This is a genomic window from Allomesorhizobium camelthorni, from assembly GCF_011045125.1.
Taxonomy (GTDB): Bacteria; Pseudomonadota; Alphaproteobacteria; order Rhizobiales; family Rhizobiaceae; genus Allomesorhizobium; species Allomesorhizobium camelthorni.
The window spans coordinates 54,575-110,629 of sequence record NZ_JAAKZF010000002.1 but is presented as its reverse complement, the minus strand read 5'-3'; the positions used below and the strand labels follow the sequence as shown (position 1 = coordinate 110,629).

Below are 56,055 nucleotides of genomic sequence, written 5' to 3'. Positions count from 1 at the left end.
GAACCGCGCATCACAAGGTCATCGGAGGCCAATATGTCGATACTCGACGAGATCGCCCGGTTTGGCGAGGCGTTTAAAAAAGCCCGCCGCTACCGTCAGACCATCCGTGAAATGAACGCCCTGCCGCCGGAAATCCAGAAGGACATCGGCTGGCCGGCCCGCCGCGCCGCGCAAGGCGGCAGCCACTTCCAGCCGGGTTACTGGAAATCGCTGCGCTGAGCGTGTGGCATATAGCTTCGGCGCTGCGCTCAGGAAAGCGCGCCGCAACAGCCAGGCGATCCGCGAGATGAACGCGCTGCCGCCGGAACTGCAGAAGGATATCGGCTGGCCGGCGACCCAAGGCTCGCGAAGCGGAGCGCATTTCCGCTCGGCTTACTGGAGATCGCTGCGCTGAGTTTCCCCGGGGCGCACAGACGCCCCAGGGAAAACGGCTTGTCAGAACTTGCCGGTCTCGCGGAATACCTCGAAGGCGGCGCGGATATGGTCGGCGGCGGCTTTCACCGGCGCCGACGCGTCCGGCGAAACGAACATGGCCAGGCTGTAGCTGCCAATCTCGGGCAGGCCGTCTTTCGGTCCCAGTTCCACCATGTCGCAGCCGATGAAGAACTTCGGCAGCGGCGCGATCGCGAGATCGGCCAGGATGGCGGAACGCTGGCCGGTCGTGTGGGCGCTCATATAGGCGACACGGTAGTTGCGCCCTTCCCGTCCCAGCGCCTCGAGCGCGCCGGCCCGCCACGCGCAGCCCTCTTCCCACATGGAAACGGGCAGCGGCTCGCGCATGTGTGCGCAGCCGCCCTTGGCGCCGGCCCAGACGATCGGCTCGGTCAGCAGAATCTCGGCGCCGGACATGGAGTTCTTATAGGAATTGGTGACCAGTGTGATGTCGAGCGCGCGGTCGTCCATGCGCCGGCGCAGATTGACGCTCTGGTCGATGGTGACGTCGACGGCGATCGAGGGATGCGTCTGCGCGAAACGCTTCAGCACATGCGGCAGCACGCGCTCGCCATAATCGTCAGGCGAGCCGAGCCGCACGACGCCGGTAATATCCGGCACGATGAATTTGGAGACGGCCTCGCGATTGACCGCGAGCAGCCGCCGCGCATAGCCGAGGAGCATTTCGCCGTCGGTGGTGAGCGCCACCGAGCGCGCATCGCGCGAAAACATCGAGCGGCCGAGAATGTCCTCCAGCTTCTTGATCTGCATGGAGACGGCCGACGGCGTGCGGAACACGGCATTGGCGGCAGTGGTGAAGCTGCCGGTCTCGGCGATGGCGACGAAGGTGCGCAACACGTCGAGATCGAGCAGTGGCAGGGGGTGATTGAGCGGGGCGTTCATCGCGTCCGGTTCCTTCAAATTTTCTGATCGAAACCATCATTTCATTTCGTTTGATTGAACATCAATTCGGGCGGATAGTCAACAGCGTGAAAAGGGCCGTGGACCCAAGACCAGGGCCGAAACCAAGGAGACCGACATGTCCATCCTCTCAACCATAGGCCGCTTTGCTGCCGAATACAGCGCCGCCCGCGCCCGCTATCTGACCGAACGGCAGGTTCGCTCCCTGCCCACGGAAATCCAGAAGGACATCGGCTGGCCCGACGCCTATGCGACGCCCCGCGCGCCGCGCCTTCAGTCCGGCTCATGGGCCGGAGACAAGTAAATATGTGCGATCCCGACAGGTGCCCGCCGGAATGCTCAAATGCTTCCGGCGGTTTTTCTTGTCTAGACTTCATTTGCAAATGGCGCCTTTTGGCCATGCACCCGCGCACGCACGCATGACGCGTTTGAAGCGGCCGCATAGCTGGTCAACTTCTTACTGAACCTTCGAATATTCGTCTCGGCGATCGCGCCACGAAAGTGCGCAGCACATCGAGGAATCTGACGAAGAACAAGGCCCGAGACGCCTTCGAAACATGGATACGCCATAGCGAATTCCAACTGAAACAAAGCCTTCGTATTGGCCTAGGCGTCAAAGCATCCGGAGCAGGCTCCAGGATCAGCAACCGAAGGAGAATGAAATGTCAATCCTCTCTGCGATCGGCCGTTTCGCCGCCGAATACAGCGTCGCCCGCAAACGCTATCTGTACATACGCGAACTCCGAGCGCTTCCTGCGGAAATCCAGAAGGACATCGGCTGGCCGCACCATTCTGGCTCATAGGCCGGAGACAAGTAAATATGTGTGGCCCCGACAGTGCCCGCCGGATCGCCCCAAATGCATCCGGCGGTTTTTTTCTTGCCCGGACTTGAGCCGCCAAGACGAGCCTCCAGCCATGCGCCGCGTGCATGACGCATCTGAACCAGCCGCATAGCTGGTTAATCTACCATCCAAACTATTGTTTCTGCTGATTTTTCAGGCGGAACGCCTACCTCGATGTCGCAATCGATGTCGCATTTCATATCAAGCGCTTCGCTTTCGCCGCTTATTTTTACTGCAAATGCCAACTATATCAGCATCGTCAAAACGAGTTGCCCCACTCCATCAAGCGAAGGCACCCCGTGTAACCAGAATGCATGGAGAAGTGTCATGAAATTCCTGTCCCGCATGTTCGGCAAGCGCCGCGAAATGAACCTGACGACCGCGCTCGAGCGTCAGCGCCTCGACCGCACGATGCCCGGCCAGTCCGGCGCCTTGGCGGCAGCGCGTCTCGGCTTCATTGCCTGAGCGATCCAACCGATGAATAAACACCGCCGTCTTGACCCCGCAGGTCAGGGCGGCGGCTTTGTTTTGCGCGAAGCATTTTCGCCACTGCAACCACCGCATACATGATCGGCCTCTAATTAGCCGGATTGCGACCACGTGTCGCAAATAAAGTTGCGCTGTGGCCGCCTAGCCGATTGACAGCGCTGGCTTTTCCTGATGACGCTTGTCCGATCGCGACATCCTGTTCGCGCCGTCAGCTTTTGCGTGAGGGTTCCTTGAACGCCGTGAAGCATCCCATCAAGCGCTCGCTTGTATTCTTCCTTGTTCCCGACTTCACCATGATCGCCTTCGCGACGGCGCTCGATCCGTTGCGGTCGGCAAACCGCATGCTCGGCTACGAAGCCTACCGTTGGCGACTCGCGAGTATCGACGGCAAGCCGGTGCGCGCCTCGAACTATGTCGAATGCGCGGTCGACACCTCGCTTGAAGAGGAGCGCAGGAAGATGTCCGGCCCCGACCGCCCGTCCATGGTGGTGGTGTGCAGCGGCATCAATGTCGAGAAATACCAGAACCGGTCGGCCTTCGCCTGGCTGCGCGAGGAATACAATCGCGGCGTGGCGATCGGCGGCCTGTGCACCGGCGCGCATATACTGGCGTCAGCCGGGCTCCTGTCGAACAAGCGCTGCGCCATCCACTGGGAGAACCTGCCCGGCTTTTCGGAAGCCTTCCCCAAGGTCAACGTTTTTGCCGATCTGTTCGAGGTCGACCAGAACATCTACACCTGCGCCGGCGGCACCGCCGCGCTCGACATGATGCTGAAGCTGATCGGCGACGATTTCGACGACAATCTGGTCAACCGCGTCTGCGAACAGGTGCTGACCGACCGTGTCCGCAGCCCGACCGATCGCCAGCGGCTGCCCCTCAGGGCGCGGCTCGGCGTGCAGAACTCAAAAGTGCTGACCATCATCGAATTGATGGAGGCGCACCTGTCGGAACCGCTGTCGCTGATCGAGATCGCCGACCATGTCGACCTGTCGCGCCGCCAGATCGAGCGTCTGTTCCGCACCGAGATGGGCCGCTCGCCGGCGCGCTACTATCTTGAGATCCGCCTCGACCGGGCGCGCCACCTGCTGATCCAGTCTTCCATGCCGGTGGTGGAGGTGGCGGTGGCCTGCGGCTTCGTCTCGGCCTCGCATTTTTCGAAATGCTACCGCGAGCTTTATGCACGCTCGCCGCAGCAGGAGCGGATCGATCGGAAGCAGTTGCTGGCAGCCTAGGTCCAGAATTCCTTCTCCCCGTCTACGGCAGGGCGATCGCATTTGGAACCTGTTTGCAGGCGAGGCACGGTGGCCGCCCGTTCTGCATCGCTTTTGACTTCCGATAAGGCGAGGCATGGATTCCCGACACTCTCCACTCGTGCTTCGCACTCGCTCACGAGGTCGGGAATGACGGACTTCTTTTACCGCTTCGGCCAGTCGTCAGCGTTGGAGATTGGCGGCGACGAATGTGAAATCCGTCATTCCCGACCTCGTGAGCGAGCGAAGCGAAGCGGAGAGTGTCGGGAATCCATGCCTCAACGCAGAGGACACCAGAATCCTTTCAGGTATGGACACCCGGCGAACCGTTCGCCCGCACCTGATCTGCAGCCATATGCGATTACCCTGTCGTAAACGGCGAGGGGAAAATCAGTTCAATGCGCTTCCACGCTGCGCATCGCCTCGACCCGGATTTCCTCGGTCAGCCGCGCCTTCAGCGCCGAAAATTCCGGGCTTGTCTTGATCGTGTAATGGCGCGGATGCGGAAGGTCGACCGCCACGTCGGACTTGATCCTGCCCGGCCGGGCGCTCATCACCAGAACGCGCGACGCCATGAAGATCGCCTCCTCGATATCGTGGGTGACGAAGACCACGGTCTTGCGCTCGCGCTCCCAGATGCCGAGCAGGAGTTCCTGCATCAGTCCGCGCGTCTGGTTGTCGAGCGCGCCGAAGGGCTCGTCGAGGAGAAGAATCTCCGGGTCGTTGGCCAGCGCCCGGGCGATTGCCGTGCGCTGCTGCATGCCGCCCGACAACTGCTTCGGCCAATGGTTCTCGAAGCCTTTCAGCCCGACCTTGTCGATATAGGAGGCGACGATCTCGTCCTGCTCCCTGCGCGGCAGGCCCTTCTCGCGCAATCCGAAGGCGATGTTCTGGGCAACGGTGAGCCACGGGAAAAGAGTATAGGACTGGAACACCATGCCGCGGTCGCGGCCGGGCCGCGTCACCACCCGCCCGTCGAGCTTGACCTGGCCCGTGCTCGGCTGGTCGAGACCGGCGACGATCCGGAGCAAGGTCGATTTCCCGCACCCTGATGGGCCGAGGATGGTGATGAAATCATTGGCGGCGACCCGGAGATCGGCCGGTTCGAGCGCCCGCACCGGCTCGCCTCCGTGCACACCGGGAAAGGTCCGCGAGAGGTTTTCGACGACGAGCTTGCTCATGCCAGCCTCCAGGGAAAAAGCCAGCGGTTGAGCGCCTTGAAGGCGAAATCCGAGATCAGGCCGATGATGCCGATGACGATGATGCCGAAAATAATCTGCCCGGTCGCCAGCAGCGCCTGGCTGTTGATGATCATGTAGCCGATGCCGGAGGAGGCGCCGATCAGCTCCGCGACGATGACATAGGTCCAGGCCCAGCCGAGAACGAGGCGCAGGATCTCGGCGATTTCCGGCGCGTTGGCCGGCATCATGACCCGCCTGACGATGGCTGAATCGGTCGAGCCCAGAGTGTAGGCGGCTTCGACGAGCTCTCGCCGGGTGTTACCGACCGCGACCGCGACCATCAGGATGACCTGGAACAGCGAGCCGATGATGATGACGAGCAGCTTCTGGGTTTCGCCGATGCCCGCCCAGAGGATTAGGAGCGGAATGAAGGCGGATGCCGGCAGATAGCGGGCAAAGGAGACGAAGGGCTCGAAGAACGCTTCGACCGGCTTGTAGGCGCCCATCATGATGCCGAGGGGGACGGCGACGATCGACGCCAGCACGAAGCCGCCGACCACGCGCCAGATCGTCATGCCGATGTCGAACAGGAAACCCTGCTCGGTGAGCAGGTTCCAGCCGTCGGCGAGCATCGTCAGCGGGTCGGCGAGGAAGGTCGGCGAGACATAGCCGCCGAGCGTCGCCACCGACCATCCGGCGATGAAGACGACGAAGAACGAAATGCCGAGCGCGAACCGGGCCGCTTGTCCGACGGGTTGCAGGGGACGGAACATCGATTGCTGGGCTTTCTGGCGTTGCAGGTCGTGAAAACCTGAAGGCCGCGCTACAGGCGCGGCCTTCGGGCAGGAAAACGTGATAGCGGCGTCAGTTTGCTCCGACAACGCTCTTATCGACAATGCCGTCAATATCCGGCACTTCCTTGATGATGCCTATCTCTTTCAGGAGCGCCCCGGCTTCCTTTGAAAACGCTTGCAATTCGCCTGAGAAGAATTCCTTGTTCTCCTCCGGCCCCTGCCAGCGCAGATACTGCGCCGACTTGCCGAACTGCTCGCCCGATTGCTTCACGTCGGCGCCCATGATCTCGTAGGCCTCGTCCTGCTTGGTCGCGATGAATTCCAGCGCCTCGAAATAGCTAGCGGCGAGCGCCTTGGCGGCATCCGGATTGGCCTCCAGAAACGCCGGCGTGCAGCCGACCGTGTCCATGATCATCGGATAGTCGAGCGTGGTGGCGATGATCTTTCCGGCTTCGGGCTTCTCGCGCACGCTCGACAGATAGGGCTCATATGTCATCGCCGCGTCGGTCTGGCCGGCGAGGAAGGCCTGCGCGGCCGGTCCAGGCTCGAGATTGACGACGTTCACGTCCTTGACCGACAAGCCGTTCTTGCTGAGGAACCAGGCGAGCGTGAAATAAGGCGCAGTGCCGGGCGCCGAAGCGGCGACGGATTTGCCCTTCAAATCCGCGATCGAGTTGACATCGTTGCGAACCACCATGCCGTCGGCGCCGTAGGATTTGTCGAGCTGGAAAATCTGCCTGGCGGGCACGCCGTTTGCGTTCCACACGATCCAGGTCTCGACCGTCGTGGCGGCGCACTGTATGTCGCCGGAGGCCATGGCGAGGTGGCGGCTGGCTTGCGGGATCTTCTTCAGCGTCAGGTCGAGCCCGTGCTTCTCGAAGATGCCGGCTTCCTTCGCCAGCGTCAGCGGCGCGAAGCCGGTCCAGCCGCTCAGGCCCAATGTAAGCGCCGTATCGGCCATGGCCGGCAGCGGAATGCCGATCGCAAGCGTCATTGCGGCGCCGAAAATTGCGCTCTTCTTCATGGAGTTCCCCTTCTGATTGGTTCGCTTGCGATTTGTCAGGATGGCCGCGTGGTTGTCAACGCACTCGCGGGACTGATGTCCATCCGGGGGACGCTCACCGGTCCTCCCACATCCACGAGCGGTCGCGCCAGAGCTTTTCGCCGATCATGCAGTCATAGCCAGGCGCGGCCTGCGCCAGTTGCACGGGCGGATGCGCCGCCTCGTCGCGAGTCCGTTCCGAGGAGCCTCCGGCCAGCTCCAGCACCAGCTTGCGACGCACCGCCTCGGGAAATTGCGACCAGTCGTTGACCGGAATCATGAAGGCGCCAGGCCCGCCGATCACGCAATCCTGGTAGTAAAGATCGAGGTTCTCGACATCGTAGGCGCTGGCGAGGCCGCCATTGGTCATCAGCGGCAGGCCATTGATGGTGATGCCCTGCGCGATCAGCGCGTCGCGCGCGCCGGTCACCGGCGAACCCTGATTGTTGGGCCCGTCGCCGGAAATGTCGATGACCCGCTTCATGCCTTGAAAGCCGCTTTCGGCGAAAAGATCGCCGCCGAAATCCAGCGCGCCGGAAATGGAAGTGCGCCGCGCACTGCTGGGCGGATTGGCCGATAGCTGGCGGACAAAGCGCTCGGCGTCGGACCGGGTCGCGATCGCCGTCCAAGGCACCACGACGTGCTGCGTGGTCGAGCCCGCCCATTCGACATAGGTGACGGCGATCCGGCCATACACGCCCGCGGCGATCGCCTCGATAACGCGGTCATGGGTGAGCGCCGCGGCATAGCCGCGACGCTGGATTTCCAACTCGTCGGGCGACATGGAGAGCGAGACGTCGACGGCCAGGACAAGCTCGATATCGACCTGCTCGGCGGCATAGGCCCAAGGCACAAGAAGAAGGCTCAGCGCAACAGCTGCGCTGCCTGGAAGACTCGGCCATTGGAAAACCGGGCGAGACATGCCGGGAGGGTACGCGAAAAACGCGAGACGAAAAAGCCGCCCGCCGGAATTTGCCAGCGCGGGCTTTCACTATTTTGCGAGCGTGGGTCGTGTGTCCTTCGAGGGCTCGATGATCAGGTCCGCGGCTTCAAGTTCTCCGGATCGTAGAGCGGCTTGTAGCCTATTGCAGCCACCTCGACTGGGTAGGTCTCGCCAAAGTATTCGACCGTCAGCTTGCGGCCTTGCTGACAGTAGGCCCATGGCAGGTAGGCAAGCGCGATGTTCTTGCCGATGGTCGGGCCATAGGCGACCGAAGTCGTGAAGGAGCGGCGGCCGAGTTCGTCGATCAGCGTTTCGCCCGTTTCGGGGTCCATCACCGGCATCGTGCCGACCGGATAGCGGGCGATACCCTTCGAATCGACGTTTTCCGTCATGACGAGCGTGCAGAGCATGGCCGGCTGATGTTCGCGGGCGCGATACTCCAGATGCTTCGCCTTGCCGCGGAAATCGGCCTCCTTGACCTTGGGGCGGGCGAGATCGGCCTCCAGCAGATTGTACTCGGTGAGGAGGTCCGCATTCTGCAGGCGCAGACTCTTTTCCATGCGGCGGGAGTTGGCGTAGGTCTCGACGCCGAACGCCATCACGCCGGTCGAGCGCAGCGCGTCCCAGACGGCAAGGCCGTCCTCGTAGCGCATATGCAGCTCCCAGCCCTGCTCGCCGACATAGGAGATGCGGAAGGCGGTGACGTCCTTGCCGGCGATCCTGACAGGCTTTATCGCGGCGAAGGCAAAGTTCTCCGGTGAGAGCCCTGCCGGGTCCTCCACGACCTTTTGCAGCGTCGCGCGCGCGTTCGGCCCCCAGATGCCGATGGTGACGTATTTTTCGGTCACGTCCGTGACTGTGACGTCAAAGCCTTTGTCTTCGGCTACGCGGCGAATGTAGTGGAAGTCGCGCGGTCCGGCATCCGCCCCGTCGATCACTCGGCAGCGGTCGGCCATGCGGATCACCGTCAGGTCGGCGCGCACCATGCCCTCATCGTCGAGGAAGTGGGTGTAGATGCCTTTGCCGATATTGGCATCGCCGCCGATTTTTGCCGCGCACAGCCACTCCATCAGCGCGACGTGATCCGGACCTTCCACGTCGATCATGGCGAAATGCGACAGGTTGACGATGCCGCAATCCTCGCTCATGGCGAGATGCTCGGCATTCGACACCCGCCAGAAATGGCGGTCATCCCACTCGTTTTCGCGCACCGGCACCCGGTTGCCGTATTTTTCCAAAAGATGCTCATTGGCGGCGTAGCCGTGCGCGCGCTCCCAGCCGCCGAGTTCCATGAAATAGCCGCCGAGCTCCTTCTCGCGCTCATAGAAGGGCGAGCGGCGCAAATTGCGGCCGGTAACATAGGGTTCGCGCGGATGCACCGCCGGATTGTAGACCTTCTGCGCAGCCTCGCCGCAGCGGCCCTCAATGAATTTTTCGTCCATCTGGTGCGGATAAAAGCGCGAAAAATCTATCCTGGCATGGTCGATCGGGGTTCGCCCGTCGGTCATCCAGTCGGCGACGAGCTTGCCAAAGGCAGGACCGTCCTTGACCCAGATCGCGACGGCGTACCAAAGCCCCCTCACCTTCTGGCTTTCGCCAACGGAGGGGCCGCCATCCGTCGTCACCTGCAGCAGCCCGTTGAAGGAGTGGCTCTCATTATAGCCCAGTTCGGCCAGGATCGGCGTCAGTTCCATGGCGCGTTCCAGCGGCTCGATGATCTGCTCCATATCGAGGTCGCGCTGCGAGGGCGAAAGGCGAGCCTCATCCTTCTCCAGGATGTCGCGCGGATGGCAAAGGCGCGGATTGGTCTCCTCGTAATAGCCCCACTCGATCTGCCCGCCTTCGGCGGTCCTGGGATCGCCGGTGTCGCGCATATAGGCCGAGTTGCCCTGGTCGCGCAGCAGCGGCCAGCCGATCTCCTTGCCGGTGCCGGCGAATTCATTGTACGGGCCGAAGAAGGTGAGCGGATGATCGACCGGCATCACCGGCAGGTCCTCGCCCGCCATCTCCGCGATCAGCCGTCCCCAGATTCCGGCGCAGACCACCACATAATCGGCATGAATGGTGCCGCGGTCGGTCACCACGCCCTTGATGCGGCCGTTCTCGATGACGAGCGACCTGGCCGGCGTATTCGCGAATGCCTTGAGCTTGCCTGAGGCTTCCGCCTCGTCGACCAGCTTGCCGGCAACCGTCTGCGAGCGCGGGATGACGAGGCCGGCATCGGGGTCCCACATGCCGCCCTGCACCATCTGCTCTTCGATCAGCGGGAACTTTTCCTTGATCTCGGCGGGTTCGATGAGGCGGGCACGTGTGCCGAAGGCCTTTCCCGAGGCGACCTTGCGCTTGATCTCCTCCATGCGGGCGTCGTCGCCGACGCGGGCGACCTCGAGGCCGCCGATGCGCGCGTAGTGGCCCATCTTCTCGTAGAAATCGATGGAATAGAGCGTCGTCCAGCAGGACAGGAAGTCATGGCTGGTGGTGTAGCAGAAATCGGAGGCGTGCGCCGTCGAACCGATATCGGTCGGGATGCCGGACTTGTCGATGCCGACGATGTCGTCCCATCCGCGCTCGATCAGGTGATGGGCGACCGATGCGCCGACAATGCCGCCCAGCCCGATGATGACGACCTTCGCCTTTGACGGAAACTCTGCCATTTGCCCGCGACTCCGAAGTGTTATTGCGGCGGGACTATAGGGCAGCGCCACGGCGCAATTGAAGCCTGTTTGCGACACGCAGAAAACGGGCCGCGACCATGCGCCCGAGAGTTGCCCAGCCGGTTAAATCTTAACGGAACCTCAACGGCTCCGGTTAACTCTTTTACCGGGCATTCGGTGATAGGAGAGCCCGGGCGGGAGGCGAAGACATGAGCATGGCGGCGCAGCAGGGAAAGACTGCCGGACGAGCGGCGTGGAGCGCATCGCCGCTGTTCGTAATGGGGTTGGTGCTTGCGCTCGTGCCGGTTATGCTTCTGTTTCCGCTGCGCGTGCCGATAGGCCCGATGTATTGGGACGTCTTCATCTACTACGACGCCGCCAACAGGATCTTCGACGGCCAGGTTCCGGTCAACGACTTCTTCGTGCCGGTCGGGCCGCTCGGCTACTATCTCTTCGCGGGCTGGCTCGCTTTGTTCCCGAACGGCGCGCCGACGCTGCTGGCGCACTGGTCACTGCTGGCTGTAACCGCGCCGCTGATGGCGCTCGTCGTCCGGCATGTCGACGCCCGATCCCGCACAACCGCCTACGCTTTGCTGATCCCCTTCCTGATCTTCGCGCTGCTGCCTTTCAACAGCCGTGAATTCTATCCGTTTCCGGGTTCGGACGGCTTCGGCATCTACAACCGCCAGATCTGCCAGATGCTCTACGTGCTGGTGGCGGCGCTGATGTTCGTGCGCAACCCTCGTCTTCTGGCGCTGATCGTCGCCACGGCGATGACCGCGCTGTTTTTCCTGAAGATCACTGGCGTCGTGTCGGGCGCGATCATCTGCCTGTTCGCCTTCATGGCGGGCCGCGTTCCGCTTCGTTATGCACTGGCGGCCGCCGGCGCGTTTCTCGCGGTGCTGACACTGCTGGAACTCACCTCCGGACTGGTCAGCCACTATGTCCAGGACATACTGGCGCTGGTCGCGATCAATAGCGGCAGCCTGGCGCCGCGCTTCCTCCAGGCCATTTCGCACACATTCGGTGTCCTCCTGCCGGCGGGAGCGCTGATCCTGCTTCTGATCTGGTCTGGCCGCGACAAGTTGGCGGCGCGGTTTTCGGCGATCCGCGCCGAGCGGAGTGCTGCCTCGATCGCAAAATTCCTCGACAACGACGCCTTCTGGCTGGCCGTTGTGCTTTTCGCCGGCATCACCTTCGAGACGCAGAATACCGGCAGCCAGGCGATGATCTTCGTCTGGCCGGTCATCCTCTCGATCGTGATGCGGTCGGGCTCGCTGATGGCCAAGCCAAAACTGCTCATCGCGACCTTCGTCCTTGCCGCGGCAGTGGCGCTGCCGCCGGCCATCAACACGATCGAGCGCGCGGCGCGCGCCTATGCCGGGTCGGTCAAGAATTTCCCGCTGGAGCACGCCAATCTGAAGTCGCTGGGCGCGGTTACGATGCGCGGCGATGTGCTCGATCGATCAAACAATATGATCGAATTCTATCCGGTTCATCGAGCGGTCTATGAAGAGATCGTGCGGATGGGCGAACTGCCGAGCTTCGTCCTCTATTCCGATTTCGACTTCCAGATCACGCACCTGAAGGCGATCGACCGCGCTATAGACAGCATCAAGGCGCTGGAAGCGGAGAACGGCGTGCGCTTCGAGACGATCATGGCGCTGAATTTCGTCAATCCCTTCCCGTGGCTGATGGACAGGAGCGCGCCGGAGCACATCGCCATCGGCGCCGACCCCATGCGCGCAGTGCCGCCGCCCGGACCACTGGTTGCCGACTCCATTCGCGAAACCGATCTGATCCTGCACCCGAAATGCCCGCCGACGACGGCGAACGCCGTGCTTCTGGAGCTCTATGCGCCGATGATGGCCGGCCATCGCAAGATCGCGCTCGACGCCTGCTTCGACGCCTATGTGCATCCGAAGTTTGCGGGAAAGCTGGATTAGGCTTCTTATTTCAGGTCAGTGCGGGAGAAATCGTTGCCCTTGTAGAGCAGCGGAACGCCGCGGCTCTTGGCGCAGGCGTAGGAGAGGCAGTCGGCGAGGTTGAGTTGCGCGGGATGGCCGCGCCCCTTGCCGAAACGGGTGAAAGCTTCGACGGCCAGATAGACGTAACCGGGTTCGATGGCAGTGACTACAACACTCGCCTCCCCTAGAAACGCCTCGAGGCGGGCCAATGCCTCACGCGGCTCTACACGCAGTTTCGACGTCAATCTCATGACGGCTTCCAGCACAACCAGCGCAGAGGTCGTGCAGCCCGGCGAATCGTAGATTTTAGCCGCTAAATCGAGTCCATCTTCTTCATCTGCCAAAACGGCAATAAAGGCGGACGTATCGACGAACACTATTCGTGACCCCACATCTCATCGATCTCGTCCTTCGTAAGATCCCTCCCTCCCGGTTTGGACCTGGCTTTTAGGTCGGCCTGGATTTCCCTGACCCGCGCCAGAAACTGTTCGCGATCCTTTGCCGGCCTTTGCTGGGCCTTCGACTTGCCGAGTTCAGCTTCGAGCGCCTCGATCACGGCCTCGTTCACGGATATGTTGCGCCTTTCAGCGAGTTCGCGCGCAAGCGCTTCGGCGCGGGGATCGTCTACAATCAGGTCCATTGTCTAACTCCATCCTTCTCTAAAGATAACATTGGGCTATCGGACCGTCCACGCATCTGCCCCAACGCAAACGGCCGGAGCATAGCTCCGGCCGTTCGTCGCGCCAGGTAAAATCCCGCCCTACTTCACCTGGCTTTTGACGAAATCCTTCACGATCGAGACGATGCCCCGCGACAAGAGGCTGTCCAGCGCGTCGACGAAGCGGTCGACATGTTCCGGCTGGCAGATCAGCGGCGGCTCCAGTCTGATCACGTTGCGGTTGTATTCGGTGAAGGCGACGAGCACGTCGTAGTCGCGCAGGAGGAGCGCGCCGACGAAGCCCGAGAGCGAACCCTTCAGCTTGTCGTCGAGCACGCTGACGATCGGCCTCAGCACCATGGGCAGGGTCTGCGAGAAATCGTGGAACTCGAGCCCGATCATGAAGCCCTTGCCACGGACATCCTTGATGATCTTGGGATGTTTTGCCTGCAACGCCTGCAGCTTCTCCAGAAGATAGGCGCCGGTCGCGGCCGCATTGTCGATCAGGCCCTCGTCGTAAAGCACGTTGAGCGCCTCGATCGCGGTGATCGATGCTTCGCCGATGCCGCCGAAGGTTGCTGCCGCATGGATCATCGCCGTCTTCGGCGTGCCGTAGGCCTTCATGTAGACATCGCGGCTGGCGATCATGGCGCCGACAGCCGACTTGCCTCCGCCGAGAGACTTCGCCAGCGCGGTGACGTCCGGCACGACGCCGTAATGCTCGAAGGCGTAGAAGCGGCCGGAGCGGCCGAGGCCGCACTGCACTTCGTCCGCGACCCAAAGCACGCCGTACTGGTCGCATAGCGCGCGCAGCTTCTGCCAATATTCGGCCGGCGCCTGGACGATGCCGCCACCGCCCTGGACGGTTTCAAGCACGATGACGCCGATCGCCGGATCGGATTTGAACGCCGCCTCGACCGCGTCGATGTCGGCGAAAGGCACGCGCACCGTATTGTCGGTCAGCTTGAATTCGCCGCGGTAGAGCTGGCCGTCGGTGATCGACAGCACGCCCTTGGTCTTGCCGTGGAAGGAATTTTCCGCATAGACGATTTTCGGCCGCTTCGGGCCGGCGGCGCGCTCGGCAACCTTGATCGCCGCTTCCATGGCTTCCGAACCCGACGAGCCGAGGAACACCATGTCGAGGCTTCCCGGCGAGCATTTGGCGAGATTATGCGCGAGCGCGGCCGCATATTGCGACATGAAGGCGATGGCGATCTCGTGGCGCTTCTCGTCCTGGAATTTTTTGCGGGCATCGAGAATGCGGGGGTGATTGTGGCCGAAGGCCAGCGAGCCGAAGCCGCCGAAGAAATCGAGGATCTTGCGACCGTTCTGGTCGACATAGAACATGCCTTCGGCGCTCTCGACCTTCACCTTGTGGAAGCCGAGCAGCTTCATGAAATGAAGCTGTCCCGGGTTGAGATGCGACTTGAACAGGTCCGTCATCGTGGCGAGGTCCATCGCCTTGGCGGCCTCGACGCTGATCAGGTCCGGCTTTGCGATCGCATCGGGCGAGAGCGCCGGCGCCTTCACCACCGCGCGGGCATGGGTCGTCTCTGGCTTGGTCATGATGTTCATCAGGCTCTCCTATTCGGCCGGAACTTGGGATGCGACCACTTCATGGCCGTCTTTCTTGGCGCGGTATTCCTTGTAGGCGGCGATCAGCATGTCCTCGTCACGGTATTGCGGCGCCCAGCCGAGATCGCGCTTGCCCTTCGACACGTCGAGCACGCACTCCTCGTCGGCGATCAGGTACTGCTCCGGATCCATGAGCGGCATGTTCATCAGGTCGAGCAGGTCGAGCGTGCGCTTGACCGCCCAGCCCGGCGTCGGAATGAGGAGCGACTTGGAGCCGGCATGCTTGACCAGATCGCCGAGCAGTTTTTTCACCGGCGGCGGGTTGAGCGAGCCGAGATTGTAGGCCTCGTTCGGAACGCCGGCCTTCCAGGCCAGCCTTGCGGCCTCGGCGCAGTCGAAGACCGAGATGAACTGGTACGGATTTTTGCCCGAGCCGATCATCGGCACCGGCAGGTTCCAGTCGATCAGCTTGAACAGCTTTTCCAGTATGCCGAGGCGGCCGGGGCCGATGATCAGGCGCGGGCGGAACAGCGATATGTTCATGCCCTTCTCGCGCCACTCGGCGGCGAGTTCCTCGGTCTTCAGCTTCGACAGGCCGTATTCACCCAACGGCGCGACCGGATGATCCTCGGTCATCGGATAGGTGACCGTGTGGCCGTAGATCATGTCGGTTGTGAAGTGGACGAGGCGCGGCGCGCCGGCTTTCGCCATGGCCCGGATGATGTTTTCCGTGCCGTGATAATTCACCGGGAAGAAGAAGTCGTGGCGCTTGGCGCGCACTTGGATCGGCGACAGCATCTTGGCCGAAAGGTTATAGACCATATCGTCGGCACGGATGCCTACATTGGCCACGGAATCCGGATCGGTCACGTCGCAGGTGGCGAAGCGGGCATGACGGTAATGCGCCAGATCGCTCTTGACGATGTCAGCGACGATGACCTCCTGGCCGTCCGCCAGGAGTTTCGGCGCCAGATGACGGCCAACGAAGCCGTCGCCTCCAAAAATGATGTGTCTCATTGCGCAAGCTCACTGGTTTGAAGGGGGGTTGAAGGGGCAGCGGCCAGTTCGTCATGGCCGCGCCCGCTTTGGGCGATCAGCACGGTGCCGACGCAGATGAAGCCGATGCCGGCAATGCGCCAGGCATTGAGGTCTTCGCGGAAGACGAAATAGGCGAAGACCGCGACCGCCACATAGGCCAAGCTGAGGAACGGATAGGCGAAGGATAGCTCGACCTTCGACAGCACATATAGATGAGACGCCATCGAGATGACGAAGGTCGACAGGCCCAGGAACACCCAGGGGCTGAAGACGACCTGCAGGAGTTTGATCACCGGGTTGACCCCGGCGAACGAAATCGGGCCGAGCGTCATCATGCCGTGCTTCAGCATCAGCTGCGCTGCGGCATTGGTCATGACCGTGAAAAGTATGAACGCGATGTATTTCATGTCTTCATCAACCCTCGCCTTTGATGATTTCTGGAACAGCGCCTGACTGGAGGATGATCCAAAACGGGTCACTCGGCCGCACCTCACCCCTGTCCAGCAAAACCCGTGCCGTCCGTGCCCATAAATCGGACATGAACGCCGGATCGCGAACCGCCTCGAGTTCGCGCCAATCCGGAAACGATGCGGCGAATACTTCCGCGCCCATACGCGCATCCTTGTAAGGATTGACCGCGCCGCCGGCGCCGATCGCGATGGCGTCGAGCTCTTTCAAAAGAGCGAGCGTCGCGGTGCCGCGATTGGGAAAATCGAGCGTTAAAGTGTAGCCCGGACGCGCGAACGAGAGCAGGCCTGGTGAGTGGGCCGTGCCAAAGCGCTTCAGCACGGTAAGGAACGAGCCTTGTCCCGCGGCGCGGGCCGCAGCCAACAGTTCAGGGATCGCTGTCCGCGCAGCCTCATCAGGCACGACGCTCTGATGCTGGAACAGTCCGCGCGGACCGTAGAGCCTGTTCCAGTTCGAGACGCCGTCGAGCGGGAAGAAGAAGCCCTGGTAGCCCGTCTGCCGGGCACCGCTAGCGCTGCCCTTTCGCCAGCGATAGGCGGCGTTGAACGCCGATAGGAAGGGGCGGTTGAGCACGGTGAAGGGCGGCTGGAACGGCACCGAAAGCTTCGCCTGCGCCGTCTTCGCGGCGCGCGCGCCATATCGGGCGTGGTTGCCGGTGATGATCAGCCCCCTGCCCGCTCCGGCTCCCCCCGCTAGCTGGTCGATCCAGGCCACGGCGTATTCATTGTCGCGGTCGGCCGCCTCGGCGAGGTCGAAATATTCGGCGAGGCCAGCGAAGGGTTTTATCTCCTCCATCACGTCAAGCGACGGAACCGGCATCAGCCGGAGCCTTGCCGAAAGGATGATGCCGGTGAGGCCCATCCCGCCGATCGTGGCGGCGAACAGGCGCGAATTGGCCGATGCCGAACATTCATAGGTCCTGCCGTCCGAACGCAACAGCGTGAACGAGACGACATGGCATCCGAAACTGCCGCGGCGGTGATGGTTCTTGCCATGCACGTCATTGGCGATGGCCCCGCCCAGCGTCACGAACTGCGTGCCGGGCACGACTGCGGGAAAATAGCCGTGCGGCGCGGCGTACGCGATGATGTCGCTGAGCAGCGTCCCGGCTTCCGCCTCGATCACGCCCGTCTCCGCGTCGAAGCCCAGAATCCGGTTCAGCGGGCGCATGTCGGCAACGCTGCCGCCGCCGTTCTGGCAGGAATCGCCATAGGAGCGGCCATTGCCGTAGGGCAGGATCGCGCCCTCGCCCGCGCCTCCGCTTTTCAGGAGCGCGATGGCCTCCGCCGCCGAAATGGCGCGCCGCGCCGGCGGGGTCGCCCGGCCGAAGCTCTGGTAGGCGCCGCCGCTCATGCCCAGCCCGCGATCAGGAGCATCGCGCCGCCGGCGAGCGCCACCAACTGGCTGCGCCAGTCGCGGATGATGAAGACGACAGGGTCGTCATGCATCTCGTCGCGCCGCGCCAGAATCCAGACGCGCATTGTGAGATAGAGCACGATCGGCGCCAGCGGCCACACCATCCATGGATGCGGGTAGAGTTCGCGCACGGCAGCGCTGTCGATGTAGAGCGCGAGCACCAGCGCCGAAGAAAATGCCGAAGCCATGCCGGCCTGGGCGATGACATCCTGGTCCTCTGCGCGGTAGCCACGCCCGGCGATGCGCTCGCCCTGCACCAGATCCGAAGCACGAAGCTCGACGAAGCGCTTCACCAGCGCCAGCGACAGGAAGAAGAAGGTGGAGAAGGCGAGCAGCCAGAACGAGACATCGACGCCGGTCGCCGCCGCCCCGGCAAGGAGCCGCATCGTGTAGAGGAATGCCAGCATCAGCACGTCGAGCAGCAGCATGCGCTTGACCGACAGCGAGTAGGCGGTGGTCGCGACGAGATAGGTGGCGAGCACCGCTATGAACAGCGGCGGCAGGAAGGCCGCGGTGGCGAAGCTTATGCCCAGAAGCACGGCTACCGACGCCATTCCGAACGGCATCGACAGTACGCCGCTGGCAAAGGGCCGGTTGCGCTTGGTCGGATGCTTGCGGTCGAGCGTCAGGTCGAAAAAGTCGTTGACGATGTAGATCGCCGACGCGGCGGTGCTGAACGACACGAAGGCCAGCGCGCAGGCAAATACCATGGGCACATTGAGGTATTCGTGCGACAGCACCATCGGCACCGCGATCAGCGAATTCTTCAGCCACTGATGGACCCGAAGCATTTTTAGGACGGTTTTGAAGCTCGGCCTCTGGACCTCGATCCTTTCTGACCCATGCGCTGCCTGCCAGCGCGCGGCATGGCGGTCGGGCGCCACCACGATCGCTGCGCGGGCGGCGTCGAAGACCTTCAGATCGTGGCGGCTGTTGCCGGCATAGTCGAAGCCGCCGTCGCCATAGGCCTCGACCAGGGCAGCGCGCTTGCGACCCGCAGTCAGATTGTGCAGGCCGTCGGTCGCCATCACGGCGTCAAAGAGGCCGAGATGCGCGGCGATCGCGTCGGCGAATTTGCGCGGCGTGCCGGTTGCCAGGATGATCTTGCGGCCGGCGGCGCGCTCTTCGCGAAGCCTCGAAAGCACGGTGTCGCGATAGGGCAGAGACGCCGGGTCGATGTCGACGCGGGCGGCGATCGCCTGTTTCAGCGCCGCCGGCCCCCGCGCCGCCCAGAATGGCACGAGGAAGAGAAACAACGGATTCTTCCTGATGAGCAGGAACAGCCCTTCCCAGAGCAGATCGCCGGCAATCAGCGTCCCGTCCAGGTCGACCGCAAGCGGCGCCGCATTCTTGTCCGACCGCGCATCCATGTCTGAAAGCCCTGTTTGTTTCCCGCCGCGCCGTTTGCCGGCGTCTTCGTGCGGTATATCGGCAACAGGGCTATGGAAGATTAAACGGGCGGCGCTAAACCATTGCACTGGCCGGTTTTTCCGGCGTCGTGCTTAAGGTCGGGTTATCGGAAACGATAAAAGGCCGGACAACTGTCCGGCCTCGAAATTCAATACCGGCGAACGTTACTTGATGCGGGCAACGCCGCCCGAAATCTCGATCGTCTCGGAGCCGGTCAGCGCCTGGCGGTCGCCATTGGGCATGGTGACAAAGCAGCCGCCCGTGCAGAATTCGACCGTTTCGCCGCCGCCGAGCGCAAGCTCGGTCTTGTTGCCGCCCTCGGTGACGATCAGCGTGCGCGGCTCGGAGTCCAGATTGACCGCGCTGGCGCCGAAGGCCGTAGTGCCCAAGAAAAGAAGGGCGGCAGCGGCGATCACAGACTTCATCATTTCATTATCGGTGTTGCCACCGCCTCTGGTTGCGTTGAGCAAGGCATTCCCGCTCTTGCCGCGACCTTATAGGAGTTCGAAGCTGAACCGCAACTGAATGCCTCATTCATGCCATGATTGCTGGCGGACCTAAGAGTCTGTTTCGAAACTCGCTATGGTGAGTCATATGACGGTGTTTTCGAGACATTCGGGTCCATGAGCACCGGAAGCGCAGAAAACGCCGGCAGATGACCGCCAGAGTAGAGTTTCCAAACAGACTCTAACCCGGATCGGGCTTGCGGCGCTTGCGTCTCGACGCCGGCGGCGGCGTTGCCTTCTCCTTGAGCGCCTTGACCAGTTCGAAATGCTCGGCTTCCAGCTTGTCATCGTCGATCGGCCATTTCCCAGCCGGCGGTTCCCGTTTCAGGTGGAGATCGCGCTGCGGGAACGGGATTTCGATGTTCTCGCGCGCGAAAGCTTCGAGAATCGCGAACCGGAAATCGTTCTGCACGATGACGCCGTTGCTTACGTCAGCCAGGAAAACCCTGATCTCGAAGTTCAGCGACGAGTCCCCGAAGGCCGAAAAGAGAACGAAGGGCTCCGGATTTTTCAGCACAAGCGGGTGGTTGCTTGCAATGTCGAGCAGCATCTCATGGACCCGCTTGGCATCCGACCCGTAGGCCACACCCACCGGAATCTCGATGCGTCCGAGCTTGTTGCGGTGCGTCCAGTTGCCGACTGCGCTGTTGATCAGTTCCGAATTCGGCAGGATGACGGTCTGGCGCTGGAACGTCTCGATTTCTGTGGCGCGCACGCTGATCTTCTTGACCGTGCCGGAAACTGCGCCTGCCACGATCCAGTCGCCGGCCTTGAACGGACGCTCGGCGAGCAGGATCAGGCCCGACACGAAATTCGAGACGACGTTCTGCAGGCCGAAGCCGATGCCCAGCGAAAGGCCGCCGGCGATCAGGGCGAAGTTGGAAAGGTCGATGCCGGCAGCCGAGACGCCCATCAGGGCGGCGATCGCCAGGCCGGCATAGCCGACCACTGTCCTTATCGAATTGCGAACGCCGGCATCCACCTTGCCGCGCGCCATAACCGAGCCGTCGAGCCAGCCCTGGAACCAGCGGGTCAGGAAATAGCCCAGTATGAAAACCAGTATGCCCGAGAAAATTCCGGTAAACGAGATGGTGAAGGAGCCGATCCGGATGCCGGTCGCGGCCTTGTAGACCCATGCCTGGATGTCGCCCGGCTGGAACCCCCACAGGAACAGGATGAGCGGCACGCCAACGACGAGGATGAGGATATTGATGGCGATGCTGACCACCAGCGCAAGTTGGTCCAGCGTCGAGGCGTCGAGACTGAACCTGCTTTCGAAACGCCGGCCGAGTGCGGTGTTGGCGAAAGCGCCCTCCTCGGCCACCGCCCTGGCGGACAGGAAGCCGATATACATGGTGGCGAGCACCGCGCCTGTGACCACGATCTGCGCCGAAAGGAAGCGGGCAAAGCCGATATAGCCGAGCAGGGCAGCAACGATAGTGACGCCGCCGAGCAGGAACAAAGTGGAGCTCAGCACCGGATGCCAGCGCTTCGGCCGGCCGTCCTCGCTGGTGAAAGGCCGCACCAGCCCTATGAGCACGACCAGAATTCCGGTGAGCACCGTGGCGATCAGGCTTTCGCCGACGGTGAGCGACAGCGGCGAATCCAGAACGGTATAGACCGTGCTCAGGAAAACATCGATACCGGTGAAGATGGCGGTCGCCGAAACCAGCCACAGCAGCAGCCTGGCGGCGCGTGTGTCGACCGCGATAAGCCGCCAGTTGGGCAGGCGCGGCGAAAGCACCGAACTGCCAAGCCTGTGAACGAAGAAGACCAGCCCGATGACGATGAAGAGCCACGTCATCATCGTGCTGATGTCGCCCCTCAGCACGGCGAAATAATCATAGAGCAGATAGGTCGTGGTGAGGAAAACGGCCAATGCCGCGGTCGGTATCAGCGTCGACCAGAACGCCACCGATAGCCGGCTGAGATAGGACGGGCTCTCGACATCGCCGTCGGCTTCGAACAGGCGGCCAAACAGTCTCCTGCCACCGATTAGGAGGATGGCGGCCGCGAGCAGCGCGAAGAAGGTGGCGAACAGAACCGAGCGCAGCTTGAACTGGACGACGAAGCGTACCCAGGACGAGACGGTGCGGTAAAGTTCCTTTGTCTCGCTTTCCGCAGCCTCGGCGACCTCGCCCGCCAGCGCCGTACCTATATCGTAGCGCCGGGTCAGCAGCCGCGAAAACAGGTCGCGCCGCATCTCGGTGATACGGGTTATCAGCGCGTTGATCCGGATCGATTGGTCTTCGGCGACGCCGAGCGCGGCATTGATCTCCGCCTTTTCCGCCACCAGAGCCTGGCGTTCGCTGGCGACCAGATCCGGTTCGGGCGGCTGGCCTTCGGCCGGCGCGGGACCCAGTTGATCGAGGCGGTTGTTGATCTCGGTCAGTCGAGGCCCGAAAGCGACGCTGGCCTGGAGGAGTTGCCGCGCCGCCTCCTCGAGTTGCAGGCGCGTGTCGACCAGGCGCGCATCGTCCTCGGAATTGGCGGCGATCTGCTTCTCGAGCTGGTCGGCGCGCTGGCGCAGGCCGTCCATGACCGCCCGCTGCTCCCTGACGATCGGAGAACCGTTCGGTGAGGGACCCTGCGCGACGGCAGGAGATGCCAGCGCCGAAAGCGCCAGCAAAATCAGTGCGAGAAGGGATCGAAGGAAAACGGGCATGATCTCCATGCGACTCAAACGACGACGCGTCGGTGGGGCCCGACAGTGATAGAGACGGCGGACCAGCCCGGCAAGCCGCCGCTTTGCGGCGATGGAAGGGCGGCAGTGCGCGAAAAGGAGTCGGCCTTATGAAAAGCCATGGCGCAATATTGGCTTTGGCGCACAAGCCATGCCACTAGTGTGCGCCATCGCCCGAACCGGAAGATATGATCCATGGCGGAATATTCGGCCTTTTCGCTGCTCAAGAACGCGCTGACGGGAAACCGCGACTGGAAGCCGGCCTGGCGCAAGCCCGACCCGAAACCTTCCTATGACGTGATCGTCGTCGGGGGCGGAGGGCACGGCCTCTCGACCGCCTATTATCTGGCCAAGGAACACGGCATCACCAATGTCGCCGTCGTGGAAAAGGGATGGCTGGGGTCCGGCAATGTCGGCCGCAACACAACAATCGTGCGCTCCAACTATCTGTATCCGCAGAGCATTCGCTTTTACGAGCACTCGATGCGGCTTTGGGAGAACCTGTCGCACGATCTTAACTACAATGTGATGTTCTCGCAGCGCGGCATCCTCAACCTCGCCCATACGCCGGCGCAGTTCGACGACTATGCGCGCCGCGGCAACGCCATGCGGCACGGCGGCGGCGACGCCGAACTGCTTAATCCCGACCAGATCGCCAGGCTGTATCCCGGCCTGGACGTTTCGGCTTCGGCAAGGTTCCCGGTGGTCGGCGGCCTCTTGCAGCCCAAGGCCGGCACGGCGCGCCATGACGCCGTGGCCTGGGGCTATGCGCGCGGCGCGGACCGGCGCGGCGTCGACATCATAGAGAATTGCGAGGTCACCGGCTTCCTGCGCGACGGCGACCGCATCACCGGCGTAACCACGAGCCGCGGCGAAATCCGCGCCGCCAAGGTGGCGGTGGCAGTGGCGGGCAGCACCGGCCACGTCATGAAGCTAGCCGGGATCGACAAGCTGCCGATCGAAAGCCATCTGCTGCAGGCCTTCGTGTCGGAATCGCTGAAGCCGATCCTGCCCGGCGTCATCACCTGGGGCGGCGGACATCTTTACGTCTCGCAGTCCGACAAGGGCGGGCTGGTCTTCGGCGGCGATCTCGACGGCTACAACAGCTATGCCCAGCGCGGAAACCTGCCTCTGGTCGAGGAAGTGATGAGCGAATTGCTCGCCATGTTCCCGGCCTTCGCTCGGGTAAGATTGCTGCGCTCCTGGGGCGGCGTCATGGACATGTCGATGGACGGCTCGCCGATCATCACCACCGGCCCACTGCCCGGCATGTATCTGAACTGCGGCTGGTGCTACGGCGGCTTCAAGGCGACGCCGGCTTCCGGCTGGTGCTTTGCCCACACCATCGCTCGCGACGAGCCGCACGAGATCAACGCTCCGTTCACGCTCGACCGTTTCCATCGCGGCATACTCATCGACGAAAAAGGCCAGGGCTCGACGCCCAAGCTTCATTAGGCACATCAGCAGATGCTCATAAACTGTCCTTATTGCGGCCCGCGCGACCTTTCCGAATTCAGCTATCAGGGCGACGGCAACCGCACCCGCCCCGATCCGGCTTCGACCAACCAGGCCGAGTGGAACGCCTATGTCTATGACCGGACCAACATCGCCGGCGACCACAACGAGATATGGCAGCATGCCGGCGGCTGCCGGGCGCATCTGCGCGTCACGCGCAACACGCTGACCCACAAGATCATCAGCGTCGGCTTTGCCCGCGATGAACGCCACAAAAAGCCTCACGGCCACCGCCGTTCGGGAGCGCATTCATGAGCCCGCGCCGCAGCCAGACCGGGGGGCGCGTCGACCGGATGCGCACGATCCGCTTCACCTTCGACGGCCGGCCATTCACCGGGCATGCCGGCGACACGCTGGCGTCGGCGCTGCTCGCCAATGGCGTCACGCTGTTCGGGCGCTCGTTCAAATATCACCGCCCGCGCGGCGTGCTGACGGCCGGCATAGACGAGCCGAACGCGCTGGTCACGGTGCTCCATGGCGACGTGCGCGAGCCAAACATTCCCGCGACGATGCTGGAGATCTATGACGGGCTGACCGTGGTCAGCCAGAACCGCTTCCCCACGCTCGCCTTCGATGTCGGCGCGGCCAACCAGCTCGGCGGCAAGCTTCTCGGCGCCGGCTTCTACTACAAGACCTTCATGGGGCCGGTGTTCGGGCCGCTGAAGGGCACCCGCTTCTGGATGTTCTGCGAATATTTCATCCGCCGCGCGGCGGGTCTCGGCCGCGCCGGCATCGCCAAGGATCCCTCGCGCTACGAGCGCATGAACGCCTTTTGCGACGTGCTGGTGGTCGGCTCCGGCCCGGCCGGGCTGATGGCCGCGAAAGCCGCGGCCGACAGCGGCGCACGGGTCATCCTGGCCGAGCTCGAGCCCAAATTCGGCGGCGCCGCCAACTGGTCGGGTGAGACGATCGACGGCATGGCCGCGGCGGAATGGGCCTCGACCATGGTGCGCGACCTGAAGGCGCGCGACAATGTCCGGCTCCTGCCGCGCACCACAGTCTGGGGCTATTACGACGACAACGCCATGGCCGCGCTGGAGCGCGTCACCGACCACAAGAGCGCACCCGGCAAAGGCGAGCCTCGCCACCGCCACTGGACGATCCGCGCCGGATCGGTGGTGCTGGCGACAGGCGCATTCGAGCGGCCGCTGGTGTTTCCCGGCAACGACCGGCCCGGCGTCATGCTTGCGAGCGCTGCGGAACGTTACGCCAACGAGTTCGGCATACTGCCGGGGCAGAAGGTTGCGCTGTTCGTCAACAATGACGCCGCCTATCGCGCCGCTTCGACGCTGAGAAAGGCCGGCGCGGAAATCGCCGCGATCGTCGACGTGCGCGGTGAAATTTCCGCCGCCGCACAGGAGATCGCCGACGAGGGGGGCGGCGAATTGCTGCGTGGCCATGCCGTGGTGGCGACCGAAGGCGGCAAGCACATCTCGGGCATCAAGGTGCAGAAATTCGACCTCGCGAATGGCGCGCTGTCAGGCGAGGCGCGGCATCTCGATGCAGACTGCCTGCTGGTCTCCGGCGGCTGGTCGCCGGTCATCCATCTGGCGAGCCAGGCCGGCCTGAAGCCGGAATGGAATGAGGCGCTGCAGGCCTTTCTGCCGCCGAAGCCGACGCAGAACTGGGTCGGCGCCGGCGCGTTCAATGGACGCTTTACGACGGCCGAGGCGCTGACCGAGGGCCTTGCCGCCGGCTTGTCGGCAGCCGGTTCAACCGGAGGGACGGATTCCGTACCCGAAGTGGAAGCGCCGGCGCTCGACCCGCATCCGGCTCCGGTGTTCGAGATCAGGGCCAAGGGCAAGGCCTTCGTCGACTTCCAGCACGACGTGACCGCCGACGATGTCCGCCTCGCATACAAGGAGGGTTTCGTCTCCGTCGAGCATCTGAAGCGCTACACCACTCTCGGCATGGCGACCGACCAGGGCAAGACATCCAACGTGCCCGGCATCGCCATCATGGCCGATGCGCTGGGCAAGCCGATCCCGGATGTCGGCACGACACGGTTCCGCCCGCCCTTCGCGCCGGTTTCACTCGGCGCGTTGGCCGCCGAGCGCTATGGCGAGGTGAAGCCCGAACGGCTCACCCCGATGCATGACTGGCATGTCGAGAATGGCGCAATCATGTATACCGCCGGGCTCTGGTACCGGCCGATGATCTACGGGCTGGCCGGCGAAACGGTCGAGCAGGCCTATGTGCGCGAGGCGAAAACGACGCGCGAGGCGGCCGGCATTGTCGATGTCTCGACGCTCGGCAAGATCGCCGTGCAGGGACCGGACGCCGCTGATTTCCTCGACCGCGTCTACACCAACATGTTTTCCACGCTTGCCGTCGGCAAGGCGCGCTATGGCCTGATGCTGCGCGAGGACGGCATCGCGCTCGACGACGGCACCACTTGGCGCCTCGGCAACGACGACTTTCTGATGACCACCACCACCGCCAACGCCGGCAAGGTCATGCAGCACCTCGAATATCTGCTCGACGTGGTCTGGCCCGAACTGAAGGTGCGGCTAACCTCCGTCACTGACCAGTGGGCGGGCGCGGCGATCGGCGGGCCTAGGGCGCGGGAAATACTGGCGTCATGCGTGACCGGGACGGCGGTCGACAATGACACGCTGCCCTTCATGGGCATCGTCCACGGAGAGATCGCCGGCGCGCCGGTGATGATCTGCCGGCTTTCCTTCTCCGGCGAAATGGCCTTCGAAGTCTATTCCGGCGCCGGCCATGGCGTGCATGTCTGGGAAGCGCTGATCGAAGCGGGCAAGCCCTTCGGCATGGTTCCTTACGGGCTGGAAGCGCTCGGCACCATGCGCATCGAGAAGGGTCATGTGACGGGCGCTGAGATCGACGGCCGCACCACCGCGCGGGATCTGGGCCTCGACTGGATGCTGTCGAAGAAGAAGCCGTTCGTCGGCTCGATGATGATGGACCGCGAAGGGCTCGCCGACGAGGACCGGGTGCGCCTGGTCGGCGTCATCGCGCTCGACAACCGGCCGCTCAATGGCGGCGCGCATATCGTCGAGGAGGCCAACGAGTCCGAGCCGAGGAATTCGATCGGCCATATCACCGCGGTCTGCTATTCGCCGATGCTCGGCAAATATATCGGCCTGGCGCTGGTCAAGGGGGGCAAAAAGCGGCACGGCACGCGCGCCTTTGTCTCCGACCCGCTGAGAAAACGCTTCGGCCCGGTCGAGATCGTCAGCAACCACTTCTTTGATCCCGAAGGGAAACGCATGCATGGTTGACCAGCTTTCACCGCTTGGGCCGGTCTGGCGGCCAGGTTCGCACGGCAATTTCGCCGCGGGCGTCGGCGTGGTGCTCAGCGAAACCCAGCCAGGTTCTATCGTGCAGGTCGCCGCCTGGCCGGGCGAGGAAAAATCCTTGATGGCCGTGATACGGACCGTTGCCGGCCTAGCCCTGCCCGACGGCGCGGGGGGCGGCGTCTTCACCGAGGAGAAGGCGGCGTTCGGCTTCGCGCCGGGCAAATTCCTGGTCGTCGATCAGGCCGAAGGGCTTTTCGCAACGCTCAGCGCCGCGATCACCAGCGAGGTGGGAACCGTCACCGACCTCTCGCACGGGCGCACCGCGATCTGCGTCGCCGGCCCGAAGGCCGAATGGGTGCTGGCAAAATTCTTCGCGATCGATTTTTCGCTGGTTGCGTTTCCGGCGGGCGCAGGGCGCTCCACCGTTCATCACGATATTTTCGCCCAGATACAGAGGACCGGCGCGAGCCAGTTCGACCTCTATGTCTTCCGCTCCTTCGCGCGGGCTGTCTGGACCGCGCTCTGCCATGCGAGCGAAGAGGTCGGGTATGAGGTGCAATAAACCGAAGCGGAAACAAGCAGTGAGAGAGGGAACAGCGATGGAATTCATCAACTCACGAGCCGCCAAAGCCGCCAAGCTGCCGTTCAGCCAAGCTGTGCGCGTAGGCGATATTCTCTACCTGTCCGGCGCGCTCGGCAATGTTCCGGGAAAGCTGGAACTTGTGCCCGGCGGCATCGTAGCGGAAACGCGGCAGACAATGGAGAATATCGGCGCCGTATTGAAGGAAAACGGCTTGACCTTTGCGGACGTGTTTAAGTGCACGGTCATGCTGGCCGATATGTCGAGATGGGCCGAGTTCAACCGCATCTATATCACGTATTTCGATCCGGATCGGCTGCCAGCGCGTTCGGCATTCGGAACCAACGGCCTCGCCCTTGGCGCGCAGGTGGAACTCGAATGCTGCGCGTATTCGGGAAACCGCTGAGCAGCGGTCGACTCACCTGCTGAACTTCACCCACTCCTCCTGCGGCGCCCGCTCCGTCCGCAGATCGTTTTCCGGCTTGGTGGCGTCCTCGTAGCCCAGCGCCATGCCGCAGACGACGATCTCCTCGTCGGGAATGCCGAGCACCGGCCTTATCTGGTTGTGATAGGGGGCGAACGCCGCCTGCGGGCAGGTGTGCAGGCCCCTGCCCCGCGCGGCGACCATGATGTTCTGCAGGAACATGCCGTAGTCGATCCACGAGCCCTGGTTGAGGCGGCGGTCGATGGTGAAGATCATGCCGACCGGCGCGTCGAAGAAAGTGAAATTGCGGTCGTGCTGGGCGCGCATCTGGTCGACATCGCGCTTGCCGATACCGAGATGGCCGTAAAGCGCAAAGCCGACTGCACGGCGGCGGCCGTAATAGGGTTCGAAGAATTGCTCGGGATAGTATTTGTACTCGTCCCACTTGGCCTTTTCGGCGCGAATGCCGGAATTGAGGATTGCGTCGGCGATGCGCGCCTTCGTCTCACCGGTGGTCACATAGACGCGCCATGGCTGCATATTGGTGCCCGACGGCGCGCGCGCGGCAACCTCCAGAATGGCGCGGATCGTCGCCTCGTCGACCGGGTCCGGCAGGAAGGCGCGCACGGACCGGCGCGAGGTGATCGCCTCGTCGACGATCGCAGTTTCGTCCAGGTCCAAAGTTCTGTTTTCCGGCGCCAGCATGGATTGTCCCCTCACAATGCGGCTCACATAGGATTTCCGCGCCGGATTTGCACCAGACCCGCGCGTCTCGCAAGCAATACCTGCATCGCGTGAAATATCTCTTGAAAATTTCAACTAGGTGTGGCTCATGAAATTTCCGGAGGGATTTTCATGAGCGCTGTGCAGGCAGAGAACCGGAAGGAACTGGAAGAGCGACGGACGGCGCTTTCCGACACGAGGCTTGCCGCGGATATCCGCGCGCTGCGCAAGGCACGCCGCCTGACGCTCGCCGAGATTGCGCTGAAGCTCGGCCGCTCGGTCGGCTGGCTGAGCCAAGTGGAGCGCGGTCTCTCTGCGCCCTCGCTCGCCGACCTGCGCGCCTTTGCCGAACTGTTCGGCGTTCCCGTCAGCTTGTTCTTCGCCCATGATACTCCCGACGACCGCGAGCGCGGCGTGATCGTGCGCGCGGGCTGCCGCCGCTCGCTTGGCACAGCCGAATCCGGACTGGTGGAGGAACTTCTGTCGCCCGATCTCGGCGGTAGTTTCGAGGTGTTGCGCTCGGAGTTCGCGCCGGGTGCGGAACTGAAGGTGGCCGCCAACCGACCCACCGAAGAAGCGGGCTACGTGGTTTCGGGCACATTCGACCTGGAGATTGCCGGAACCTGGCACCGGCTTGGCGAAGGCGACAGCTTCCGCTTCGCTAACAAGCCGTTCCGCTGGCGCAATCCGGGCGCGGACCCGGCTGTGGTTATCTGGGTGGTTTCGCCGCCGGTCTATTGATTGAAGTGCGGGAGAGAGAAATGGCTGAAATTCCATCGACGGCGCGCGTGGTGATCATCGGCGGCGGCGCGGTCGGCGTTTCGTCGCTCTACCATCTCGCTAAGGCCGGCTGGACCGACTGCGTGCTTTTGGAGAAAAGCGAGCTGACCTCCGGCTCGACCTGGCATGCCGCCGGCAACGTGCCGACCTTCTCGTCGTCCTGGTCGTTGATGAACATGCAGCGCTACTCGGCCGGGCTCTATCGCGGGCTGGCGGCGGAAGTCGACTATCCCATGAACTATCACGTCACCGGCTCTCTGCGGCTGGCGCATACGAAGGAGCGGATGCGCGAATTCCAGCGCGTGAAGGGTATGGGGCGATACCAAGGCATGGATATCGACGTTGTCGGCGTCGACGACATCAAAGGCCGCTATCCATTCATCGAGACGCACGAGCTTCAGGGCGCGCTCTACGATCCGAGCGACGGCGACATCGACCCCGCGCAGCTGACCCAGGCCTTGGCCACGGGCGCGCGCGATAAGGGCGCGAAGATCGTCCGCTTCTGTCCGGTCAGCGGCGTGCGGCGCGAGAACGGCGAGTGGGTGATCGAGACGCCGAAAGGTGAGATTCGGTGCGAATACGTGGTCAACGCAGCCGGCTACCGCGCACGCGAAGTCGGAAAGATGTTCGGCCGCGACGTGCCGATGATGGTGATGAGCCACCAGTATATTCTCTTCGACGAAATCCCGGAGCTGGCGGCCTGGTCGAAGGAGCACGGTAAGAAACTGCCGCTGCTGCGCGACGTCGATACCTCCTACTATTTGCGCCAGGAAAAGAACGGCATGAATCTCGGGCCCTACGAGAAGAATTGCCGCGCGCATTGGGCGGCCCACAACGACCCGATGCCGGAGGATTTTTCCTTCCAGCTTTTCCCGGACGATCTGGAGCGGCTGGAATGGTATCTGAACGACGCCATCGCACGCGTGCCGATCCTCGGCACGGCAGGCCTCTCCAAGGTGATCAACGGGCCGATCCCCTACGCGCCGGACGGCAATCCGCTGATCGGACCGATGCCCGGCGTGCCCAACGCCTTCGAGGCCTGCGTCTTCACCTTCGGCATCGCGCAGGCGGGCGGCGCCGGCAAGGTGCTGGCCGAATGGGTGACGGAGGGCCAGACCGAGTGGGACATGTGGTCCTGCGACCCGCGCCGCTTCACCGCCTTCGCCTCCGATCCGGAATACTGCGTGGCCAAGGGCATGGAAGTCTACGGTCACGAATATGCGATCCACTTTCCACGCCATGCCTGGCCGGCGGAGCGCGGCAAGAAGCTGTCGCCGATCCATGGCCGGATCGCGGCGCTCGGCGCGCAGTTCAACGCCTATAATGGCTGGGAGCGCGCCACGTGGTTCGCAAAGCCCGGCGACGGCACCTCCGAGGAATCCACCCAGACCTTCACGCGCGACGGGCCGTGGCAGAAACGCATTCGCGAGGAATGCCTGGCGGTACGCGACGCGGCCGGCATTCTGGACCTGCCCGGCTTTTCGCGCTACCGGCTGCAAGGCCCCGGCGCGCGCGACTGGCTGTCGACGCTGATCACCGGCATCGTCCCGAAACCAGGCAAGATCGGGCTCGGCTATTTCGCCGACGACAAGGGCCGTATCGTCACCGAAATGTCGATCATGGCGCTCGACGAGGACTTCTTCTTCCTCATCACCGCTTCGGTTGCGGAACTGCACGATTTCGAGTGGCTTCAGAAGCATTTGCCGCAAGGGACTCAAATCACGCTGCAAAATTCGACCAACGCCTTCGCCTGCCAGATCCTCTCGGGGCCGAATGCGCGAAAGATCCTGGCCGAGGTGACTGACGCCGACCTCACGCTGCCATGGTTGTCGCACCAGTCCTGCCAGATAGAAGGACGCTGGCTCCAATTCGTCCGCATTTCCTTCGCCGGCGAGTTGGGCTGGGAACTCCACACCAAGATTGAAGACACACCAGAGGTCTTCGATGCCGTCTGGGCCGCCGGCCAGAAGCATGGGCTGATACCGTTCGGCATGTTCGCGCTGGATTCGCTCCGCCTGGAGAAGGGCTACCGCGCCTGGAAGCAGGACCTTTCCACCGACTACACCATCCTGCAAGGCGGGCTGGAGCGCTTCGTCAGATGGGACAAGCCGGACTTCAAGGGCAAGGCGGCGCTGCAGAACGAGAAGCAGCAGGGGGTGAAGAAACGCTTCGTGACGCTGGTGGTGGAAGCCGGCGATTGCGACGCTCCCTACATGTCGACGCTCTGGCACGACGGAAAGATCGTCGGCGAGACCACGTCGGGAGGCTTCGGCCACAGGGTGGACAAATCGATTGCGCTCGGCATGATCCGCGCCGACCTGGCGGTGCCGGGGACGACGGTCGAGGTCGAGATTTTCGGCGAGAATTTCCCTGCGGTCGTTCAGGAAGACCAGCCGCTGTGGGATCCGAGAAATGAAAGGCTTCGCGCATGACCAAGATAGTCCTGACGGATGGCGGCATGGGCCAGGAGCTGCTGCGCCGGTCCAAGGCGCCGCCGACGCCGTTGTGGTCGGCCAGGGTGCTGATGGACGAGCCTGACATCGTGCGTGACCTTCACGCCGAGTTCATTCGCGCCGGAGCCCGCGTCATCACGCTCAACACCTATTCGGCGACGCCTGAACGCCTCGCCCGCGAGGGCGTTGCCGACATGTTCGAACCGTTGCAGAAGCGCGCGATCGATCTTGCGAAGGCTGCCCGCGACGGGGCGGGCGACGCGGCGATCGCCGGCTGCCTGCCACCGCTTTTCGGCAGCTACCATCCGGAACTAACCATCTCGTTCGATGAAACCCTCGATATCTATCGTCGGATCGTCGCCGAGGAAGCCGATCACGTGGACCTGTTCCTGTGCGAGACCATGGCTTCCGCCGAAGAGGCGCGCGCCGCGGTCACCGCGGCCGTCGAAAGCGGTAAACCTGTCTGGGTGTCATGGACCCTCGCCGACCATGGCGCTCCCCGGCTGCGGAGCGGCGAGACGCTTGCAGCGGCCTCCGTTGCCCTCGGCGACCTGCCGGTGGCGGCGCGACTGATAAACTGCTGCCGGCCCGAAGTTGCGGACGCCGCACTGCCCGAACTCACCGCGCTCGGCGGAAAAGTCGGCGCCTATGCCAATGGATTCACCTCGGTCGATGCCCTGAAGCATGGCGGGACCGTCGACGTACTTCATGCACGCCACGATCTCGACGGGCCTGCCTATGCGGAATTCGCGCTCGGATGGGCAAAGGCCGGGGCGGCCATCGTCGGCGGCTGCTGTGAAGTCGGTCCCGCGCATATCGCGTCCCTGCGCGACAGTCTGCACAACAACAACATCGAGATCGTCGGAGCATTCGATGCCTAAACCTTCGGATCGCATTTCCGGCATCGTGCCTTCCGGCAAGGACGGTTGGGAGATCCATTTCGCGGCCATGAACCGCAAGCAGGCCGGCGAGAACATCATCATGCTTTCGGTCGGCGATCATGATTTCGACTCGCCCAGCGAGACCGTCGAAGCCTGCATCGCTGCGCTGCGCGCCGGCCACCACCATTACACCCAGCTTCCGGGCATTCCGCGCCTGCGCGAGGCGATGGCTAAGATCTCGACCCAATGCACCGGCGTGGCGACCACTTCCAACGAGATCATCGCCACGCCGGGCGGACAGGCGGCGCTCTACGCGGCGGTCCAGGCCGTGCTCGACCCCGGCCAGCATGCGATTGTGGTTGCGCCTTACTACGCGACATATCCCGGCACGTTCCGGGCGGCGGGCGCGGATTTCACCGTCGTCGAGACCCGCGCCGAGGACGGCTTTCAGCCGCGCGCCGAGGACATTCTGAAGGCGGTGCGGCCCAGCACGCGCGCTATCCTGATCAACACGCCGAACAACCCGACCGGCGCCGTCTATTCGCGGCAATGCCTGGAAGACATAGCAAAAATCTGCCGGGAGCAAGATCTATGGCTGCTTTCCGACGAGGTCTACTGGACGCTCGGCGGCGGCGAGCATGTTTCACCGCGCGCCCTGCCTGGGATGGTCGAGCGCACTCTGGTCATCAACTCCATGTCGAAAAGCCACGGCATGACCGGCTGGCGCATCGGCTGGCTGACGGCGCCGGCCGATCTCGTCACGCTGCTCATCAGCCTCAACCTTGTCACCACATACGGCCTGCCGGACTTCATCAGCCGCGCCGCGGTCGAGGCCTTCGACAATGCCTATGGCGTGAAGGAGATCGCCGAACGCTACGCGTCGCGCCGCAACCTCTTCCTCGACGAGGTGCGGGGCCTCAACAACGTTACCGTGCGCGGCTCGGAGGGCGGCATGTATGTCATGCTCGACATCCGCGCCATCGAGCCGGACTGCGAGAAATTCGCCTGGGCGCTGCTTGAGGCCGAGAAAGTGGCCGTCATGCCGGGCGTGAGCTTCGGCGATGCCGCCGCAGGCCATCTTCGCGTCAGCCTTTGCCAGCCCGAGGAAATCTTGAAAGAGGCCGCCGGCCGCCTGCGCCGCTTCGTCGGCGCGTACGAAAGCAAAGCCGCATGAGTGACCTGCCCACAAAGGCTCGCGCCGTCATCATCGGCGGCGGCATTTCGGGCTGCTCGGTCGCCTATCACCTGGCCAAGCTCGGCTGGACCGACATCGTGCTTCTGGAGCGCAAGCAACTCACCTGCGGCACGACCTGGCATGCGGCGGGCCTGATCGGCCAGTTGCGCGGCTCGCAGAACATGACGCGGCTGGCAAAGTATTCGGCCGACCTCTACGTCAAGCTCGAAGCCGAGACCGGCGTCGCCACCGGCATGCGGCAGGTCGGCTCGATCACCGTCGCGCTGACCGAAGAGCGCAAGCATGAAATATACCGCCAGGCGTCTCTCGCCCGCGCCTTCGATGTCGATGTGCGCGAGATTTCGCCGAGCGAGGTCAAGGAGATGTACCCGCATCTCAACGTTTCGGATGTGGTCGGCGCGGTGCATCTGCCGCTCGACGGCCAGTGCGACCCCGCAAACATCGCCATGGCTCTGGCGAAGGGTGCCCGGCAGCGCGGCGCGAGGATCGTCGAGGGCGTGAAAGTCACCGCCGTCCACCAGAAGAACGGCCGCGTCACCGGCGTTTCCTGGGCCAAGGGCGAGGAACAGGGCACGATAGAAGCCGATGTAGTGGTCAACTGCGCCGGCATGTGGGCGCGCGAACTCGGCGAAATGTCGGGCGTGACCATCCCGCTGCACGCCTGCGAGCATTTTTACCTCGTCACCGAAGCGATCCCAGGCCTTTGGCGCCTGCCGGTGCTGCGTGTGCCGGATGAATGCGCCTACTACAAGGAGGACGCCGGCAAGATGATGCTGGGCGCTTTCGAGCCGGTGGCGAAGCCCTGGGGCATGGACGGCATCAGAGAGGATTTCTGCTTCGACCAGTTGCCCGAGGATATGGACCATTTCGAGCCGATCCTCGAAATGGGCGTCAACCGCATGCCCATGCTGGGCACGGCCGGCATCCATACCTTCTTCAACGGCCCGGAGAGCTTTACGCCGGACGATCGGTACTATCTAGGCGAGGCGCCGGAACTCGGCGGCTACTGGGTGGCGGCGGGCTACAATTCGATCGGCATCGTCTCGTCGGGCGGCGCAGGCATGGCGCTGGCGCAGTGGATCAACGACGGCGAGGCCCCGTTCGACCTCTGGGAGGTCGACATACGCCGCGCGCAGCCTTTCCAGAAGAACCGCCGCTATCTGAAGGAGCGCGTCTCCGAGACGCTCGGCCTCCTCTATGCCGACCATTTCCCCTACCGGCAGGTCGTCACATCCCGCGGCGTGCGCCGCTCCCCGCTGCACGAGCATCTGAAGGCGCGCGGCGCGGTGTTCGGCGAGGTTGCCGGCTGGGAGCGCGCCAACTGGTTCGCCCGCGAAGGCCAGGAGCGCGAGTATCGCTATTCCTGGAAGCGGCAGAACTGGTTCGACAACCAGCGCGAAGAGCATCTGGCGGTTCGCAACAATGTCGGCCTGTTCGACATGACCTCGTTCGGCAAGATCCGCGTCGAGGGTCGCGACGCGTTGGCCTTCCTGCAAAGGCTCTGCGCCAACGATCTCGAAGTCGAGCCGAGCAGGATCGTCTACACGCAGATGCTCAACGCGCGCGGCGGCATCGAGAGCGACCTTACAGTTTCGCGACTTTCCGAGTCGGCCTTCTTGGCCGTTGTCCCCGGTGCGACGCTGCAGCGCGACCTCGCCTGGCTGCGAAAGCATCTAGCCAGCGAATTCGTCGTCATCACCGATGTGACGGCGGCGGAAAGTGTCCTTTGCCTGATGGGGCCTTACGCGCGAGACCTGATTCAAAAGGTGAGCCCGAACGATTTCTCCAATGAAAAAAATCCGTTCGGGACGTTTCAGGAAATCGAGATCGGCATGGGACTGGCCCGCGCGCACCGCGTCACCTATGTCGGCGAGCTCGGCTGGGAACTCTATGTCTCGACCGATCAAGCCGCCCATGTCTTCGAGGCGATCGAGGAGGCCGGCGCGGAGTTCGGGCTGAAGCTCTGCGGGCTGCATGCGCTGGAGTCCTGCCGCATCGAAAAGGCGTTCCGCCATTTCGGCCACGACATCACCGACGAGGACCATGTGCTGGAAGCCGGCCTCGGCTTTGCTGTGAAGATCGGCAAGGGCGATTTTCTCGGCCGCAATGCTGTGCTGCGCAAGAAGGAAGCAGGGCTCGATCGCCGACTGGTGCAGTTTCGGCTGACCGATCCAGAGCCGCTGCTTTTCCACAACGAGGCGATCGTGCGCGATGGAAAAATCGTCGGCACGATCACCTCGGGCAATTACGGCCACCATCTCGGCGGTGCGATCGGCCTCGGCTATGTTCCATGCAGAGGCGAAAGCGAGGCGGATGTGCTTGGCTCGGTCTATGAAATTGAGATCGCCGGCGAGCGGTTTGCGGGCGAGGCGTCGCTGAAGCCGATGTACGATCCGAAGGCGGAGCGAGTAAGGGCGTAGGTCTTTCCCTTCTCCCCGTTCACGGGGGAGAAGAGAGCAGCTTCGCCGCTTCAAAACTTCTCCAGCCTGCGTCGCACCTTCGCCAGATAGGCCGCGCGCGTCTGCTTCGTCGAGCGATCCATGTCGTAGTGCGCCAGATACATCGTCCGGCAGCCCTTCGCGCAGAGCGCGCGCATGCCGCGCAGGATGGTCTTGCGGCCTGGCTGGCCCATAAAGAAGGAGATCAGCCAGGTCGCGCCGCAGGTGGTGACGACGCCGATGCGCGTGATATGCGGCACGAGCGAAATGATGCGTCCGCCGTCAGCCGGCAGCTTGAACGCGACATCGGTCGCCCAGACGCGATCGAGCCAGCCTTTCAGCATCGCCGGCAGCCCGTACCACCAGGTCGGGTAGACGAACAGGACGGCTTCCGCCCATTTGAGATTGTCGATATGCGACGTGAGCGCCGGGTCGGTTGGAGCGCGGTCGTGGTAATGCCGGCGTTCGTCGGCGCCCAGCACCGGGTCGAACCCTTCCGCATAAAGATCGACCAGCCGCACATCCCAGCCGCGCGCGGTCAGCGTCCCGACCGCTGTGTCACGCACGGCTGCGCAAAAGCTGTCCGGGACCGGATGGCAATAAACGACGAGAACCCGCATCAAAAGCGGCCCATTTTGGCGGCGACCCTCGCCATGAAATTTTTTCGCGATTTCTCAGTCGAGAGGTTCATCGAGTAATGCGCCAGATAGGAAACCTGGGCGCCCGGCCTGACGATGGCGCGCAGCACCCGGTTGACCAGCTTTCGCGGCGGATCGCCCATCAGGAACGCCCGGAACCGGCTGCCGCCATAGGTGGTTATGGCGACGACTTTCCTGATGTTGTGCAGCGAAGGAACGGCCTCGCCATCGATCATTGTGAAGGAGACCCCGGGCAGGAAGACGCGGTCGAAAAAGCCTTTCAGCATGGCCGGATAACCGTAGTTCCAGACCGGGTAGGCGAGCACGAGCGCTTCGGCACGGCGCAACCGCTCGACATAGCGGCCGACCTCCCCGCCCGGCGTGCGTCCGTCGTGATAGGCGAGGCGATCGGCGCGGCTCATGCGCGGATCGAAATCCTCCGCGTAGAGATCGCAATCATCGACGTGGTGGCCGGCGGCGGTCAGCCGCTCGACGATCAGCCGGTGCAGCGCAGCGTGGAAACTGGTTTCCACCGGATGTGTGTAAAGCACGAGGACGTTCATGGGGCTATCCCGCTTTCTGCAGCCCCTTGAACAGAAAAGTCTTCTCCGAACGGTAATCGTAGTCCGGGTTTTCCCAGGCGATCATCTTGCCGGGATTGAGCAGACCTCGCGGATCGGCCTCGCGCTTGAAGGCGAGTTGGACGGCATCGGTCTGCTTCATGCCGCCCTCCTCCAGAGTATAGCGGTGCGGGTTGAAAATCGGGCAACCATTTTCTTCGTGCAGCCGGATGATCTCGTCGAGCCGCTCTTCCGTGGTGAATTTCACAAGCGGCAGGCCGAAACAGGTGATGTTGCCGTCGAAGCGCACGAATTCCAGATGCGAGAACACTTCGCCCGGAAACATCCTGTCCATCTTTTCGACTAGGGCGAGTTGGTTCGGGAATGGGTAGAGCGACTGCAGATAGGTGATCGCAGGATCGACGCGCAGAGCGCGCAATGTCGTGTGGTTCCAGGCAAGCTCGTAGGCCGGCGGCAGCCCCTTCTTGTCTTCCGGTTTCGCGGTCGCGGCGCTGTAGGCGATCTCGCCGCCCTCCCGCCGGGTGAACGCCAGGAAAGCGTCGAGCGCATGTGGCGCGACCATCACCACGCAAATGCTCTGGCCTTTTCTGAGGAACTTCTGATGCCGCTTGAAATAGGCGAACGGCACGGGCGCCGCAATTGGCGTGACCAGCTTGGTCAGTATGCCGTCCTGGCAGGCGAGCGCATTGCCGTAGCGCGCCGACTCCATGAAGCTGTCGAAGCCGACGATGACGTCGACCCAATCGTAGGACGCCGTCAGCGGCATCTCGACTTCGGTGATGATGCCGTTGGTACCGTAGGCATGGGTGACCTTGTGCAGGTCCTCCCCGGTCAGCTCCAGCACCCGCGGCTCGGCCTCCATGGTGACGACGCGCAGCCTGAGCACATTGCCGAAATCGCGCAGGCCGCCGAAATTGATCGAGCCGACGCCACCCGAGCCGCCGGCGATGAAGCCGCCGATGGAGGCTGTGTTGTAGGTAGACGGATGAAGGCGCAGCTCCTGGCCGGAATGCGCGCGTGTCGCCCTGTCGATATCGGCGATGATCGCGCCTGGCCCGCAGACGACGCGGCCGGGCGCGATCGACTTCACCTCGTTCATCTCCGCAAGCGACAGCACGACGCCGCCTGACAGCGGCATGGCCTGGCCGTAGTTGCCAGTACCGGCGCCGCGCGGCGTTACCGGAATGCCGAGCCGATGGCAGGCGGCGAGTACGCGGATCACTTCCGCCTCGCTTTTCGGCGAGACGATCAGGTCGCCGGTCACACGCTCCAGTTCGCGTTTGAGCACAGGGCTGTACCAGTAGAAATCGCGGCTCTTCTGCTGCACGATCTTCTCATTGTCCTCGATCTTCAGGCCGTCGAGGTCGCGCTTCAAAGCCGCAATATCCATTATTCCACCATCAGGTCGTCGAGTTCCGAGTAGTCTGGCAAGTCGCGCGCAATCGCCCTGCCGCCGCGGACCACGATGCGATCCGATTCGGGCCGCGACAGCACTTCCGTCCAGTTCCTGCCCTTGAATACGATGAAGTCAGCAGGGCCGCCCGGAGCCAGAATTCCGGCCCCGTGTAACCGCATGATGTCGGCGGGCGTCGACGTTACCGTCTTCGGCCAGTCGCCGACTGGATGGTCGAAATGCAGGATGCGCGTCGCCATCCGGTAGACTTCGAGCATATCGAGATCACCATAGGCGTAGAACGGGTCGCGGGTGTTGTCGGAGGCCACCGCGGCCGGAATGCCGCGCGCGCGCATCTCATGCAGCAGCGTCACGCCGCGCCAACGCGGCGTCGTGCCGTCCTGCCTTCGGTCCTGCAGATAAAGGTTGCACATGGGCAGCGACACGACCGCGATGCCAGCTCGGGCGACCTTGTCCAGCGTATCCAGCACATCGGCGTCGGGCTGGCGCGCCAGCGAGCAGCAATGACCGACCAGGATTTTGCCTTCGAAGCGATGCCGAAGGGCAGTCTCCGCGATCCTCTTCAGCGATATCGCGGAGATGCTGTCCGTCTCGTCGGCATGGAAATCCAGGTCGAGGCCGTGTTCGATCGCCGTTACGAAAACGCGGTCGAGCAATTGCTCGAGATCGGGAACCATGTAGGTGACCGTGCCGAGTACGCCTCCGGCCGCGGCGACCCTTTTGGCGAGGCCCGCGAACCACTTTGCGTCGCGCGCGCCCTCTATGCCAAACAGGCAGACGCCCTGCAACTCGATCCGACCCCGCCAGCGCTCGCGCATCGCCTCGAACACCGGCCAGGATATTTCTTCCTGGGGCGGCACGCTGTCGATGTGCGTTCTGAGAGCGCTGGTGCCGTGGGCGTAGGCCGAGCGCAGCGAGAAATCCATGCGCCGCGAGACGTCGTCGGCGTTCCAGCGCGCAACGCGATCCTCGCCGGTGGCGTTCAGCGCGCCAAGGAAGGAACCGTCGGGATTGGGCTTGCGCGGCCAGATATGCCCCTTGTCGATATGGGTGTGGCAGTCGACGAAGCAGGGCAGGACGATCCGGCCGGCGAGGTCGATGGCGTCGGGCGTTGGCTGATGTCCCGACGGAGCGATGCCAACGATGCAGGCATCGGTGACTGAAATGTCGGCGAGGATGAAGCCGTCAGCGTCGGCTGGCGCCGACAGGCTGGGCGTTAGCGAAGCGTGCAGGCGGGCGTTGATGAGCGTGTAGGGGCCGCTCAGAGGCAACTGGATCTGCGTCACCGCTGCCCCTCACCCTTACCCTCTCCCCGTAAGGACGGGGAGAGGGACTCGCCAGCGTTGCGGCCAGCCCCCTTCTCCCCGTATTTCACGGGGAGAAGGTCCCGGCAGGGGGATGAGGGGCAGCACAAACGATTCCGGAAAGTCATCACCGCTCCTGCTTCAGCGCGCTTTCGTGCCATCGCCGCAGGATGAGGTGCGAGACCAGCGAAAGCACCAGGAAAATCAGAATGCCGGTCAGCGAAATCAGGATCAGCGCCGCAAAGAGCCGCGGCGCATTGAGCCGGTAGCCGGCCTCGATGATGCGCGAGGCAAGGCCGGATGACTGCCCCGACGAGCCGGCGACGAATTCGGCGACCACCGCGCCGATCAGCGACAGGCCGCCGGCGATCTTCAGGCCGCCGAGGAAATAGGGCATCGCGGCCGGCAGGCGCAAATGCCGGAGCTCCTGCCAGCGCGTCGCACCATTGAGGCGGAACAAATCGCGCAGATTGCGGTCGACCGAGTTCAGCCCGAGCGTGGTGTTGGACAGGATCGGAAAGAAGGCGACGATCCACGAGCAGAGGAGCAGTTTGGCGGTCTGGTTGTCGACATAGATGTTGATCAGCGGGAAGATCGCCACGATCGGCGTGACCTGCAGCACTATAGCGAAGGGAAAGAACGACATCTCCACCCATTTCGACTGGGTGAACAGCACCGCAAGCCCGACGCCGCCGAGCACGGCAAGCAGCAGGCTGAGGAAGGTGATCTTCAGCGTCACCAAAAGGGAGCCGAACAGCAGCGCAGCATCGGTGTAAAGCGTCTGCGCCACCACGTGTGGCCGCGGCAAAATGTATTGCGGGATCTCGTTCCAGACGCAGATGCGGTCCCACAGCCAGATAGCCACAAGCATGATGAGCAGCGGCAGGAGCCAACTGCCGATCCGCTCCAGCCTTTCCTGGCGCACGCGCTTCGCTTCTTCCGGGTCGAGCCTCGCAGGCAGGGTTTCATTGGCCGTCATGGGATTCACTTGCCGAGTTCATCGCCACATTGAGGGCCTCCGACGCGTGCAGGCAGAACGCCGCATATTCGGGCGATATGCGGAACTTCTCGTCCCGCGGATAGGCCGCGTCGACCGTCATTTCGCCGGATACGCGGCCCGGACGGGCGGCCATGACTACGATGTGGTTCGACAGGAAGACGCTTTCGAACACGCTGTGCGTGACGAAGACGACAGTGAAGCGCTGGTCCTGCCAGAGGTCCAGAAGGTCGCTATTGAGCCTGAAACGGGTGATCTCGTCGAGTGCGGCGAAAGGCTCGTCCATCAGGAGCAGGCGCGGTTTTGTCACCAAAGCGCGGGCGATCGAAACGCGCATCTTCATGCCGCCGGAAAGCTCGCGCGGCACGGCGTTTTCAAAGCCGGTCAAATGGACCCGCTCGAGCAGTTCCGAAATTGCCGGCGCGGCCTTCGCGCGCGAGACGCCCTTCAGCCTGAGCGGCAGCCAGACATTGTCCAAGACGCTGGCCCAGGGCAGCAGGGTCGGCTCCTGGAAAACAAAGCCGGTGCAATCGTCGCCCAGCGCTTTGTGCCAGTCGAGCGCTCCAGTGGTCGGCGTCGACAGGCCGGCTATCAGCCTGAGCGCCGTCGACTTGCCGCAGCCCGAGGGTCCGAGAAGGCTGAGAAAATCGCCCTCCCGGATCGTCAGATTAACGTCGCGCAGAGCCGCGACCCCGTTGGAGAAGGTCTTGCCCACGTTTCGCAGGTCCAGAAGCGGTTGCCCGCCCCCGTTCAGATCCCGCATTTGCGCGTCTGCCGTTTGCAGCATCGTCCGGCGGCCGGGATCACTTCTTGAGATCGAGGCCGACGCCTTTGTTGACGAAGTCCAGCGTGTAGGCCTTCTTGATGTCGATGCCTTCCGGCATGACTTTGGCTTTCACCATCTTGTCGTAAAAACTCTGCATACGCGCGTCGGTCATGGCGCCGATGCCGAGTTTTTCGCTGTCGCCGGAATCGACGATGCCGAACTTCTTCATCTGGGCGATCGAGAATGCGATCTGCTCGTCGGTGATGTCGGGATTGTCCTTCTTGATCATCTCATTGGCGGCTTTATTGTCGCCGTAGAGGTAGTTGTACCAGCCCTTGGCGGAGCCATCGACGAAGCACTGGATGACCTCCGGACGCTTGTCGATCGTTTCCTGCATCGTCTCGATCGTCGTCGCATAGGTGTCATAGCCATAGTCGGCGAGCAGGAACTGGTTTGGTACGAAGCCGGCTGCCTTCTCGACCGCATAAGGCTCGGATGTGACATAGCCCTGCTGGATCGATTTCGGGTCGGCTATGAACGGCGCCGGGTTGAAGGTGTAGGGCACGCGCTTCGAGACGTCGAAGCCGTATTCCTCCGCCATCCACAGCAGGAAGCTCTGTGCGCCCTCGTCGGCGATAATGTACTGCTCGGCCTTGGGCAGGTCCTCCCATTTGTCGAGCCCTTGGCCGGGATGCGACATCACGACCTGCGGCTCCTTCTGGAAGGAGGCGGCGACGACGCGGAGCGGAATGTTCTGCGCGACAGCGTCAAACGCCTGCTGCATGTTGCCGCCCATGTAGAAATCGATCTTGCCGGCGAGCAGCAGCGGACGGCCGGCAACCTGCGGGCCGCCCTGCTGAATGGTGACATCGAGGCCGCAGGCGGCATAGGTGCCATCGGCGACGGCCTGGTAGTAGCCGCCATGCTCCGCCTGGGCGAGCCAGTTGGTGCCGAAGGTGACAGCCTCTGCGGCGAGGGCTGCCGGCGCGCCGGCTAAAAGAAGCGCGGCTGCGGCTGCGGAAAGTGCGAAATTTCTCGTCATGAACACCACCCCTGTTTGCCCAGTGCTTTTGCGCCTGGCTGTGACACCAACGGATCGATATGCAAGGCGCGTGCCATCGGTTTTGCCCCGCAGCCGTCGCATCAGGCGGCTGCATTCGAGCGGGACCGGAGCGTCTAGCTTGCTGATCTCGGCCGCATCGTGCCCATTTTTTAGACCGCTGTCCATCTTGCGCGCCACGCCTGCACAGGCAACTTGAAGCGATGCACGGTTGGGCTTTAGGCTTGAATTTTGGAGAGCGAGCAATGTTCAAGTTCCTGACGCCCAAGACGATCAAGCCGCCCTTTGCCCGCTACAGCCACGGTGTCGAAGTGCCGGCGGGAAAACGGCTGGTCCTGTGTTCCGGGCAACTCGGGATCAGACCGGACGACCTGGTGCCGGACGATCCGGGCGAGCAGGCGAACCTCTGTTTCGCAAACATCGCCGCCATTCTCGGCGAGGCGGGCCTTGATCTACCGGACATCGTCCGGATCAACGCCTACGTCACCGACCGCGCCTATCTCAGGGCCTATATGGAGGTGCGCGACAAATTGTTCGCCGATCCCGCCCCGGCCTCGACGCTGATGATCGTCTCCGGCTTCGCGCGGCCGGAATTCAAGGTCGAGATCGAAGTGATCGCGGCTGGCTAGAAATAGCCGCCGAATAGCAGCAGGATTGCACCAAGCGCGACCAGAAGAAGACCCGGCCAGTTCGACCCGAGGCCCATGAAACGGACGCCGCGATGCGCTGGCTCGAGGGTGTTGCGCGAGCCCAGCCCCGCCGGCCCGGGCTCGCTCATGCGCCCATGCCAGATGGCCTGCCCCGCCAGAAGTACGATTCCGATCACGAAGAGCAGCGCGCCGAGCCAGATGACCAGCATTCTTGCCTCCCGATGCAAAGGACCGGTCTGTTAGATAGGGCGCTACGCCCATTCGGAAATGCCGGCGCGCGCATGCGCCCTCTTACAAAATGCGCCGTGCTGAAATATTCAGATTGAGCAATTCCGTTTCGATGAAGAGGTCCGACGTGGCGAAACAGAACAGACGGATCTGGTGGGGCGATTTCCCGACGACCGAATACGCCTCCATCGATCCGGAAGTAACGATCGCGGTCCTGCCCGTGGCCGCGATCGAGCAGCACGGCCCGCATCTGCCGGTTTCGACCGACACAACCATCATGCAGGGCATGCTGGACACGGTCATCGAAAGGCTTCCGGCCAACCTCGACGTGCGCATCCTGCCGGTGCAAGCGGTCGGCAAATCCAACGAGCACCTGCACGCGCCCGGCACGCTGACCCTGCCGGCGGCGACGCTGATCGAGGCCTGGACGGAACTCGGCGCCTCGGTGGCGCGAACCGGCGTGAGGAAGCTGGTCGTGGTCAATTCGCACGGCGGCAACGAGGAGATCATGGGCATCGTCACGCGCGAATTGCGCGTGCGCTTCAGCATGCTGGCGGTGAAAACCAGCTGGCAGCGCTTCGGCCGGCCCGACGGTATGTATTCCGACCTGGAGGACCGCCACGGCATCCATGGCGGCGATGTCGAGACCTCGCTGATGCTGCATTTCCGGCCGGATCTGGTCGACATGACGAAGGCGGAGAATTTCGTGTCAGGCGTCGCCCGCGCCGAGCAGGAGTTCGAGCTTTTGCGCCACACCGGCACGCACGCCTTCGCCTGGATAGCCAGCGATTTGAACCCGCACGGAGTAGTCGGCAACGCCGCCATCGCCACGGCGGAAAAGGGCCGTTTGACTGCCGCGCATCAGGCCGACGGGTTCGTCCGCCTGATGCGGGATGTCCGCAAGGCCAAGCTGGCCGACTGGCTGGCGTGAGTCGATACGCGCGGCTGCCTAGCCGTCAATCCTGAGGGCGAAGGGTATGCCTTCGAAGGCGTCCGCGCCGCGCCCGATCGCCGCGATCGCCTCGACCATGCGGCCGCCGCGTCCGAGAACCTGGTCGGCCAACGCTATCAAACGCGCGTTAGGCGTGGCCGACGGCGACACGGCACGCAAGGTATTGGCGAGTTCCGCTTCGTCGCGCTTGGGCGAGAGTGCCGCGGCGATGATGTAAGCTGACGCCGTCGAGCGGCTGATGCCCGCGTAGCAATTGACCACCAGCGGGCGCGCACGATCCCAATTGCCGGCGAAATCGAGAATGTCCCGCACGTGGATTTCGCCGGGCGGGATCATTCCTTCCTGCGCCTCGATGATGTCGTGCATGGAAAGCAGGAGGTGGTCCTGTTGCGAGATCGTCTCCGGGCGCGTCATTTCCGTGCCGGCCGCAAGCAGCGAGATCAGCCTAGCCGCGCCGGTCGCGGCGACCGTCTCGCCGACTTTCGACAATGGACAGACGTAGATCATCAGATTGCTTTCCTATGGCCCAGAACGCGCTGCCGCGCCGAGCTTTGCAGAGCCCGCTCCAGCCTTGTCCATTCGGCTTCGCCGCCGGGAAGTCCGATGCGCAAGGCAGCGGAACTCCAGGCGAAATTTCGAACGAGAATGCCCTGTTCGCCAAGTAAATCAAATAGGCCGGCGGCATGCGGAATTTCAAGATAGCGGAACAGCGGCGTGCCGCCGCGAACCGGGATATCAAAGCGCAAAAGCAGCGCATCGAGCCGTGCCGTCTCGCCCTGCAGCCGCTCGCGCATTTCGTTCTGCCAAATGTGATCTCCGAGCGCCTTGACGCCGTACTCCAGCGCCGGCCCCGCCACCGCCCACGGCCCGAATTCCGCCTCCAGGCGCTGCGCGACAGGTTCCGCCGCGATGGCGAAACCCAGCCGCAGACCGGCGAGCCCGAAGAACTTGCCGAAGGATTTGAGCACGATCAAGCCGCCCTGCCCGGTATCGCGTGCGACGCTGTGCTCGCGCGGCCCGACATCCATGAAGGCTTCGTCGACGACCAGCAGCCCGCCTTTGGCATGCAGCGCACGCGCCAGTTCGAGCAGCGTTTCGCGCTCTACCAGCCGCCCGTCAGGATTGTTCGGATTGACGATGATGGCGAGGTCAGCATCGGCAAGCGCCGAGACATCGGCGACCTCACTCACGTCGTGACCGGCGATTGTGGCTGCGCGGGCATGCTCCGCATAGGTCGGCCCGAGCACCAACGCCCTGCCCGGCTCGACCAGCGCCGCCACGCGCGGCAGCAATATCTGCGTACCCGGCGCGGCGGCCATGTTTAGCGCTGAGGGAACTCCGTAAGCGGCGGCTGCGATCGCGTTGAGTTCATGGACACGCGCCGGTTCGGGCAACCGCGACAAGGCGGTGGCGGGCAGCTCGAAAAGCGGATAGGAGTGCGGATTGATCCCGGTCGAAAGATCCACCCAAGGCTCCGGCGCTTGCGGAAAAAGCGCACGCGCCCGGCCAAGGCTTCCGCCGTGATCGGTAACTGCCGTCCCTTTCTCCCTTTCCAGAAGCGCCATGTTCGTTCTTACCGCCTTCCTGTCGTTTCTCGTCGAACTCGCCATCGGTTACCCCGACCGTCTCGTGCGCGCAATCGGCCATCCGGTGATCTGGATCGGCAACCTTATCTCTTTCCTCGATCGCAAGCTGAACCGCGCCGCTGCCTCCGACAGTTTCCGCCGCTTTTCGGGCTGCATAGCGCTGGTGGTGCTGGTCGGTGTCCCGGCTGGACTGGCTTACGGCATTCAAACAGCCCTTGGAGCAGGCCTGTTCGGCATCCTTATGACCGCCATCCTGGCCAGCAGCCTGCTTGCGCAAAGAAGTCTCGCCAGCCACGTCAGCGCCGTTGCCGATGCGCTCGACCAGGGCGGACTGGCTGCCGGACGAACCGCCGTGTCGCGCATCGTCGGCCGCGATCCAGAGCGCCTCGACCAAGCAGGCGTCAGCCGCGCCGCCATCGAAAGCCTGGCCGAGAATTTTTCCGACGGCATCGTTGCGCCGGCGTTCTGGCTGGCTCTCGGCGGGCTGGCGGGCGGCGTCGGCTACAAGGCCGCCAACACTGCCGATTCGATGATTGGCCACCGCACGCCCCGCCACGAAGCGTTCGGCTGGGCGGCGGCGCGCTTCGACGACCTCATCAATCTGCCGGCCTCGCGCCTCACCGCGCTGCTGGTCATTGTCGCCGCGTTTTTCATACCGGGCGCCAATGGGGCATCGGCATGGCGGACCGTGTGGCGCGATGCGAAAAAGCACCGCTCGCCAAACGCCGGCTGGCCGGAAGCGGCGATGGCCGGCGCGCTCGGCCTCGCTCTGGCAGGCCCGCGGGTCTATGGCGGCGTCACTGTCGAAGATGCGACGATGGGCGAAGGCGGCCGGCGGGAAGCAAACGCATTGGACATACGCAAGGCGCTGAAACTGTACTGGGCCGCCGACCTCATCCTTATCACGCTGTTCGGCGCAATTAGCCTCGCAATTCTCCTGGCCAGATAGCCCAACCTGCAACGGCATCGATAGCTCCTGCAGCTTTTGCGCTTGAGCGGAACTGAATCTCGTGATCATGGTTCCGGTCAGACCAACTCCAATCCGGAAACACCATGAACCAGTTGACGCGGCTCGATAAATTGCTGTTCAGGCTTGAGGCGCAGTATGCCTGCCTTGGCTGGGCGTTCGGCGAGATCTCCTGCCTTCCAGGCATCGTGTTCGAGATGGGGCTCGGCCACGGCCGTACCTACGACCATCTGCGTACCCACCTGCCGGACCGCGACATCTACGTGCTCGACCGCGAGATCGACTGCTTCGACGACTGCACCCCGCCCGACGACCGGCTGATCCTCGGTGACATCGACGACACGCTGGCGGCTTCGGCACACCGCTTCCCCCGACAGGTCATATTGGCCCATGCCGACATGGGCACCTATGATGAGGAGCGCAACATAGCTATGCGCGCCGTGCTCAGCCGGCGCCTGCCGGCAGTGCTCGCCCCTCAAGCCATCGTGCTCTCCGATATGCCGCTCGAACTGGAAGGGATGCGACCGATGCCGCTTCCGGCTGGCGCGCGCGAGGGTCGCTATTTTCTCTACCGCAACGGATGACGAGCAGGCGGCGACAACGGATACCGGCCTGAGCGAAGTCGCGAATTCCTACCCCTGCGGTCGCAGTGTGCGTTTGAGAGCGCGCGCCGGGTTCACGCGATCTCTCGGACGCAGACGCCGTCAAAAAATTCGAACATCGTTGTAGAATTCGACGCGTCCCGAACGTCTCTAGAGCGTGGACGGCGCGGAATTACGCGCCGAACCCTCGTCTCTGAGCCGTGAGGAGCAAATGGATATGAGTATTCCCTACCGTTGGGTGATTGTCCCCGCAGGCGGGCTTCTGGGCTGCGCGGCGATAGGCGCGATGTTTTCACTGCCTGTTTTTCTCCTGCCGATCTCGCGGGACACCGGCTGGTCCGTTACCGGGGTGTCCAGCGCGATGACCATCGGCTTCCTCGCGATGGCGTTGGGGAGCATGGCCTGGGGCAGCCTGTCCGATCGCTGGGGTCCTCGCGCCGTCGTGTTGACCGGGTCGGTCGTCCTGGCGGCGGCGCTCGCTATGGCAAGCCAGGCGACATCGCTCATCGGATTTCAGCTCGTCTTCGGCCTGGTGGTCGGCGGTTCAGCCGCCGCGATCTTCGCGCCGATGATGGCCTGCGTGACCGGCTGGTTCGACACGCGCCGCAGCCTCGCCGTGTCACTCGTATCGGCCGGCATGGGAATGGCGCCGATGACCATGTCTCCGCTCGCTGCGTGGCTGGTGACCGTCTACGATTGGAGAACGTCGCTTCTGATCATCGCCGGCATCACGGCGGCGGTGATGATCCCCACAGCCTTGCTTGTGCGACGCCCACCGGCCCTGGAAGCCCGCAATGCCGTAGCTTCTGCGGCTCGTGAGCCGCAGTCGGAAATGTCCGTCGGGCAGGCGATCAAATCGCCCCAGTTCATCATACTGCTTCTGACCAATTTCTTCTGCTGCGCCACGCATTCGGGCCCGATTTTCCATACGGTGAGCTACGCCATCACCTGCGGCATCCCGATGGTTGCGGCGGTTTCGATCTACAGCGTGGAAGGGTTGGCGGGTTTGGGCGGCCGCGTAGCCTTCGGCCTGTTCGGCGACCGGTTCGGCGCCAAGCGCACTCTGGTCTGGGGGCTGTTCCTGCAGGCCTTCGCCGTGCTGGGCTATGTCTTCGTGAGCCAGCTTGGCCCGTTCTACGCCGTGGCGGCGCTGGTCGGTTTTATCTACGCCGGCGTCATGCCATTGTATGCGGTCATCGCGCGCGAAAATTTTCCGCTGCGGATGATGGGAACCGTCATCGGCGGCACGGCCATGGCCGGCAGCCTGGGCATGGCGACCGGCCCATTGACCGGAGGGCTGATCTACGACACGTTCGACAGCTATGCGTGGCTCTATATCGGCGCCTGGGGCATCGGTATCGGCGCTTTCCTGATCGCCTTGACCTTCAGACCATTCCCCAAAACTCAGCCGGCGTTCGCCGGCTGAGTCCTGACATCCGCCGACGGTCGACGGGGACGAGTAGCCATGCGGATCACGCTGCCCGCACTTTTTTCGAGACGCGTGCCCATTCCGGAATCCAGTCGCGGTGCGCGGCGAGCAGGTCGTCGACGAGCGACCAGATCTGGTCGAGGTCGAGTTCGGCGGCGGTATGCGGATCCATCATCGCCGCGTGATAGAGATGCTCGCGGTTTTCCGTCATCAGAGCCTGCACCGTCAGTTCCTGCACATTGATGTTGGTGCGGATCAGCGCCGTCAGTTGCGGCGGCAGGGCGCCGATGAAGGTCGGCTGGACGCCGGACGCATCGACCAGGCACGGCACTTCGGCCGCGCAATTTTCCGGCAGCGAGGTGATGCAGCCATTGTTGCGGACGTTGCCGTAGATGACCGAGGGTTCGCCGGTCCAGACCGAATTCATGATCGAGGACGCGTATTCATGGCTCTCCTCGACCTCGATGGTTTCGGCGCTCCGGTACGCGGCCGCCTGCCCCTTCCAGCGCTCGATCTGCTCGATGCAGCGCTTGGGGTATTCATCGAGCGGGATGCCGAATTTCTCGATCAGGTCGGGCCTGCCGTCCTTGATGAAATAGGGCGTATATTCGGCGAAATGCTCCGAGCTTTCGGTGACGAAATAGCCAAGCCGCGTCAGCATCTCGTAGCGCACCTTGTTAGGGCAGCGCGGGTTCCAATGGCTCGGCTTAGGGAAACGTCCCTCGCGGTAGCCGCGCACCAGATCCGGATAAAGATCGCGATAGCTGCCATCGGCCTTCCGGTGCTCGAATTTCAGGTAGAAGGCCATGTGATTGATGCCGGCGGCGCGGTAGCGGATTTCCTCGAGTGGAATTTCGAGATCGCGGGCGAGTTCGAAAGCCGTTCCCTGCACCGAATGGCAGAGACCGACCTGCTTGATGAGCGGGTATTTTTCCGCGATCGCCCAAGTGTTGATCGCCATCGGGTTGACGTACTGCAGAAGGATGGCGTCGGGGCAGATAGCCATCATGTCTTCGCAGATTTTCCAGAGATGCGGCACGGTGCGCAAGCCCCGCATGACGCCGCCGACGCCGAGCGTGTCGGCGATCGTCTGACGCAGGCCGTATTTCTTCGGCACCTCAAAATCGGTGACCGTGCAAGGCTCGTACCCGCCGATCTGGAAGGCGACGACTACAAAGTCGGCGCCTTCGAGGGCCTTGCGCTGGCTCGAATGCGTCTCGATCGTCGCCTTCGCACCAAGCGTCTTCACCAGCTTTCCGGCGACGATCTCGCTCTCTTCGAGACGCTGCGGGTTGAGGTCCATCAGCGCGATCGTCGCGCCGGAAAGAGACGGCCGCTGCAGCACGTCGCCGATGATGTTCTTCATGAAGACGGTGGAGCCGGCCCCGATGAAGGTGATCTTGGGTTGTCTCGCCATGAATTGCGCCTCTTGTCTGCGATTTATGCGGCTACTTCGAACGCGGCCTTGACGAGCCGTTCGGTGTAGGCGGTCTTTGGATGGGAAAGAACCTCGTCGACCGGCCCCTCCTCGACGATTTTGCCGTGCTGCATCACCACCACCCGGTGACAAAGCGCGCGCACGACTTTCAGGTCATGGGAAATGAAGAGGTAGCTCAGGCCGCGTTCGTCCTGCAGCTTGCGCAGGAGATCGATGATCTGGGCCTGAACGGAGAGATCGAGCGCCGAGGTCGGCTCGTCGAGCAGGATGAATTCCGGCTCCAGCGCGATTGCACGTGCGATGGCAATGCGCTGGCGCTGGCCGCCGGAAAACTCGTGCGGGAAGCGCGAGAGGATGTTGTGCGGAAGCCCGGCGCTGATAAGGGCCTGCTCTACACGCTGCAACCGATCGCTTTTGTTGTCGCCAAGCTTGTTGACGATCAACCCCTCCTCGATGATCTGGCCGACCGACATGCGCGGATTGAGCGAGGAAAACGGGTCCTGGAAAACGACCTGCATGCGCGATCTGAGCGGCCGCATCTGGTCACGGGTCCTGGCGTGGATGGGTTCGCCGTCGAAGAAGATTTCGCCGCCGTCTGCCGTCAGGAGCTTCACCAGCGCCTGCCCGAACGTCGTCTTGCCGGACCCGGATTCGCCGACCAGCCCTAGCGTTTCGTGCCGGTGAAGCTTCAGGTTGAGGCTGTCGACGGCAACCAGTTCCTTGAGCCGCGGCTTGAAAAATCCGCCATGCTTCAGCATGAACGACACCCGCACGTTGCTACCCTCGAGAATGACGGCGGAGTCCACCGGCGGCGGATTGGCCATGCCCTTGGGTTCAGACGCCAGAAGATGGCGCGTATAGGGATGCTGCGGGCTTTTGAAGAGCGCTTCGGTAGTGTTGTGCTCCTTCACCTCGCCCTGGCTCATGACATAAACGTAGTCCGAAAACTGACGAACGACGGTCAAATCGTGGGTGATCAGGATCACCGCCATGCCGAGCTTCTGCTGCAGGTCACGGATGAGGTTCAGGATCTGCGCCTGCACGGTGACGTCGAGCGCCGTCGTCGGCTCGTCGGCGATGAGCACGTCCGGATTGTTGGCAAGCGCCATGGCGATCATGACACGCTGGCGCTGACCGCCGGAAAGCTGGTGCGGATATTGGTTGAAGCGGCTTTCCGGGTCCGGAATTTGTACCTGCCGCAACAGGTCCAGCGTACGCTCGGCAGCTTGCTTGCGGCTCATCTTCTGATGCACGCGGATGGCCTCGATGATCTGCGCGCCGACCGTGTAGACCGGATTGAGCGAGCTCATCGGCTCCTGGAAGATCATCGAAATGCGGTCGCCGCGCAGCGCCCGGCGTTGCCGGTCGGAGAATTTCAGCACGTTTTTGCCGTCATATTCGATCCGCGAGTGCCCGGCCACCGTGGCTCGCTTGGTGAGCAGGCCCATGACCGTGCGCGCCGTCACCGACTTGCCAGAGCCGGATTCTCCGACCACCGCGATGGTCTCGCCGCGATAGAGCTGGAAGGAGACGTCCTTGACCGCGTCGACCGTTCCGCCTTCCACCTTGAAGGTCACCGCGACATTGCGGGCGTCGATGATCGGGGAGCCTGTCCTCGCCGCATGATCGCAGCGTTCGTCGGGCGCCATCGAGGTCTTTTCCGTCAGAGCCATGGTCCTGGCCTTCTCAATAAGGATCGACGGCATCGCGAAGGCCGTCGCCCAGCGCATTGAACGCGAAGACGGTGACCAGCACGAAGCCCACGGGGGCGAGGATCCAGGGATAGGATCCAATGACGGAATAGGTCGCGGTGTCCTGCAGCATCAGTCCCCAGGAGATCAGCGGCGGCTTTACCGCGAAACCGAGGAAGCCGAGGAAGGATTCCAGCAGCACGACATTCGGGATTGCCAGCGTCACGGCGACGATGACGTGGCTCATGACGTTCGGGAAAATGTGCTGGAAGATGATCCGGCGGTCGGTTGCGCCGATCGCCATCGCCGCCCGCACATAGTCGATCCGCGCAAGCGCCAGCGTCTTGCCGCGAACCTCACGCGACATCTGCGCCCAGCCGAGCGCCGACATGACGAAAATGACGAAGGCGAGAAAGACGTTGGTCGGCGCCGTCACCGGGATCAGCGAGGTGAGCGCCAGATAAAGCGGCAGTTGCGGAAAGGCGAGCACCAGCTCGACGAAGCGCTGCACCCACGCATCGAGCCTTCCGCCGAAATATCCCGACACCATGCCGACCGTCGTGCCGACGACCGTGATGATGAACACCACGGTGAGCGCGATCATCAGCGAGATGCGCGAACCATAGATGATGCGCGACAGCACATCGCGGCCGAACTTGTCGGTGCCGAGGAAATTGACCGGGCTTCCGTCGGTGGCGCCGAAGAAATGCCGCTGCGCCGGGATCAGGCCGAAAAGCCTGTACTCGAATCCCTTGACGAAAAAGCCCAACGTCTGCGGATTTTCATAGTCCGGGCCTACGATCGGTTGGAACGTGACGGGGTCGAATTCCTCGGTCTCACGAATCTGGTAGGTCCGCGGCGGAAAGACGAAATTCCCGTCCCGATCCGTCATGCTGATGGTCTGTGGCGGCGCGAAGCCGACGCCGGTCAGCTTCGGATCGACGGGTGCGAAGAACTCCGCGAATATCGTCATGACCATCAGGAGGCAGACGAGGATCAGGCCTATCATGCCGGTCCAGGATCGCTTGAGGCGGCGCCAGACAAGCGCGGTATAGGTTTCGTTGCCATGGCCTTTGGCCAGCGGCACGGCGGCAGAGATTGTGGGTTGGACGTCGGCTTTCATGCGTCGGCCCCTCCCCCAAGGCGAACCCGCGGATCAAGCGCGGCGAGCAGCATGTCGGCAATGATGTTGCCGACGATCAGGGTCACCGACAGAACCAGCATGAACGTCGCCGTGACATAGACGTCACCGACCCACATCGAGCCGACGATGGCCGGGCCAACCGTCGGCAGGGCGAAGATGATCGCGGTCTCGATCTCGCCGGTCAGCATGTAGGGCATCACGACACCCTGATACATGACGAGCGGATGTAGCGCGTTCGGCACGGCGTGGCGCATGACCACCGTGCGCTCGCTCAAGCCCTTGGCCCGGGCCGTTTCGACATATTGGGCGTTCAGCGTATCGAGCAGATTGCCCCGCATGACGCGCATGTTGTAGGCGAGCCCGCCCAAAGTGGCTATCGCGATCACCGGCCAGACATGCTTGACCAGGTCGACGAACTTGCCCCACGACCAGGGCGCCCCGCCGTAGCGGGCGGAATGGAAGCTGTTGATTTCCGTGACGTTGAAGTGAAACACCAGGACATAGACGATGATCAGCGCCATCAGGAAGCGCGGCACCGTCATTCCGAGAAACGAGATCCCCGACAGCAGGCTGTCCACCCAGGAATATTGCCGGGTTGCCGCCAGAACGCCGAAGGTGATGCCGATCACCGATGCCAGGATATGGCAGACGAGCGCCAGCGCCAGCGTACGGGGCAAACGTTCGCCGACCACATCGGCGACAGGCTTATTGTAGAAGAGGCTGTGGCCAAAATCGCCGCGGGTGACGATGCCGGTGATCCAGTTGACGTACTGGACAGGCAAGGGCTTATCGAGCCCGTGGGCGATCTTGTAGGCCTGCGCCTGGGCGTCAGCCTCCTCGAAGGACGCGCCGCCCTGGTTGATCAGTTGCGAGCGGATGTAGTCGCTGTAGTCGCCCGGCGGCGCCTGGATGATCGCGAATGTCACGACGCTCAGGACGAAGAGGACCGGAATCGCCGACGCGATACGCACAAGCAGAAATCTGAACATGATCGTGTTTGCTTCTCTTGTGGCTCGTGGCGATGCCGCTCCTTCGCAAGGCGCGGTATCTCCACGGTTCAATTCAGAGCCTCTCCTCCGGCGGATGCCCGCCGGAGGAGAAATTGACTACAGTCAGTTGATCGGGCCGCTTTCACCGGGCTTGCCGGGAAGCTGCTCGGGGAACAGCTCGTAGTCGCCCTGCTTGTCGGCGGCGACGTAGACGCGTTCGCGGATGATCGTGTCCTCGGCCCAGTTGAACATGAAGATCGGCGCGCCTTCCGGAATGTTGGAGAAACGCTTGTTGATGATCAGCGCGCCCGGATATTCGGTCAGGCCAATCGTATCCAGCTCGGTCGTCGCGACCTTCTGGTACTGCTTCATCAGATCAGCCCGTTCGTCATTGTCGTTGCTGGAGATGAACTTGTTGACGATGTCCACGAGTTCCTGCTCGAAGGGCATCAAATCGACCGTGCCATCCGTTCCTGCCCGGTGATGCCAGCTCGTGCGCGGACCGGTCGGGGCAAGCTGGGTCGTATTCTGCACGACCGAGGTCAGTTCCTGATCGTTGCGGCGGACGAGCCAGTCGAAGCGCCCGGCATACTGTGTTGCGTCACGCTTCGCGCCGTCGATGGTGTTGAGCACGACCTTGAGACCGACCTGCTCCATCTGGCCGACCAGACCTTCCGCGAGATTGCGATCGGTGCTGTAGTCGGAATTCACCAGAAGCACGATCTGTACGTCTGATCCGCCCGCTGTGCCAGCAGGGAAATTGACGGCGCCATTGCCGTCCGTGTCCTTCAACCCGACCTTCTCCAGTAGCGCCTTGGCGCCTTCCAGATCGAACGGATAGTACACAGTCGAGGCGCGGTCGTAGAAGCTCGTGCCCGAGGAAATGCCGCCGGGATAGATCGCGGTGAAGGGCCCCTTGACGAGGGATTCGCCGTGCTTCTTGCGATCGATGGCCATGGTCACGGCCTTGCGGAAATCGACGTTGCGATTGAGCTCGCGCACTGCCTTCGCCCGCTCGTCCGGCTCGCCCCAGCCATTGGCAGAGAAGTTCATGCGCAGATTGTAGCCGATCAGGCGGGCGCCGAAGGCCAGTCGCGC

Annotated in this window: 53 protein-coding genes (1 of these 53 running past the window's edge); 22 read left to right on the top strand and 31 right to left on the bottom strand. The window is 63.1% G+C overall.

Features of this window, described 5'->3' with window-relative positions; genetic code table 11:
• Window positions 1-33 precede the first annotated feature (33 nt).
• Both G6N73_RS02955 and G6N73_RS02950 read left to right on the top strand, forming a co-directional pair.
• Window positions 34-219, top strand: coding sequence for a DUF1127 domain-containing protein (locus tag G6N73_RS02955; protein ID WP_165023145.1), 186 nt, complete (start codon window positions 34-36; stop codon window positions 217-219).
• A gap of 4 nt (window positions 220-223) precedes the next feature.
• Entirely contained in the window at window positions 224-394 is a 171-nt protein-coding gene (locus G6N73_RS02950) for a hypothetical protein (RefSeq protein ID WP_165023143.1), read from the top strand.
• Between the two features lie 41 nt (window positions 395-435).
• On the opposite strand, the gene G6N73_RS02945 is transcribed toward G6N73_RS02950, so the two are convergent.
• The gene (locus G6N73_RS02945; RefSeq protein ID WP_165023142.1) at window positions 436-1,335 is read right to left on the bottom strand and encodes a LysR substrate-binding domain-containing protein; all 900 of its coding nucleotides are present in this window, start codon (window positions 1,333-1,335) and stop codon (window positions 436-438) included.
• 136 nt (window positions 1,336-1,471) lie between these two features.
• Here G6N73_RS02945 and G6N73_RS02940 point away from each other — a divergent pair, with 136 nt between their 5' ends.
• From G6N73_RS02940 to G6N73_RS02925, 4 genes are all read left to right on the top strand, one after another.
• Entirely contained in the window at window positions 1,472-1,657 is a 186-nt protein-coding gene (locus tag G6N73_RS02940) for a hypothetical protein (protein WP_165023140.1), read from the top strand.
• A 358-nt stretch (window positions 1,658-2,015) separates the two neighbouring features.
• Window positions 2,016-2,156, top strand: a complete 141-nt coding sequence (locus tag G6N73_RS02935; protein WP_165023139.1) for a hypothetical protein — start codon at window positions 2,016-2,018, stop codon at window positions 2,154-2,156.
• Window positions 2,157-2,522: 366 nt separating this feature from the next.
• Window positions 2,523-2,660, top strand: coding sequence for a hypothetical protein (locus G6N73_RS02930; protein WP_165023138.1), 138 nt, complete (start codon window positions 2,523-2,525; stop codon window positions 2,658-2,660).
• A 317-nt stretch (window positions 2,661-2,977) separates the two neighbouring features.
• Window positions 2,978-3,916 (top strand): GlxA family transcriptional regulator, encoded by a 939-nt coding sequence (locus tag G6N73_RS02925; protein WP_425484041.1) that lies wholly within the window; start codon window positions 2,978-2,980, stop codon window positions 3,914-3,916.
• A gap of 413 nt (window positions 3,917-4,329) precedes the next feature.
• On the opposite strand, the gene G6N73_RS02920 is transcribed toward G6N73_RS02925, so the two are convergent.
• From G6N73_RS02920 to G6N73_RS02900, 5 genes are all read right to left on the bottom strand, one after another.
• Window positions 4,330-5,115, bottom strand: a complete 786-nt coding sequence (locus G6N73_RS02920) for an ABC transporter ATP-binding protein (RefSeq protein WP_165023134.1) — start codon at window positions 5,113-5,115, stop codon at window positions 4,330-4,332.
• Window positions 5,112-5,888: an ABC transporter permease gene (locus G6N73_RS02915; protein ID WP_165023132.1), complete on the bottom strand. Its 777-nt coding sequence runs from the start codon at window positions 5,886-5,888 to the stop codon at window positions 5,112-5,114. Before G6N73_RS02915 ends, G6N73_RS02920 begins: the two co-directional genes overlap by 4 nt.
• Window positions 5,889-5,979: 91 nt before the next feature.
• Window positions 5,980-6,933, bottom strand: coding sequence for an ABC transporter substrate-binding protein (locus G6N73_RS02910; protein WP_165023130.1), 954 nt, complete (start codon window positions 6,931-6,933; stop codon window positions 5,980-5,982).
• Window positions 6,934-7,027: 94 nt separating this feature from the next.
• Complete coding sequence (locus G6N73_RS02905; protein ID WP_165023127.1) at window positions 7,028-7,873, bottom strand: DUF1194 domain-containing protein; 846 nt, start codon at window positions 7,871-7,873, stop codon at window positions 7,028-7,030.
• Window positions 7,874-7,986: 113 nt separating this feature from the next.
• Window positions 7,987-10,548: a GcvT family protein gene (locus G6N73_RS02900; RefSeq protein ID WP_165023124.1), complete on the bottom strand. Its 2,562-nt coding sequence runs from the start codon at window positions 10,546-10,548 to the stop codon at window positions 7,987-7,989.
• 209 nt (window positions 10,549-10,757) lie between these two features.
• Here G6N73_RS02900 and G6N73_RS02895 point away from each other — a divergent pair, with 209 nt between their 5' ends.
• Complete coding sequence (locus G6N73_RS02895) at window positions 10,758-12,494, top strand: hypothetical protein (protein WP_165023121.1); 1,737 nt, start codon at window positions 10,758-10,760, stop codon at window positions 12,492-12,494.
• 5 nt (window positions 12,495-12,499) lie between these two features.
• Here G6N73_RS02895 and G6N73_RS02890 read toward each other — a convergent pair whose 3' ends face one another.
• The 9 genes from G6N73_RS02890 to G6N73_RS02850 form a co-directional block, all read right to left on the bottom strand.
• Window positions 12,500-12,892: a PIN domain-containing protein gene (locus G6N73_RS02890; protein WP_165023118.1), complete on the bottom strand. Its 393-nt coding sequence runs from the start codon at window positions 12,890-12,892 to the stop codon at window positions 12,500-12,502.
• A complete protein-coding gene (locus G6N73_RS02885) occupies window positions 12,892-13,155 on the bottom strand; it encodes a type II toxin-antitoxin system VapB family antitoxin (RefSeq protein ID WP_165023115.1) in 264 nt (87 codons plus the stop codon). The genes G6N73_RS02890 and G6N73_RS02885 overlap by 1 nt, the downstream gene beginning before the upstream one ends.
• Before the next feature lie 120 nt (window positions 13,156-13,275).
• Window positions 13,276-14,748, bottom strand: a complete 1,473-nt coding sequence (locus G6N73_RS02880) for an aspartate aminotransferase family protein (RefSeq protein ID WP_165023110.1) — start codon at window positions 14,746-14,748, stop codon at window positions 13,276-13,278.
• A gap of 9 nt (window positions 14,749-14,757) precedes the next feature.
• Window positions 14,758-15,765: an NAD-dependent epimerase/dehydratase family protein gene (locus tag G6N73_RS02875; protein WP_165023108.1), complete on the bottom strand. Its 1,008-nt coding sequence runs from the start codon at window positions 15,763-15,765 to the stop codon at window positions 14,758-14,760.
• On the bottom strand, window positions 15,762-16,193 hold the full coding sequence (locus G6N73_RS02870) for an EamA family transporter (RefSeq protein ID WP_165023106.1): 432 nt from the start codon (window positions 16,191-16,193) through the stop codon (window positions 15,762-15,764). Before G6N73_RS02870 ends, G6N73_RS02875 begins: the two co-directional genes overlap by 4 nt.
• Window positions 16,194-16,200: 7 nt before the next feature.
• Window positions 16,201-17,607 (bottom strand): FAD-binding oxidoreductase, encoded by a 1,407-nt coding sequence (locus G6N73_RS02865; RefSeq protein WP_165023104.1) that lies wholly within the window; start codon window positions 17,605-17,607, stop codon window positions 16,201-16,203.
• A complete protein-coding gene (locus G6N73_RS02860) occupies window positions 17,604-19,040 on the bottom strand; it encodes a UbiA family prenyltransferase (protein WP_165023102.1) in 1,437 nt (478 codons plus the stop codon). The genes G6N73_RS02865 and G6N73_RS02860 overlap by 4 nt, the downstream gene beginning before the upstream one ends.
• Before the next feature lie 204 nt (window positions 19,041-19,244).
• Complete coding sequence (locus G6N73_RS02855) at window positions 19,245-19,508, bottom strand: hypothetical protein (protein ID WP_165023100.1); 264 nt, start codon at window positions 19,506-19,508, stop codon at window positions 19,245-19,247.
• A 259-nt stretch (window positions 19,509-19,767) separates the two neighbouring features.
• On the bottom strand, window positions 19,768-22,251 hold the full coding sequence (locus tag G6N73_RS02850; RefSeq protein ID WP_165023098.1) for a mechanosensitive ion channel family protein: 2,484 nt from the start codon (window positions 22,249-22,251) through the stop codon (window positions 19,768-19,770).
• A 213-nt stretch (window positions 22,252-22,464) separates the two neighbouring features.
• Here G6N73_RS02850 and G6N73_RS02845 point away from each other — a divergent pair, with 213 nt between their 5' ends.
• From G6N73_RS02845 to G6N73_RS02825, 5 genes are read left to right on the top strand one after another with little or no spacing between them, the layout of a single operon-like run.
• Window positions 22,465-23,724, top strand: a complete 1,260-nt coding sequence (locus G6N73_RS02845) for a sarcosine oxidase subunit beta family protein (protein ID WP_165023096.1) — start codon at window positions 22,465-22,467, stop codon at window positions 23,722-23,724.
• A gap of 12 nt (window positions 23,725-23,736) precedes the next feature.
• Window positions 23,737-24,039: a sarcosine oxidase subunit delta gene (locus tag G6N73_RS02840; protein ID WP_165023093.1), complete on the top strand. Its 303-nt coding sequence runs from the start codon at window positions 23,737-23,739 to the stop codon at window positions 24,037-24,039.
• Complete coding sequence (locus G6N73_RS02835) at window positions 24,036-27,029, top strand: sarcosine oxidase subunit alpha (protein WP_165023090.1); 2,994 nt, start codon at window positions 24,036-24,038, stop codon at window positions 27,027-27,029. The genes G6N73_RS02840 and G6N73_RS02835 overlap by 4 nt, the downstream gene beginning before the upstream one ends.
• Window positions 27,022-27,609 carry a sarcosine oxidase subunit gamma family protein gene (gene soxG / locus G6N73_RS02830; RefSeq protein WP_165023088.1) on the top strand — a complete coding sequence of 196 codons (588 nt, stop codon included), beginning with the start codon at window positions 27,022-27,024 and terminating at the stop codon, window positions 27,607-27,609. The genes G6N73_RS02835 and soxG overlap by 8 nt, the downstream gene beginning before the upstream one ends.
• Before the next feature lie 37 nt (window positions 27,610-27,646).
• Window positions 27,647-28,033 carry a Rid family detoxifying hydrolase gene (locus G6N73_RS02825; protein ID WP_206078627.1) on the top strand — a complete coding sequence of 129 codons (387 nt, stop codon included), beginning with the start codon at window positions 27,647-27,649 and terminating at the stop codon, window positions 28,031-28,033.
• A 12-nt stretch (window positions 28,034-28,045) separates the two neighbouring features.
• Here G6N73_RS02825 and G6N73_RS02820 read toward each other — a convergent pair whose 3' ends face one another.
• The gene (locus G6N73_RS02820; RefSeq protein ID WP_165023591.1) at window positions 28,046-28,756 is read right to left on the bottom strand and encodes a nitroreductase; all 711 of its coding nucleotides are present in this window, start codon (window positions 28,754-28,756) and stop codon (window positions 28,046-28,048) included.
• Between the two features lie 150 nt (window positions 28,757-28,906).
• Here G6N73_RS02820 and G6N73_RS02815 point away from each other — a divergent pair, with 150 nt between their 5' ends.
• From G6N73_RS02815 to G6N73_RS02795, 5 genes are read left to right on the top strand one after another with little or no spacing between them, the layout of a single operon-like run.
• Window positions 28,907-29,515, top strand: coding sequence for a helix-turn-helix domain-containing protein (locus tag G6N73_RS02815; protein WP_246251579.1), 609 nt, complete (start codon window positions 28,907-28,909; stop codon window positions 29,513-29,515).
• Window positions 29,516-29,535: 20 nt separating this feature from the next.
• Window positions 29,536-31,986 carry a GcvT family protein gene (locus tag G6N73_RS02810; protein WP_165023082.1) on the top strand — a complete coding sequence of 817 codons (2,451 nt, stop codon included), beginning with the start codon at window positions 29,536-29,538 and terminating at the stop codon, window positions 31,984-31,986.
• Window positions 31,983-32,888 carry a homocysteine S-methyltransferase family protein gene (locus G6N73_RS02805; protein WP_165023080.1) on the top strand — a complete coding sequence of 302 codons (906 nt, stop codon included), beginning with the start codon at window positions 31,983-31,985 and terminating at the stop codon, window positions 32,886-32,888. The genes G6N73_RS02810 and G6N73_RS02805 overlap by 4 nt, the downstream gene beginning before the upstream one ends.
• Window positions 32,881-34,062, top strand: a complete 1,182-nt coding sequence (locus G6N73_RS02800) for a pyridoxal phosphate-dependent aminotransferase (RefSeq protein WP_165023077.1) — start codon at window positions 32,881-32,883, stop codon at window positions 34,060-34,062. Before G6N73_RS02805 ends, G6N73_RS02800 begins: the two co-directional genes overlap by 8 nt.
• Window positions 34,059-36,503, top strand: coding sequence for a GcvT family protein (locus G6N73_RS02795; protein ID WP_165023074.1), 2,445 nt, complete (start codon window positions 34,059-34,061; stop codon window positions 36,501-36,503). Before G6N73_RS02800 ends, G6N73_RS02795 begins: the two co-directional genes overlap by 4 nt.
• Before the next feature lie 50 nt (window positions 36,504-36,553).
• On the opposite strand, the gene G6N73_RS02790 is transcribed toward G6N73_RS02795, so the two are convergent.
• The 7 genes from G6N73_RS02790 to G6N73_RS02760 all read right to left on the bottom strand — a co-directional run bounded on the left by G6N73_RS02790 (window position 36,554) and on the right by G6N73_RS02760 (window position 43,263).
• Window positions 36,554-37,141, bottom strand: coding sequence for an NAD(P)H-dependent oxidoreductase (locus G6N73_RS02790; RefSeq protein WP_165023071.1), 588 nt, complete (start codon window positions 37,139-37,141; stop codon window positions 36,554-36,556).
• Window positions 37,141-37,722: an NAD(P)H-dependent oxidoreductase gene (locus G6N73_RS02785; protein ID WP_165023068.1), complete on the bottom strand. Its 582-nt coding sequence runs from the start codon at window positions 37,720-37,722 to the stop codon at window positions 37,141-37,143. The genes G6N73_RS02790 and G6N73_RS02785 overlap by 1 nt, the downstream gene beginning before the upstream one ends.
• A gap of 4 nt (window positions 37,723-37,726) precedes the next feature.
• On the bottom strand, window positions 37,727-39,130 hold the full coding sequence (locus G6N73_RS02780) for an FAD-binding oxidoreductase (RefSeq protein ID WP_165023065.1): 1,404 nt from the start codon (window positions 39,128-39,130) through the stop codon (window positions 37,727-37,729).
• Window positions 39,130-40,440, bottom strand: a complete 1,311-nt coding sequence (locus tag G6N73_RS02775) for a cytosine deaminase (protein ID WP_343044537.1) — start codon at window positions 40,438-40,440, stop codon at window positions 39,130-39,132. Before G6N73_RS02775 ends, G6N73_RS02780 begins: the two co-directional genes overlap by 1 nt.
• Before the next feature lie 145 nt (window positions 40,441-40,585).
• A complete protein-coding gene (locus G6N73_RS02770; protein WP_165023062.1) occupies window positions 40,586-41,437 on the bottom strand; it encodes an ABC transporter permease in 852 nt (283 codons plus the stop codon).
• A complete protein-coding gene (locus G6N73_RS02765) occupies window positions 41,424-42,242 on the bottom strand; it encodes an ABC transporter ATP-binding protein (protein ID WP_165023059.1) in 819 nt (272 codons plus the stop codon). The genes G6N73_RS02770 and G6N73_RS02765 overlap by 14 nt, the downstream gene beginning before the upstream one ends.
• 16 nt (window positions 42,243-42,258) lie before the next feature.
• Window positions 42,259-43,263, bottom strand: a complete 1,005-nt coding sequence (locus G6N73_RS02760; RefSeq protein ID WP_165023056.1) for an ABC transporter substrate-binding protein — start codon at window positions 43,261-43,263, stop codon at window positions 42,259-42,261.
• A 263-nt stretch (window positions 43,264-43,526) separates the two neighbouring features.
• Here G6N73_RS02760 and G6N73_RS02755 point away from each other — a divergent pair, with 263 nt between their 5' ends.
• Window positions 43,527-43,910: a RidA family protein gene (locus G6N73_RS02755; RefSeq protein WP_165023053.1), complete on the top strand. Its 384-nt coding sequence runs from the start codon at window positions 43,527-43,529 to the stop codon at window positions 43,908-43,910.
• Here the strand turns inward: G6N73_RS02755 and G6N73_RS02750 are convergent.
• The gene (locus tag G6N73_RS02750) at window positions 43,907-44,140 is read right to left on the bottom strand and encodes a hypothetical protein (protein ID WP_165023050.1); all 234 of its coding nucleotides are present in this window, start codon (window positions 44,138-44,140) and stop codon (window positions 43,907-43,909) included. The two genes, G6N73_RS02755 and G6N73_RS02750, sit on opposite strands and share 4 nt — an antisense overlap.
• A 131-nt stretch (window positions 44,141-44,271) precedes the next feature.
• Between G6N73_RS02750 and G6N73_RS02745 the strand changes: the two genes are divergently transcribed.
• A complete protein-coding gene (locus G6N73_RS02745) occupies window positions 44,272-45,090 on the top strand; it encodes a creatininase family protein (protein ID WP_165023047.1) in 819 nt (272 codons plus the stop codon).
• Between the two features lie 18 nt (window positions 45,091-45,108).
• On the opposite strand, the gene G6N73_RS02740 is transcribed toward G6N73_RS02745, so the two are convergent.
• Both G6N73_RS02740 and cobD read right to left on the bottom strand, forming a co-directional pair.
• On the bottom strand, window positions 45,109-45,618 hold the full coding sequence (locus tag G6N73_RS02740; protein ID WP_165023044.1) for a tyrosine phosphatase family protein: 510 nt from the start codon (window positions 45,616-45,618) through the stop codon (window positions 45,109-45,111).
• A complete protein-coding gene (cobD, locus tag G6N73_RS02735) occupies window positions 45,618-46,676 on the bottom strand; it encodes a threonine-phosphate decarboxylase CobD (protein ID WP_165023041.1) in 1,059 nt (352 codons plus the stop codon). Before cobD ends, G6N73_RS02740 begins: the two co-directional genes overlap by 1 nt.
• On the opposite strand from cobD, the gene cbiB reads away from it, so the two are divergent.
• From cbiB to G6N73_RS02720, 3 genes are all read left to right on the top strand, one after another.
• On the top strand, window positions 46,675-47,646 hold the full coding sequence (gene cbiB / locus G6N73_RS02730) for an adenosylcobinamide-phosphate synthase CbiB (protein ID WP_165023038.1): 972 nt from the start codon (window positions 46,675-46,677) through the stop codon (window positions 47,644-47,646). The two genes, cobD and cbiB, sit on opposite strands and share 2 nt — an antisense overlap.
• A gap of 104 nt (window positions 47,647-47,750) precedes the next feature.
• Window positions 47,751-48,248: a class I SAM-dependent methyltransferase gene (locus G6N73_RS02725; RefSeq protein ID WP_165023035.1), complete on the top strand. Its 498-nt coding sequence runs from the start codon at window positions 47,751-47,753 to the stop codon at window positions 48,246-48,248.
• A 235-nt stretch (window positions 48,249-48,483) separates the two neighbouring features.
• Entirely contained in the window at window positions 48,484-49,692 is a 1,209-nt protein-coding gene (locus tag G6N73_RS02720) for an MFS transporter (RefSeq protein ID WP_165023032.1), read from the top strand.
• A gap of 46 nt (window positions 49,693-49,738) precedes the next feature.
• Here G6N73_RS02720 and melA read toward each other — a convergent pair whose 3' ends face one another.
• From melA to G6N73_RS02695, 5 genes are all read right to left on the bottom strand, one after another.
• Window positions 49,739-51,112, bottom strand: a complete 1,374-nt coding sequence (gene melA / locus G6N73_RS02715) for an alpha-glucosidase/alpha-galactosidase (protein WP_165023029.1) — start codon at window positions 51,110-51,112, stop codon at window positions 49,739-49,741.
• Window positions 51,113-51,135: 23 nt separating this feature from the next.
• A complete protein-coding gene (locus tag G6N73_RS02710) occupies window positions 51,136-52,806 on the bottom strand; it encodes an ABC transporter ATP-binding protein (protein WP_165023025.1) in 1,671 nt (556 codons plus the stop codon).
• A gap of 13 nt (window positions 52,807-52,819) precedes the next feature.
• The gene (locus G6N73_RS02705; RefSeq protein WP_165023022.1) at window positions 52,820-53,947 is read right to left on the bottom strand and encodes an ABC transporter permease; all 1,128 of its coding nucleotides are present in this window, start codon (window positions 53,945-53,947) and stop codon (window positions 52,820-52,822) included.
• Window positions 53,944-54,957 (bottom strand): ABC transporter permease, encoded by a 1,014-nt coding sequence (locus G6N73_RS02700; RefSeq protein WP_165023019.1) that lies wholly within the window; start codon window positions 54,955-54,957, stop codon window positions 53,944-53,946. The genes G6N73_RS02705 and G6N73_RS02700 overlap by 4 nt, the downstream gene beginning before the upstream one ends.
• Window positions 54,958-55,080: 123 nt before the next feature.
• Window positions 55,081-56,055, bottom strand: the end of a protein-coding gene (locus tag G6N73_RS02695) for an ABC transporter substrate-binding protein (protein WP_165023017.1). It continues 1,110 nt past the right edge of the window; only the last 975 of its 2,085 coding nucleotides appear in the window; its start codon lies off the right edge, out of view; its stop codon occupies window positions 55,081-55,083.

What these genes read in the sequence shown, in the direction of transcription:
- G6N73_RS02885 (WP_165023115.1), bottom strand. Translation starts at nt 13,155, where the DNA reads ATGGACCTGATTGTAGACGATCCCCGCGCCGAAGCGCTTGCGCGCGAA.
- G6N73_RS02945 (WP_165023142.1), bottom strand. Translation starts at nt 1,335, where the DNA reads ATGAACGCCCCGCTCAATCACCCCCTGCCACTGCTCGATCTCGACGTG.
- cbiB (WP_165023038.1), top strand. Translation starts at nt 46,675, where the DNA reads ATGTTCGTTCTTACCGCCTTCCTGTCGTTTCTCGTCGAACTCGCCATC.
- G6N73_RS02845 (WP_165023096.1), top strand. Translation starts at nt 22,465, where the DNA reads ATGGCGGAATATTCGGCCTTTTCGCTGCTCAAGAACGCGCTGACGGGA.
- G6N73_RS02920 (WP_165023134.1), bottom strand. Translation starts at nt 5,115, where the DNA reads ATGAGCAAGCTCGTCGTCGAAAACCTCTCGCGGACCTTTCCCGGTGTG.
- G6N73_RS02855 (WP_165023100.1), bottom strand. Translation starts at nt 19,508, where the DNA reads ATGATGAAGTCTGTGATCGCCGCTGCCGCCCTTCTTTTCTTGGGCACT.
- G6N73_RS02770 (WP_165023062.1), bottom strand. Translation starts at nt 41,437, where the DNA reads ATGACGGCCAATGAAACCCTGCCTGCGAGGCTCGACCCGGAAGAAGCG.
- G6N73_RS02860 (WP_165023102.1), bottom strand. Translation starts at nt 19,040, where the DNA reads ATGGATGCGCGGTCGGACAAGAATGCGGCGCCGCTTGCGGTCGACCTG.
- G6N73_RS02870 (WP_165023106.1), bottom strand. Translation starts at nt 16,193, where the DNA reads ATGAAATACATCGCGTTCATACTTTTCACGGTCATGACCAATGCCGCA.
- G6N73_RS02795 (WP_165023074.1), top strand. Translation starts at nt 34,059, where the DNA reads ATGAGTGACCTGCCCACAAAGGCTCGCGCCGTCATCATCGGCGGCGGC.
- G6N73_RS02875 (WP_165023108.1), bottom strand. Translation starts at nt 15,765, where the DNA reads ATGAGACACATCATTTTTGGAGGCGACGGCTTCGTTGGCCGTCATCTG.
- cobD (WP_165023041.1), bottom strand. Translation starts at nt 46,676, where the DNA reads ATGGCGCTTCTGGAAAGGGAGAAAGGGACGGCAGTTACCGATCACGGC.
- G6N73_RS02825 (WP_206078627.1), top strand. Translation starts at nt 27,647, where the DNA reads ATGGAATTCATCAACTCACGAGCCGCCAAAGCCGCCAAGCTGCCGTTC.
- G6N73_RS02740 (WP_165023044.1), bottom strand. Translation starts at nt 45,618, where the DNA reads ATGATCTACGTCTGTCCATTGTCGAAAGTCGGCGAGACGGTCGCCGCG.
- G6N73_RS02780 (WP_165023065.1), bottom strand. Translation starts at nt 39,130, where the DNA reads ATGGATATTGCGGCTTTGAAGCGCGACCTCGACGGCCTGAAGATCGAG.
- G6N73_RS02955 (WP_165023145.1), top strand. Translation starts at nt 34, where the DNA reads ATGTCGATACTCGACGAGATCGCCCGGTTTGGCGAGGCGTTTAAAAAA.
- G6N73_RS02790 (WP_165023071.1), bottom strand. Translation starts at nt 37,141, where the DNA reads ATGCGGGTTCTCGTCGTTTATTGCCATCCGGTCCCGGACAGCTTTTGC.
- G6N73_RS02700 (WP_165023019.1), bottom strand. Translation starts at nt 54,957, where the DNA reads ATGTTCAGATTTCTGCTTGTGCGTATCGCGTCGGCGATTCCGGTCCTC.
- G6N73_RS02760 (WP_165023056.1), bottom strand. Translation starts at nt 43,263, where the DNA reads ATGACGAGAAATTTCGCACTTTCCGCAGCCGCAGCCGCGCTTCTTTTA.
- G6N73_RS02865 (WP_165023104.1), bottom strand. Translation starts at nt 17,607, where the DNA reads ATGAGCGGCGGCGCCTACCAGAGCTTCGGCCGGGCGACCCCGCCGGCG.
- G6N73_RS02785 (WP_165023068.1), bottom strand. Translation starts at nt 37,722, where the DNA reads ATGAACGTCCTCGTGCTTTACACACATCCGGTGGAAACCAGTTTCCAC.
- G6N73_RS02710 (WP_165023025.1), bottom strand. Translation starts at nt 52,806, where the DNA reads ATGGCTCTGACGGAAAAGACCTCGATGGCGCCCGACGAACGCTGCGAT.
- G6N73_RS02720 (WP_165023032.1), top strand. Translation starts at nt 48,484, where the DNA reads ATGAGTATTCCCTACCGTTGGGTGATTGTCCCCGCAGGCGGGCTTCTG.
- G6N73_RS02810 (WP_165023082.1), top strand. Translation starts at nt 29,536, where the DNA reads ATGGCTGAAATTCCATCGACGGCGCGCGTGGTGATCATCGGCGGCGGC.
- soxG (WP_165023088.1), top strand. Translation starts at nt 27,022, where the DNA reads ATGGTTGACCAGCTTTCACCGCTTGGGCCGGTCTGGCGGCCAGGTTCG.
- G6N73_RS02925 (WP_425484041.1), top strand. Translation starts at nt 2,978, where the DNA reads ATGATCGCCTTCGCGACGGCGCTCGATCCGTTGCGGTCGGCAAACCGC.
- G6N73_RS02725 (WP_165023035.1), top strand. Translation starts at nt 47,751, where the DNA reads ATGAACCAGTTGACGCGGCTCGATAAATTGCTGTTCAGGCTTGAGGCG.
- G6N73_RS02905 (WP_165023127.1), bottom strand. Translation starts at nt 7,873, where the DNA reads ATGTCTCGCCCGGTTTTCCAATGGCCGAGTCTTCCAGGCAGCGCAGCT.
- G6N73_RS02880 (WP_165023110.1), bottom strand. Translation starts at nt 14,748, where the DNA reads ATGAACATCATGACCAAGCCAGAGACGACCCATGCCCGCGCGGTGGTG.
- G6N73_RS02935 (WP_165023139.1), top strand. Translation starts at nt 2,016, where the DNA reads ATGTCAATCCTCTCTGCGATCGGCCGTTTCGCCGCCGAATACAGCGTC.
- G6N73_RS02930 (WP_165023138.1), top strand. Translation starts at nt 2,523, where the DNA reads ATGAAATTCCTGTCCCGCATGTTCGGCAAGCGCCGCGAAATGAACCTG.
- G6N73_RS02900 (WP_165023124.1), bottom strand. Translation starts at nt 10,548, where the DNA reads ATGGCAGAGTTTCCGTCAAAGGCGAAGGTCGTCATCATCGGGCTGGGC.
- G6N73_RS02765 (WP_165023059.1), bottom strand. Translation starts at nt 42,242, where the DNA reads ATGCTGCAAACGGCAGACGCGCAAATGCGGGATCTGAACGGGGGCGGG.
- G6N73_RS02840 (WP_165023093.1), top strand. Translation starts at nt 23,737, where the DNA reads ATGCTCATAAACTGTCCTTATTGCGGCCCGCGCGACCTTTCCGAATTC.
- G6N73_RS02850 (WP_165023098.1), bottom strand. Translation starts at nt 22,251, where the DNA reads ATGCCCGTTTTCCTTCGATCCCTTCTCGCACTGATTTTGCTGGCGCTT.
- G6N73_RS02750 (WP_165023050.1), bottom strand. Translation starts at nt 44,140, where the DNA reads ATGCTGGTCATCTGGCTCGGCGCGCTGCTCTTCGTGATCGGAATCGTA.
- G6N73_RS02940 (WP_165023140.1), top strand. Translation starts at nt 1,472, where the DNA reads ATGTCCATCCTCTCAACCATAGGCCGCTTTGCTGCCGAATACAGCGCC.
- G6N73_RS02800 (WP_165023077.1), top strand. Translation starts at nt 32,881, where the DNA reads ATGCCTAAACCTTCGGATCGCATTTCCGGCATCGTGCCTTCCGGCAAG.
- G6N73_RS02755 (WP_165023053.1), top strand. Translation starts at nt 43,527, where the DNA reads ATGTTCAAGTTCCTGACGCCCAAGACGATCAAGCCGCCCTTTGCCCGC.
- G6N73_RS02835 (WP_165023090.1), top strand. Translation starts at nt 24,036, where the DNA reads ATGAGCCCGCGCCGCAGCCAGACCGGGGGGCGCGTCGACCGGATGCGC.
- G6N73_RS02910 (WP_165023130.1), bottom strand. Translation starts at nt 6,933, where the DNA reads ATGAAGAAGAGCGCAATTTTCGGCGCCGCAATGACGCTTGCGATCGGC.
- G6N73_RS02745 (WP_165023047.1), top strand. Translation starts at nt 44,272, where the DNA reads ATGAAGAGGTCCGACGTGGCGAAACAGAACAGACGGATCTGGTGGGGC.
- G6N73_RS02915 (WP_165023132.1), bottom strand. Translation starts at nt 5,888, where the DNA reads ATGTTCCGTCCCCTGCAACCCGTCGGACAAGCGGCCCGGTTCGCGCTC.
- G6N73_RS02820 (WP_165023591.1), bottom strand. Translation starts at nt 28,756, where the DNA reads ATGCTGGCGCCGGAAAACAGAACTTTGGACCTGGACGAAACTGCGATC.
- melA (WP_165023029.1), bottom strand. Translation starts at nt 51,112, where the DNA reads ATGGCGAGACAACCCAAGATCACCTTCATCGGGGCCGGCTCCACCGTC.
- G6N73_RS02705 (WP_165023022.1), bottom strand. Translation starts at nt 53,947, where the DNA reads ATGAAAGCCGACGTCCAACCCACAATCTCTGCCGCCGTGCCGCTGGCC.
- G6N73_RS02815 (WP_246251579.1), top strand. Translation starts at nt 28,907, where the DNA reads ATGAGCGCTGTGCAGGCAGAGAACCGGAAGGAACTGGAAGAGCGACGG.
- G6N73_RS02895 (WP_165023121.1), top strand. Translation starts at nt 10,758, where the DNA reads ATGAGCATGGCGGCGCAGCAGGGAAAGACTGCCGGACGAGCGGCGTGG.
- G6N73_RS02805 (WP_165023080.1), top strand. Translation starts at nt 31,983, where the DNA reads ATGACCAAGATAGTCCTGACGGATGGCGGCATGGGCCAGGAGCTGCTG.